Origin of the sequence: Roseovarius litorisediminis, assembly GCF_900172295.1 — a bacterium.
GTDB lineage: Bacteria > Pseudomonadota > Alphaproteobacteria > Rhodobacterales > Rhodobacteraceae > Roseovarius > Roseovarius litorisediminis.
The window spans coordinates 57048-114718 of the sequence record NZ_FWFL01000004.1 but is presented as its reverse complement, the minus strand read 5'-3'; the positions used below and the strand labels follow the sequence as shown (position 1 = coordinate 114718).

Below are 57671 nucleotides of genomic sequence, written 5' to 3'. Positions count from 1 at the left end.
TGTGGCCACATGGCCCCGCCGACGACATCGGCCACCACAGTGACCTTTTCATTGTTCAAAGCGGCGCGCAGGTCGGCGGGCGCGCGCGGCAGGATCACATCCGGGCCCATCTGTCGGATGTCTGCGTGCTTGGCCTCGGCGGCCATGGCGATCACCCGCGCGCCGCGGCGTTTGGCCAATTGTATCAATGCGCCGCCAACGCCGCCGCTGGCACCTGGAACCAGCACGGTATCGTTATTGTCGACGCCCGCACGCATCAGCATGCCTTCGGCGGTGGTGTAGCTGCACTGAAATGTGGCCAGCTCAGCATCGGAAAGGTCGCTGTGCACCACCAGCATGTTGCGCGGATCGACCTTGGTATATTCGGCATAGCCGCCATCGCATTCGCTGCCGAAATAGCCGGTCTTGTCCTTGTTGTCGGGGTCTGACCAATCACGCTGCCAGCCGTCGATCATCACCCGGTTGCCGATCAGGGCCGGATCGGCGCTGGCGCCCACGGCCACGACGGTACCCACCACATCGGCGCCCTGAATGCGCGGAAATGTAATCGGCGCGCCGCCCCATGTGGGATCTTCGTCGTCTACCTGTCCGTAGGCGCCACCGGTTGTCGCCTCGTTGACCGCCTTTGAATACCAGCCCGAGCGGGTGTTCACATCGGTATTGTTCAGCCCGCAGGCCCCGACCCGGATCAGCACCTCGATAGGGCCTGGTTGTGGGGTGGGCCAGTCCTCGCGCCACTCATAGGCGTCCAGATCGCCGTGGCCGGTCAGAACCATTGCTTTCATGCGTTCGGGTATCGTCATGCGTCCATCCTTGGTTTTAGGCTGTCGGGGTCATAGACGGGCGCGCCAAGAATGCGGGCCGGGCGGGGTTTGCCCGCTATGACCACCTCGATTTCGGTGCCTGCAATGTTGGCATGCGGTTTGACATAGGCAAAGGCCAGAATTTTGCCCACCGTGTGCCCGTAGGCGACCGAGGCGGTGGACCCGACCACCTTGCCATCCAGCAAGACCGCCTCGCCGCCGTGGCCATCATGGGCACCGTCGGGTTCGATCTCAAGATAGGCGCAGACCCAAGCCATACTCCCATTTTCGGCGGCCTTGACGCTTTGCCTTGTGGCTTCGACACCCAGATAGTCTTTGTCCAGCCGGGCAAATCGCATCACGTCGGCCTCGGGTAATGTTACCTCGTTGGTCAACTCGCCCGCCCCCTTGAAGGCCTTTTCCATCCGCATCGCGTTCATGGCAAAGCTGCCATAGTCGGTGATGCCGTGGGGCTGGCCTGCGGCACAAAGCGCATCATAGACGGCCAGGGCATGGTTGCGGGGGATGTGAAATTCCCAGCCCAGTTCGCCCGCATAGGACATGCGGAAGGCCCAGAGCTTATGCCCTGCAACGGTGATTTCCTGTGCGGTGAGCCAGCGGAAACCGGCGTTGCTCAGGTCCGCATCAGTGCATTGCGCCAGCACCTCGCGTGCCTTGGGGCCGTTCAGTGCCAGGGCGGACCAATCGTTGGATCGCATAATGATTTCAGTATCTTCGATGGACTTGTTAAAGTTCAGATGATCCAGCAGGCGTTGTTCAAAGAAGGCGGCGCAGACCAAATAATAGCGGCCCTCATCCAGCTTCACGACAGTGGTCTCCAGCTCGATCCGGCCCCGTCGGTTGAGCATATGGGTCAGGGTGATCCCACCCACCTTTTGCGGCAGCCTGTTGGCCACCAGCCGGTCGAGAAACTTTTCTGCATCAGGGCCGGATACTTCAACCTTGGTGAAGGCAGAAATATCCATGATACCAACGGCTTGTCTGACGGCCTTTACCTCGGTCGCGACCATGTCGTGCACCACGTTGCGGCCAAAGCTGTAGTGGTCGCATTGTTCCACGCCGTCACGGGCAAACCATCGGGGGCGCTCGTGGCCGTAGACCTCTTCATAAACAGCGCCTTTTTCTTTCAGACGTTCGTACATCGGCGAGGGTTTGACTGGCCGCCCGGCAAGGCGGTTGAAATGCGGGAATGGAATCTCATGGCGAAGGCAGTAATCTTCTTTTGCCTTAATGACTTGCCAGTCTTTCTTTGCGTAATTTCCAAACCGGCGCGGGTCATAGTCGCGCATTGATATATCTGCCGCGCCATGCACCATCCAGCGGGCCAGCTCGCGGGTCAGGCCAGGGCCCCAGCCGATACCGATCTGGGTACCGCAGCAGCACCAGTAATTGCGCACGCCTGGCGCCGGACCAATCAGCGGGTTGCCGTCGGGCGGGTGGGAAATGGCGCCATGCACTTCGCGCTGAATGCCCAGATCGGCAAAGATCGGCATGCGGTTCAGGCTTTCCTCGAGCCACGGCATGATCCGGTCATAATCGGCGCCAAACAGCCAGTTCTCGTAATCCCAGGGGCATTCATCCAGCCATACCGCGTTGGGATTGGCCTTTTCATAGATGCCGATCAGCCCGCGTTTTTGTTCCATCCGGATATAGCCCGATACCTTTCGGTCATCGCGGATCACTGGAAGTTCCTTTTCCAGGTCTTTGAATTCAGGGACATTTTCGGTGACAAAATAGTGGTGCGTCATCGATGTCATCGGCAGTTGCAGGCCCGACCATTCGCCCATCTGCCGGGCATAGGTCCCGCCTGCGTTGACCACATGTTCGCAGGTGATTGTGCCTTGTTCGGTCTCAATAACCCATTCGCCCGTAGCGTTCTGCGTGATGTTGGTGGCGCGGCAGTGGCGGATGATGCGGGCACCTTTCTGGCGTGCGCCTGCGGCCATGGCCATGGTCACATTGGTGGGGTCGACGTGGCCATCGTCAGGGGTGTGTAACGCGCCGATAACGCCATCGAGGTTATAGAACGGATGCAGTTCGGAAATCTGCTCGGGCCCGACCAATTCGATGTTGAAGCCCAGCGAGCGGCCCACGCTGAGTGTATGGCGCAACCAGTCCATTTCGTCTGTCGTATAGGCCAGCCGAAACGAGCCGCAACCGTGCCATGTGACCGCCTGACCGGTCTCGGTCTCAAGCTTGCCGGAATACAGCCCGATGTTGTAATCCACACATTTGCCAAGGCCGAAACTGCTGGTTGAATGAGTGATCTGCCCCGCCGCATGCCAGGTACTGCCGCTGGTCAACTCGGCCTTCTCCAACAGCACGATATCGCTCCAGCCCTCATGCGCCAGATGATAGGCCAGCCCCACGCCCATGACGCCGCCGCCAACGATGACCACGCGGGCGCTGGTGGGGAATGATTTTTCCGACATGTAAATTTTCCTGTGTGACGAGTCGCAGTTTTCTCTCGACAGGCTAATCGCACATATGTACCATCGTCAATCATGAATGACACAAATGTATCAAACACTGTTCTGGACCGTCTGACTGACGAATGGGATGCCCTGACGCCCGAGGCACAAAAGGCGGCGCGCTACGTGCTGGAAAACCCCGCAGATGTGGGCGTGTCCACGGTGCGCGAGATTGCCCTTGCCGCGCGGGTCAAGCCCAACACCTTTGTGCGCATGGCACGGCAGGTGGGGTTCGAGGGCTATGATGATTTCCGCGAGCCGTTTCGCGCGGCCATTCGCAAGGGCACCATCAGTTTCCCCGACCGGGCGCGGTGGTTGCAGGATATCCGCAAATCCGACGATTTGGGCGGGCTTTACGCCGATATGATCGGGGCCACGATCCGCAATATCGAAGAAACCTTTGCCGCCATCAGCGCCGAAGACCTCAAGGCGGCGGCCGAGGCGATCTGGGCTTCGCGCAGTGTTTATACACTGGGAGTTGGAGTGAATAACGCCAACGCCCGCAACTTTACCTATCTCGCCAGCACGGGCATGACGCAGTTTCACGCCATCCCGCGCCCCGGATCGGTGGCGACGGATGATCTGGCCTGGGCCGACGGGCGCGATGTGCTGATCGCGATGACCTGCCGCCCTTATCGCGCCGAGGTGATCGAGGCCGTGCGTATTGCCCGCGAGCAGGGGATGACCGTTGTTGGCATTTCCGACAGCCCGGCCAGCCCGATCATCCTGTCGGCGCACCACCGGTTTGTTGTCGCCGCAGACACACCACAGTTCTTCCCCTCATCTGTCTCAACGATCGCCCTTCTGGAAACGCTGCTGTCGTTCGTGATTGCCGTCTCCAGCGAGGAAATCGTTGAACGGGTTGAGAAATTTCACCAACGCCGCCATCAGCTTGGCATTTATCAGGACGACCCGGAATGACAGACCCGATCCGATCCCTTGACGCGCGTTATTACACCGATCCGGCAATTTTTGAGGCCGAATGCAAGGGGTTGCTGGCGCGCACGTGGCAGTTTGCCGGCCACGCCAGCCAGCTGGAGAACCCCGGCGACTATTTCGCCTTTGATCTGGGGGCCGAGAGCCTATTTTGCGTCAAGGGGCGCGATGGCGAGATACGCACATTCTACAACGTCTGCCAGCACCGTGCGCATCAACTGGTTCAGGGCAGTGGATCAACCCGTGTGGTGGTCTGCCCCTATCACGCCTGGACCTATGAACTAACCGGTGAATTGCGCGCCGGGCCCAATATCAAGGCGGTTGAGGGGTTTGATAAATCCAAGATCTGCCTGACAGACGTGCGCACCGAGGTGTTTCTGGGGTTCATCTTTGTCAATCTCGATCCGGATGCAAGGCCGATGGACGACTGGTTTCCGAATGCCCGCACGGAACTCGAAGAATTTGTGCCCAACTGGGCTGATCTCAAACCGCTGGAATGGGTGGAAATACCGGAAAACTGCAACTGGAAGGTTTCGGTTGAAAATTACTCGGAATGTTATCATTGCAGCCTGAACCACCCGACCTTTGCCACCGGTGTGATCCGCCCCGAAACCTATGACATCCAGCCGCAGGGCCATTGCCTGCGCCACACGACCGAGTGCAATTCGCTGGATCAGATGAGCTATGACATCCACTCGGGCTTTGAAAATTTTGACAAGTATTCCAGTTGGTTCCTTTGGCCGATGTTCAGCTTTCAGGTTTATCCCGGCAACCTGCTGAATACCTATCACTGGCGCGCTGTGGACGCCGATCATGTGGTGGTCTGGCGTGGCTGGTATTCGGTTAGCGGCGAGGATAACGAGACCGTCCGCCGCATGGCCATTCAGGATCGTGCCACCACGGTGGAAGAGGACATTCATCTGGTCGAATCGGTACAGAAGGGTTTGAAATCAAGGGGATATGTGCCCGGACCTCTGGTGGTGGATCCCAAATGCGGGGTGAATTCCGAGCATTCAGTGATGCACCTGCAGCGATGGATGCGCGAGGCGGTGGATGGCTGACTTTTCAGGAGGATGCATGTGCGGTGCAGTGACGTGGGTCTATTCCGGCCCGATCACGCGTAGCCTTGTCTGCCACTGCGAAGACTGCCAAAAGGCCACCTCGTCGCCCTTTACCGCATTCATCGGGCTTGAGCCGGACAAGGTGTGGTGGACTGGCAATCCAAACCACTATCAAAGTTCGCCCGGCACATATCGCGGGTTTTGCCAAACCTGTGGCACACGGCTCTATTTCCGGTCGGATCAGTGGTCCGGGGAAATTCATCTGCATGCGGCCACGTTGGATGATCCGACTGTCTATGAGCCAAGTCCGCAGGTGGTGATGCGCTCAAAGGTGAAATGGCTGCATGATCTGGAAAACATCCCACAACATCAGGGCTTTGAGGCCCCATCCAAGAGGGAAACATGACGATGCTGATGCCTGAAGACTGGCGCCCCGAGCACAAGCTGTTCCCGCATCAGGTGGGATTTACCTGCCCGCCGTTCGATTATGACGCCGCCCCCAGCGATTTCCTGCGCATGGCGCCTGAGACTGTCGGCGTGCATGGCTGGATGCTGCATGTGCCGGATTACAAACACGGGCTGAACCAGCGAAAGCAGAATTTCGGCATGATGGAGGATTTCGTGCATTGCATGGCGCGCAATGGCGTGGATGTGGCCGGGCAGGTGGGCAGCAACTGGGTGCATGCCAGCGGTCTGGGGGTCGAGGGCATCCGCCAGCATTGCGAGGACCTGAGTGACAAATACGGGGTCCGGTTTCACATGGCCGGTTATGCCATGGTCGAGGCCCTGCGCGCGATGAATGTGGAAAAGGTGGCGCTGAATGCGGCCTACCATTGGCCGGAATGGTGGCAGGGCACCGTTGGCTTCCTTCGCGAGGCCGGGTTTGACGTGCTTTGGGCGGGCAATTTCCACGATCAGGGCTGGTTTGACAGCCAAGAGGCGGTGAATGATTGCCGCTGGGTTTTTGACGGTGATCTGGCGGCAAAGTCTTTTGACTATGTGGCCGAGCAGGCCCCGAATGCCGATGCTTATCTGATCAACGGCATGTGCAATTTCCGCAGTGGTCCCGACGGGTTACCGCAACGCCCGCTGCATCTGACGAGAATGCTGGAAGACCGGCTGGGCAAGCCGGTGATCGGCCATGACACGGCGCTATATTGGCGTGTTTTCAAGACCTTGGGCCTTGCGCCCGCGACGCCGCAGGGCCGGTTGCTTAGCAGCTTATGACGCCATCGCTTTCATTTTTCCCCAAATACTCCCGCCGGAGGCAGAACCATGCATAAGATCGTCGCTCTCTGGGCAGTGCCCCGCTCCACTTCAACCGCGTTTGAATGGATGATGCGCCAGCGCGGCGATATGGAATGCCTGCACGAACCTTTTGGCGAGGCGTGGTATCAGGGGGAAGAGCCGCTTTGGCAGCGGTTTCAGCCCGGCGATGCGACGACACCTGGCCTTACGCTCGAATCCGTGTGGGGCAATATACAGGCGCAGGCCGAACAAGGGCCGATTTTCCTTAAGGATTTTCCGCATTACATTAACCATATGTGGACGCCGGATTTCCTGTCGAATTTCACCCATGCCTTTCTGATCCGCGATCCGGCGAAAACCATCACCTCGATGCATCACAAATGGCCCGATTTTCACGAGGGCGAGGTGGGTTTCCCTGAACAGCGCGCGCTGTTTGATCTGCTTTGGGCGCTGAATGGCACGCCACCGCCGGTGATCGACAGCGATGATTTGCTGGAGAATCCGCACGATATGACGCGCGCCTTTTGCGCTGCGGTCGGCATTCCGTTCCTGCCTGAAGCGCTGACCTGGGAGCCGGGCGGCGATCCGTCGGCGCATAGCTGGTGGGATGGTGGATCATTCCATGCCAATCTGGCCCAATCCACCGGGCTTGTGCCGCAAAAACGCAAATATGTTGAACTGAGTGACACGCCGCCAAGGGTGCAGCAGGTATACCGGCGGATGAAGCCGCATTATGATCGGCTGTATGATCACCGGATCAAGATTTAGAGGACAGGCATGAAACCATATTGGCAGAACTATATTGACGGCGCATGGGTCGATGGCGGCGCGGGTCGCGTGGATATCATCAATCCCGGCAACGGTGAAAAACTGGCTGAACACGCACTGGCCGATGAGGCGGACGTGGATCGGGCCGTCCAAGCAGCGAAACGCGTACACCTGTCTGGCGTGATGTCCGACCTGCGGCCGATTGAACGCGGGCGCCTTGTGCAGGCTATGGGGCGCTATTTGCTTGATAATATAGACGAAATTTCTCGGACCCTAACGCTTGAACAGGGCAAACCCCTTTGGGAAGCTGAAAGAGAGGTCCACGGTGCCGCGCTCTATTTCGAATATTACGGCAATCAGGCCTCCACGGTTGAAGGGCGCTCAATCCCGCTTGGGGCGGGCTTGTTTGATTTCACCGAAAATGCGCCTTACGGCGTCTCGGCGCAGATCATTCCATGGAACTATCCGCTTGAGATGACGGCGCGGTCCCTGTCTGCGGCGCTGACTACCGGCAACACGGCTGTGATCAAAACCCCCGAAATGACCCCGATCACCAACGCCTGGTTTGCTCATGCCGCCGAGGCTGTGGGGCTGCCGAAAGGTGCGGTTAATATCCTGTGCGGGTGGGGCCATCAGGCGGGGGCGGCGCTGAGCAGTCACGCGGACGTCAATCAGATTGTCTTTACCGGCTCGGTCCGCACCGGCATCGCCATCGCCACAGCGGCGGCGGGCAACGTGGTGCCCTGCGTGCTGGAGTTGGGCGGCAAATCGGCGGCCATCGTGCATGACGACGCCGATCTGGAAGCCTTCGAGAACGACATTCGCTGGGGAATTTATTTCAACGCGGGGCAGGTCTGTTCCGCGATGTCCCGCGTGATCGTACATGAAAGCCGTCATGACGAGATGGTGGAACGCGCTGTAAATATTGCGAAATCCCTGTCTGTCGGGCCAGGGATCGAGCGTGCCGAGGCGGGGGCAAACATGGGGGCCATGGTGTCCGAGGCGCAACGTGACCGCGCAGCAGCCATGGTGGCCGAGGCGGAAAGCCAAGGCGCCACCGTCGCCACCGGCGGGCGCAAGATGAACATCCCCGGGGCGTTTCTGGAACCCACGGTGCTGGCAAATGTCACGCCTGACATGACCATCGCGCAGGATGAAGTGTTTGGGCCGGTCCTGTCGGTAATGAAATTCCGCAATGAAGCCGAGGCAATCAAGATTGCCAATGGTACGCAATACGGGTTGGTGGGCGGCGTGTTTACCCGCGACCTTGATCGGGCGACGCGCGCCGCGCGCCAGATCCAGGCCGGACAGGTGTTCGTCAATCAATGGTTTGCAGGCGGCGTAGAAACCCCCTTTGGCGGTTTTGGCAAATCCGGGTATGGACGCGAAAAAGGGCGCGAAGCGCTGTGGAACTACGTGCAGACCAAAAATATCGCGATACGTCTGGGATAGGGTCATGACGGGCAGCGGTGCAATGGGGCCTGATGCGCGGCTTCTTCAGATGGCGGAACGCGTTTTGGGTGCGGCCCCACCACAGGCTGCACGCTTGATTGCGCGCGAGTCTTTTCTGGATACCGCTGCCTGCATCCGCGCCGGTTGGTCCTCGCCGCAAAGAAGGGCTGTCTCGCAAATGTTGCAACTTTCTGAAAGCAAGGGCGCAAGCGGGTTGGCCCTGCTTTGGGGCACCGCGGCTCATGCGTTGGATTTCGACGATTTTGAAGAGCCGGGTTCGACCCACCCCAGTGCCGTTCTGGTGCCTGCGATTCTAGCCATGACCGCCCGGCGCACGGTCACGCTGGGCCAGATGGAATCGGCCTATGTTGCGGGCTATGAAGTGATCCTGGCGCTCGGGCTTGCGCTTGGGTATGGTCACTATATCGCGGGTTGGCACGCCACCTCGACGCTTGCGGGCATAGGTGCTGCCGCTGCGGTGGCCTACCTGCTGGAATTGACCGTGGATCAAACTGCCAGCGCCCTGTCGCTGGCGATGACACAGGCCGCAGGTATGAAGGCGCAGTTTGGTACCGATGCCAAGGCCCTACATGCTGGCCTGGCTGCCCGAAACGCTGTCGATTCAGCCTGTTCCGCTGCCAGCGGGATCGGTGCCGCGCTGGAGGTATATGAGGCAAAGGATGGTTTCGCCGCGCTTTATGCGCCACGCAACGCGCCGGGTTGGCCCGAAAATCCGCCGTGCATTACTGATTATCCCCCTTTCCGAAAACTCTCACCCTCTTGCGGCTACACATTGCGTGCAATTGATGCGGCTTTGCAGATTGCTGAACAACCGGGTTTTGATGCCGCAAAAATCAGGGCCGTACAGATTGATATCGCGCAGCCGTACCATCAAGTTGCGCGCTTCACCCAGCCGGCAGATCCGCATGAGGCGCGGTTCAGTGTGACATGGTGTGTGGCTTGCGCGCTGCAGGACGGGCACATCGACCCGTTGCATTTCAGCGATAAAGGACTGAAGCGGTCCGATATTTCGGCATTAGAGGCCAGAGTCACCGCGATACCTTACCCGCTGGCGCCAGGTTTGGGCGATGTCAGTCCGCAGGCGCCTGAAAAGGTTTCAGTGATACTGATGGACGGTACGCGATTTGTGTCTGAATGCGCAGTGCAGCGCGGTGCGCCGGGCAAACCTCTGAGCCGGGACGATTTACTGGCCAAACTTGGGCAATGTGGTTTTCCCGCACCCAAGGCCAGGGCCTTTCTTGCATTTCCGGGCGTTGCGCATTTTAGTGCAGCTCAGCTGCTTCCTGCAAAGATATGCGGGCCAACCGTCTAGAGCTACGAAAGGCTTGTTCATATGCCAGATACCCCGAATGCCGCATGCCATCCGCAGTCGATCCGCGACGTGGTTGAAAGCGGTCTTTGCATCGGATGCGGCCTTTGTCAGGCGCTCGCACCCGACCGCTGGCGCATGACCATGACGGTCGAGGGGCGGTTGCGCCCTGCGCCGTTGAAACCTGCAAATCCTGGTGCAGACGCCGAGATACTGAGGGCGTGTCCCGGTGCTTTTGTCGAAGCGTCAGCTGGGGGCACGAAATCGGATATGGTCTGGGGAAGCTACACTCACATGGCAGAGGCCTGGGCCGGGGATGCCGACACGCGTTTTCGCGCCGCTACCGGTGGCGTTCTTACGGCCCTTGGCGCGCATCTTTTGCGCAGTGGAAAAGCAAAGTTCATCCTGCATTGTGCTGCTGACCCGGAGCGCCCAATGCGGTCGAAATGGATGTTCAGCGAAACGCCCAGCCAGGTGGTTGCCCGTGCCGGATCACGTTATGGCCCAAGCGATACGTTATCGGGACTTGAGGCAGCGCTGGAACGACAACAGCCCTTTGGTATAATTGCAAAGCCTTGTGACGCCACGGCGGTGCGTGCCCGTGCCAAGGATGATCCGCGGATCGACCAACACTTGGTGGCGCTGTTGGTAATGGTTTGCGGCGGGGCGTCAGATCTTGGCAAATCGCAAGCACTGCTGGATGAATATGGCCTGACCGAGGATGAACTGACCGTTTTCCGCTACCGTGGTTTTGGCAACCCGGGGCGCACCCGGTTGGAAACGAAGGATGGGCGCGCCTTTGAAAAAACCTATCAGGAGCTTTGGGAGGATGAATCCGGCTGGCGAATTCAAACCCGTTGCAAGCTTTGTCCTGACGCGATTGGCGAGGCCGCTGATATCGCCGCAGCAGACATCTGGCCAGGGGGAACGCCCACTGGGGAAGACGCTGGTTTGAATGGTGTGATTGTCCGAAATGACAGGGGGCAGGCGCTTTTTGATCAGGCCGTTGCCGCGGGTGATCTGGTGCCGGGTAAGGACCACGGTCCGCGCGACTACGACGATTTCCAACCGCATCAGGTGGCTAAAAAGCGTAGTCTTGCAGCCCGGTTGCGCGGGCTGGCAGCGGCAGGGCATCCTGTCTATCGGCATGCAGGCCTTCGTCTTGACGATCTGGATGCTGCAAACAAAGACCAGGAGGCGGGATCGGAAATGCGCGCCGGCGCCGGCCGTTTCAGCGAAGCCATGCCCGAGAAAACGACGGTTCCCGATGCTTCGGATTCAGCACAAGAATAGGTTTAGTTTACGTGAGAGAGCAGATTCCTTTATGGTAAGACTGTGCTGCATTGGTGGAAGAGGGGTAACATCTTGACCAAGGAATTTGCTGAAGACACCAGACTTCGATCCTGCAAGATCTCAAACCGTAAATACGAAGCGGCGATGGCCGATCTGCAGGTTGAGCTGGTCAAGCTTCAGGAATGGGTCAAGCAGGAAGGCCTGCGGGTCGCCGTGATCTTTGAAGGGCGCGATGCGGCGGGCAAGGGGGGTACAATAAAGCGCCTGACCCAGTCACTGAGCCCGCGTGTGGCCCGAATCGTTGCCTTGCCGGCGCCAACCGAGCGGGAACGCACGCAATGGTATTTCCAGCGCTATGTCGCACACCTGCCTGCGGCGGGTGAAATCACCATCTTTGACCGCTCGTGGTACAACCGCGCAGGCGTTGAGAGGGTGATGGGGTTTTGCACGCAAGAGGAATACGAAGAATTCTTCACCTCTGTTTGCGAACTCGAGAGGATGCTGGTGCGGTCAGGTATCATCCTGATCAAATACTGGTTCTCGGTCAGTGACGTAGAACAGGAACGCCGCTTTCAGTCACGCCTGACCGATCCGTTGAAACGCTGGAAGCTCTCGCCGATGGATCTGGAGTCGCGCAAGAAATGGGTAGAGTATTCCAGGGCCAAGGATGAGATGATGGCCCGATCGGATATCCCCGAGGCACGCTGGCATGTGGTGAATGCCGACGTAAAAAAGCACGCGCGCCTTAACTGTATCGCGCATTTCCTTGACCAGATTCCTTACCAGGATACCGCACCCGTTGCCATCAAGTTCGGGAAGCGCCCGGAACACCCCGAATACCAGCGGCCTCCTTTCTCGACTCAGAACATCATCCCCGAGCCTTATGCGCCGCAGCCAAAGCTCAAATAATGCGTTTGACGTTGATTTGCGGCGTGAATTGAATGCACAGTACCCATAGCAGGACAGATGCCTGGGCGTCTTTTCTTTCCTGCGCTCATGGATAGTGCGTTTTGACATGGGCGAGGCAGGCGCAGAACAACACAACGAGGATTATATGCCGGATACATTCGACGAAGATCTGTTTCTGAAAGGGCTGAAGCAGCGCAAAGCAACCTTGGGCGCTGAATATGTCGAGAATAACCTGGCCGCTGCTGACGATTTCACCCGACCGTTCCAAGAGGCAATGACCGCCTGGTGTTGGGGTTTTGGCTGGGGCGATGATGCTCTACCGCCCAAAACACGCAGCATGATCAACCTGGCCATGCTGGGGGCCTTGGGCAAGATGCACGAATGGGAGGTGCATTGCCGCGGCGCTATTACCAATGGCGTAAGTAAGGAAGAAATCCGGGCTATCATCCATGTCGTTGGCATCTATTGTGGTGTGCCGCAGGCAATTGAATGTTTCCGCTCGGCCAAAAAGATTCTGGCAGAGTACGAAGAGTAAGGCACCATGTCCCTCCCTTGCATCATCTGTGTTGCCATTACCGGTTCAGTTCCGACAAAGGCTGACAATCCGGCGGTGCCTGTCACCATTTCAGAGCAAGTTGAAAGCACCCATGCCGCGTTTGAGGCAGGGGCAGCCATTGCCCATTGCCATGTGCGCAATGACGAAGGTCTGCCCTGTTCCGATCCCGATCGGTTTGCCCGCCTGGGTGAAGGTATCCGCAAACATTGCCCAGGCATGATTGTGCAATTCTCAACTGGCGGGCGCTCGGGCGCTGGGGCGGAACGCGGCGGCATGTTGCCTTTGCGGCCGGATATGGCCTCGCTTTCGGTGGGATCGAACAATTTTCCGACTCGGGTCTATGAAAACCCTCCCGAACTGGTGGCGTGGCTGGCCTCTGAAATGATCGCACACCAAGTGGTGCCTGAAATCGAAGCTTTCGACCTTAGCCATATCCTGCATGCGATCCGCATGCACCGCGCGGGTCTGTTATATGGTCAATTATATATACAGTTCGTGATGGGTGTTAAAAACGCCATGCCGGCGGATCGCGAGGTGTTTGAGTTTTATGTAAAAATCATGAAAGACCGCGCGCCCGACGCCCAATGGTGTGCTGCGGGGATTGGTCCGAACCAACTTGTCGTCAATGAATGGGCCATAGCGGCCGGGGGACACACCCGCACGGGGCTGGAAGATAACATTCGACTTGATCGCGATAGGCTGGCGCCTTCAAACGCAGCCTTGGTTGAGCGGTGTGTCAAGATTTGCGCACAGTACGAAAGACCCGTGGCAAGCCCGGGGCAGGCACGGACGATTCTGGGGCTGTCTGCGGGATGTTGATATTTCGTTGATTAATCGCCGATCGGACGATTCTGATTCTGGTCAGGGCACTACGCAGCGGTCGTTCTGGCCGCGCCTTTCCAGCTGCGGCAATGGTAAACGCATTGCTTTGCCGACTCTGGCCAGAATGCCGGTAATTCTGAAAGATTGCATGAAATAAGGTGAATCCTGTCAGGTTTAGACCGAATTGTGCGATGGCCGACTTTGGAGTGTGTGATTTAAACGTCACATCGCGGGCAACTTCAGGCAGGCGAGGGGCGCATTCGTTGACACCAAGGGGGTGTTTGCAGCATTCCATCTCCCAAGTCGTGTCCAACTACGGGGACGGCGGAACATGTAACATTCCTGCTACTATGAGGAGGGACACCCCTTGAAAAAGCAACTTCTTAGCACCAGCGCGATCGCACTCGGCATCGCAATGGCAGCACCAGCTTCGGCCCAAGACTGGAACATGGACTGGGGCGGATACCAGCGCGCAGGCGTTGGCTACGCTGACGTATCCGGCACGCTCGCAACTGGTATGGATCTGGACGGCATTGACGTATTCCAGTCCGGCGAAATCCACTTCACCCCTTCGGTTACTCTGGACAACGGTCTGACCTTCGGTGTGAACATCCAGCTGGAAGGTGCCACTTCCGGTGACACCATCGACGAAACCTATATCACCATCAGCGGTGACAACCTGGGTACAATCACCATCGGTTCCGAGAACTCGGAAGGTTACCGTATGAGTGTTGGCGCACCTGAAGCGACCCTGATGTTCATCAACTCGCCTTCGGTTTCGGCCTTCATTCCTTTCAGTGCAGCTCTGACCGCAGGCAACCAGTTCCGTACAGCCATGATCTCTACGTACACTGAAGTTGGCGGCAACAACGACTCGCAGCGTATTTCGTACCGTACCCCTAGCTTCAATGGCTTCCAGGTTGGTGTTTCGTATGCTCGTGACACAAGCCAGGAATTCAGCTCTGGTATCGACACAAACGCAGCTGGTGTTCTGAGCGACATCTTTGACGTTGCTGTTGCTTACTCGGCCACCGTTGGCACTGCAGACGTTGCTCTGTCGGCTCGCTGGGGTACAGGCGACGTTGCTGGCGCAGCACCAGTCGGTGGTACAGCTGAAACTTGGGGCCTTGGCGCATCGGTTGGCTTTAACGGTATCACCATCGGTGGTTCGTACGGCGAAAACGACAACCCAGGAACCGTAAATGACGTAAACGGTTGGAGCCTTGGCGCAACCTTTGATGCACCTGGTCCTTGGACCTTTGGTCTGTCGACCTACCAAGGTGAATCGGACGCTCCTGGCAGCCAAGAAGAGTACACAGCTTATAAACTGGGTGCTAGCCGTAGCCTGGGCACCGGCGTTTCCTGGGACATCTATGTCGTAGACGTAGAAGCCAAGAACACAGCTGGCGCCGACGTGGACGGTACTGCAGTTGGTACAACGATCAACCTGAGCTTCTGATAGCTTTGGAAAGTCTAAGCAGGAGGGGGCAACCTCTCCTGCTATTTCTATTTTAAGGGGTGTATTTCACTCCTTTTTGCGCAGGCAACGTATCCTATGAAGAAAAGCATCGTTTGGCTGGCGTCTTATCCAAAGTCAGGCAATACTTGGGTGCGGATTTTTCTGGCAAACTATCTAATGAATGCCGACAAACCGGTATCAATCAATCAGGTCAACCGGTTTGGAATGGGCGACTCGATCTCGAAGGCCTACAGGATGGTCGGTGGCGAAGACGCCGATCTGACTTCTGTTCATGTTTCCGTGGCTTTACGACCTAAAGTTCTGCGCGGGATCGTTGCGAATAACGCCGATGTTAATCTGGTCAAAACACATAATATCTGCAGTTCTGCTTTCGGACACGAGCTGATTCCGGCAAATGTGACTCGATCGGCAGTGTACATAATTCGAAATCCACTGGATGTGATCGTTTCTTATTCTCGGCACTATGGTGTCTCGATTCCAGATTCAGTTGCAGCCTTCTCGCGAAGCGATCACGCTGCGCCCGCTGGCCTTAATACCGTGCACCAATTTTTGGGATCCTGGTCCGAACATGTCAGTAGTTGGATTGAACCAAAAAAAGAATATCCAACTTGCATCCTGCGCTATGAAGACATGTTGGGTCAGCCAGAAGTCGCATTCGGAAAATTAGTTAAACATATCGGTATTCCGCTTGAGAAAGAACGCCTCAAGCGTGCCATCAAGTTCTCAAGTTTTGAAGAATTGTCTTCGCAAGAAGAAAAACACGGATTTGTTGAAGGATCAGATAAGACAGATCGTTTCTTTGTCAAAGGTCAAACGGGCCAGTGGCAGGAGCAATTGACCCCACAGCTTGTTAAACGCGTCAAGAAAGATCATCGTAAGATCATGAAAAAATTCGGATATCTGGAATGAGTGATCTACGGCGCATCATCTGGCTGGCCTCTTACCCAAAATCGGGAAACACATGGATTCGCAGCTTGCTGGCGCATTACTTTATGCCCGCTGGGATGGCTCCTGATATCAACAATCTGCGCAAATTCACCACCGGGGATGTCCGGCAGGATTTCTTTGATGCCGCCGCAGGAAAACCGTTTCGTGGGGAAACAATTGAAGAATGGGCCAATATCCGTCAAAAGGCCATTCGTCTGATCGCCGCCTCCAAGCAGGGCAGCCATTTTGTCAAAACCCACTGTCAGGCGGTGAATTACCTTGGTGCTGATTTGATTCCACCTGAGGTAACTCAAGGCGCTATCTATCTGATCAGAAACCCTTTTGACCTTGCCCCATCTTTTGCTCGTCACCAGTCTGCCGATATTGATGCCGCAATTGAACGCATGGCAAATCCTGACAGTGTCATGGGAACTGAAACCGGGATATATGATGCACTTGGTCGATGGGACGATCATATCAAAAGCTGGACGACCGCGCCGGGCCTGCCACGTTACGTGATCCGCTACGAAGATATGCTGGACAAACCGGCCAAAACCGTCCGCTCATTGCTTGAGAAATTCCTCAGCGTCAAATTTGATAACCCCAGACTTGCACGCGCCATCAAAGCCAACAGTTTTGAAGCGATGAAAAAGCAGGAAGAAACGCTGGGATTCAGCGAAAAGCCCAGGGGGATGAAAAGTTTCTTCGCCAAGGGGCAGGCTGGCGTTTGGCGGGAGGATCTGACACCGGAACAGGTGGCCCGTATCCGCGAACATTTCTTGCCGACCATAGAACAATGGTATCCGGAAATGCTTGACGAGACGGCTGAATTTGCCAAGTCATAACTGAAATACCAAGCTTACCAGTGGCGTTCCGGTTGCCCCTACCGGTATTTCGTTGACAGGGTGGCACTTTGGTCGGCAGATGCTTATGTTTCAGATTGCCGATATTGTCCCTCTGACGCGGAGCCGCTGCAATGAAAAACCTCATCACACTGACCTGTCTCACGGCACTGACCCTAAGCGCCTGTACCCCATATTCTGAAGTGGGTATGGCCCGGCTGAGCGAAACGCCTGTTGTGTCTGGCGGCAGCTATACGTCCGGGGGTGGCCTGACCGTTGCTGCAGATCTACGGGAATATGAAGGCATGACAATGGCCTGCGGAGTTTGGGCGCAGAGCCGTCGGCAATCGGTCCTTACAAAGCATGTTGAGTCAAAGGTTCTGTCAAGTGGCGCTATCTATCTTGGAGGCGAACGCGTGGTTCAGGGTTTCACTTTCATGAAAGAAGTTGAGCCGACTGGCAAGTATGGTGGGCTTGAGGCGCCCTGTGTAAAGACCGAGCGCCCGTGGCAGGCCGGGGACGAGCGTAAAACTGTAAATATCCGCATTCCCCGGCAAGTCGTTGTGCAAGAGGTCGATGGTGATATCGATGGCGGTGGCGGGTTCATTGTATATTTCAAACAGACCGGCCCAGGTGCGGAAAAAGACGGGTTCAGCTTGTCGGGTTATATTAATGACAAGATTTCCAACTGATGGCGCATCAAAGAAATCAGGATCTGGGCCTATCGAGATCTGCGTGATGACTTCACCTTAGTTGATCCCACTTTGGTTTTTGCGAATCCACCTTTTAAGCTTGGTTATCCGAGCCCTGAGCGACAGCGCGGGGTTTAGGCGCTGCGCTCTTTTGGGCCTGAAATTGCGAACGCGCAGCGTTTTGAATTTGTTTGATGACCCTGTTTGCCGTCGTGCTGTTTTCTACCTGCGTTTCGCGACAGCAGGTCGCAAGGGTTGCCGACCCTGAGTCCGAGGCCTGAGAGAAGGGCACACTACCCTCCACCTTATCGGTCATCTGATGTTCTGAATCCTGTCGTTAACGGCCATGACAGGGATACATCAAGCGAATCATCGAGGAAGGTAAACAACCATTTTGCCCAGCCAGCCGGGATGGAGATGGACCAATGGCGCCAAACCATATCGTGTTCCACCGCTCGGCCTAAGGAGCAGAATTCCCTAGTTTTCATCATAAATCAGACGGTAATCGAAAATCAAAGGCAGCTAAGAAAAGCCCTCTTTCTTTTATTGGTTTTTGTATCCATTATCCTATACTGCTAGGCGATACCAAACCATCGGGACGACAAAATGGCCAAGAAATTCTTAGCTGCCGCAACCGTTGCTGCATTTTCCATGACACCTGCGGCCGCCGATACACTGGACGATGTCATTGACCGCGGCACGTTACGCTGTGGTGTGGTTCTCGACTTTCCGCCAATCGGCTACCGCGACGCCAACAACGAGCCTGCGGGCTTTGACGTGGAATATTGCAAGGAACTGGCCAAAGCCCTGGGCGTCGAGGTAGAGTTGCTGCCGGCAACCTGGTCCGAGCGTCTGCCATTGATTGTGACAAACCGCGCCGATGTTGTGGTTGGCTCAACTTCGGATGCGTTGGATCGCGCGACCACGGTCGAGGCAGATTTTTGGCGACGCACAATCTCAACACACCCGCAAGTTTCTCGCGAATGTGCGGTGATATCTGACGGCGTACACCCCGCGCCATTCGCAGATCGGCAAACTTTGAAAATTACTGGAGCTTTCTAAATGTCCTCAAACGTATTCACCGGCACCATGCCGGCCCTCATGACGCCCTGCAATGCAGACCGGACGCCAAATTTCGATTTGCTGGTAAAAAAGGGTAAAGAGATGATTGCCGCTGGCATGTCGGCGGTTGTTTATTGCGGCTCAATGGGGGACTGGCCATTACTGACCGATGAGCAGCGCATGGAAGGTGTTGCCCGATTGACCGACGCCGGGCTGCCGGTTGTGGTTGGTACTGGCGCGGTCAACACAAAGTCGGCAGCGGCGCATGCAGCGCATGGGCAAAAGGTCGGCGCAAAGGGGTTAATGGTTATTCCTCGTGTCTTGTCACGCGGATCTTCTCCAATTGCGCAGAAAAACCATTTCAAGGCGGTCCTGTCGGCGGCGCCTGACGTTCCGGCGGTGATCTACAACAGTCCTCACTATGGGTTTTCAACCCGTGCGGACCTATTTTTTGCGCTGCGGGCTGAACACAGCAACCTGATCGGATTCAAGGAATTTGGAGGCCGCGATGATCTGCGCTATGCAGCAGAACACATCACCAGCCAGGACGATCAGGTAACCCTGATGGTCGGTGTCGATACCGAGGTTTATCATGGTTTTGTCAACTGTGGGGCCACCGGATCAATTACCGGCATTGGCACCGCCCTGCCGAAAGAGGCACTGTTGCTGGCCGCGCTTTCGAAAAAAGCGGCGGAAGGCCATGCCGAGGCACGCCAGCGCGCGCTTGAATTAAGCGAAGCGATCCACGTGCTTTCGACCTTTGATGAAGGCCCGGATCTTATCCTTTATTACAAGCATCTTCTGGTGCTGAACGGTGAAGAAGAATACACACTGCATTTCAATGAAACCGACGAACTGACCGACGCGCAGCGCAACTATTGCGAACAGCAATACGCGCTTTTCCGGACCTGGTTCGCCGACTGGTCAAAACAGGGGGGAATCATAGCCGAATGCATGTAATCGACAGCCACACGGGTGGGGAACCGACGCGTGTGATCCTGGACGGCGGTCCTGATCTGGGGTCGGGATCGCTGGCCGAGCGTGCCCGCAGGCTGGCGGTGAAACACTCAACGTTCTACCAGTCCGTATTACTGGAGCCGCGCGGACAGCCCGCCATGGTGGGTGCATTGCTGGTGGGACCGGTAGACCCTACTTGCGTGACAGGCGTGATCTATTTCGATGCTGACGCTGTTCTGGGCATGTGCGGGCATGGAACCATCGGGCTGGCGGTGACACTGGCCCATCTGGGCCGCATTGAAGTTGGTAGCCACCGGATCGAAACACCTGCCGGTGTCGTTGAGGTCGCTCTGAGCGACGCCAACACCGTGACCGTCACCAATATCGAAAGCCGCCGGGTGCATCACGCGGCTACGGTGACAGTGGACGGACTTGGAACCGTGACCGGAGACGTTGCTTACGGCGGAAATTGGTTTTTCATCGTCGATCCCAGCCCGATTCCGGTTGAACCCAGCAATATCCGGCAGTTGACGGATGCGGCTATCGCGATCCGTGATGCGACAATCGCCCGGAACATCGGTGGCGAGCAAGGCCAGCCCATTGATCACGTGATCTTTCAAGACGCTTCGCCCAAAGAAAACGTCCAAAGTCGGAATTTCGTTTTGTGCCCGGATGATACGTATGATCGATCCCCCTGCGGCACCGGAAGTTCAGCGCGCCTGGCCTGTCTGGCTGCCGAGGGGCGCCTGGCCCCCGGAGAGGAGATCATCCAGGAAAGCGTGATCGGCTCGCCCTATCGCCTGTCCTACCAGCCCGGGCGCAACGGCGGGGTGATCCCCACACTGACAGGCCAGGCTTGGGTCATGGCAGAAACCAGATTGATCTTTGACGAAAACGACCCCTTCAAAAACGGAATCTCACTCTAATCCCGTCTGACAGGCTAGGTTAAAGCCCACCCTCTCCAGCTAATTCGCGAGCAGATTAAAATGAGTAAAAACGGAGAAATCATCGTCGTCGGCGCGGGGATCGTGGGAATCAGTATCGCGCTTGAGCTTCAGAAACGCGGGTGGGCTGTTCGTGTCCTGGATCGTGCCGGTGTGGCAAACGAGACCTCAGCCGCAAGCGCCGGGGCGTTTGCCTTTACCGATATCATGCCTCTGGCCACGCCGGGGATCATGCGCAAAGCACCGAAATGGCTGCTTGATCCTCTGGGGCCTCTTTCTGTGCCGCCCTCATATGCGCTGAAAATTGCGCCCTGGATGCTGCGTTTCTGGCGGGCCAGCTGGCGCGACAGGTTTTCGGCGTCAATGCAGGCACAGACGCAGCTTATGACTCTGTCCAGGGCCGCTCTGGAACGGCAGATCCTTGATGTGGACGGGGAACATTTGATGCAGCGTGAAGGCCAGTTGCAGCTTTATGAAGGGGAAAAAGAATTTCGCGACAGCCTGCCTGGCTGGGAAATGCGCCGCGAATTTGGAATCGCTTTCAGCTTGATGGACACCGCAGACCAAATCGCCGAGGTGCAGCCGGGGTTAAATCCGCGTTTTACGCACGCGGGATTTACGCCGGATTGGATGAATACCGTCGACCCAAAGACCTGGGCCAAGCATCTGGCAGAAATTTTCCGCGCACGTGGCGGGCAGATCGAGCAAGTCAATGTACAGGCCTTGGGGCAACGGGGAGAGATCCTGGAATTACAGACTTCGGAAGGTCGGATCAGCGCAGGCAAGGTTGTGATTGCAGCCGGAGCATGGTCGCATCAGCTTGCGCGGACAATCGGCGATAAAATACCACTGGAAACCGAACGCGGCTACAACACTACGCTGCCGCCCGGCGCTTTTGATCTGCGCACGCATCTGACGTTTGGCGGGCATGGATTTGTCGTATCGCGCATCAACGGCGGGGTACGGGTCGGCGGGGCGGTGGAACTGGGCGGGCTTAGCCTTCCGCCCAACTTCAGACGATCAGAGATTCTGTTGGAAAAGGCCGCCCGCTTTATGCCTGGTCTGAAGACCGAAAAGGGCAAACAATGGATGGGTTTCCGCCCGTCACTGCCTGACAGCCTGCCAGTGATCGGCCCTTCGCCTCGCCAGCCCGGTAATGTTTTTTACGCCTTTGGCCACGGACATCTGGGTTTGACGCAGGCTGCGGGCACTGCCGAATTGACTGCTGCAATACTATCCGGCGACACACCCGATCTGCAAATGACAGCCTACGCCACGACGCGGTTTTGAAGGGACGACATATGAAAATCACCCAGCTTAACGTCTATCAGGTCGATCTGCCCCTGAAAGAGGGCCGCTATAGCTGGTCCAATGGCAATTTTGTCGAGGTCTTCGACAGCACTGTGCTTGAAATCTCCACGGATGAAGGGTTGAACGGTTATGCTGAATGTTGCCCGCTGGGTTCGGCTTATCTGCCGTCCTTTGCACTGGGAGTGCGGGCAGGGCTGGCTGAACTGGCGCCACATCTGATTGGGCAGGACCCCTTAAACATCGGTAAGATCAACCGCACCATGGATGCCGCCCTGCGCGGCCATCCCTATGCCAAGGCCCCGGTGGATATTGCCTGTTGGGATATCTTGGGCCAGGCGACAGGTCAGCCGGTCTACACCCTTCTGGGCGGTGCGGCGCAGGATGACGTGGTGCTCTACCGCGCCATCAGTCAGGAGGCGCCTGAAATCATGGCGAAAAAGATCGAAGGCTACGCTGCTGAAGGCTACACCAAGTTCCAGCTTAAGGTCGGTGGTGATGCCAATGACGATATCGAGCGTATCCATGCGACACGGTCGGTGCTGAAACGCTCGGACCTGCTGGTGGCCGACGCAAATACCGGATGGACCCGGCACGAAGCGGCCCGCGTCGTGGGCGCGATTTCGGGTCTCGATGTCTATGTCGAACAGCCCTGCCTGACCTACGAGGAATGCGTCTCGATCCGCCGCCGCACCGCGTTGCCATTCGTCCTGGACGAGGTGATCGACACCCCCAACACGCTGGTACGTGGCATTTCCGAGGATGCGATGGACGTGATCAACCTCAAAATCTCTAAGGTTGGGGGGCTGACCAAGGCCAAGCTGATGCGCGACCTGTGTGTGGCGCACGGCATCCCGATGACCATTGAGGATACCTGGGGCGGTGACATCACCACCGCGACAATCGCCCATCTGGCGCGCTCAACCCCGGCGGATTTCACTTTTTCGGCTACCGATTTCAACAGCTACGGCACCGTGGACATCGCCAATGGCGCGCCCAAACGGGTGAACGGACGGATGACCGCACCTGACAGCCCGGGACTTGGGATAACACCGATCTTCGACGCCTTGGGCGACCCCGTAGCCAGCTATTCCTAAAAGGGGATCCCCATGCGAAGCAGTAAAACCGTTCATGTCATATCGGCTCATGCCGAGGGCGAGGTGGGTGACGTCATTGTTGGTGGGGTCGCCCCGCCGCCGGGCGACACCCTGTGGGAACAGCGATCCTTTATCTCGAAGGATCAAACCCTGCGCAATTTTGTGCTGAACGAGCCGCGTGGCGGTGTCTTTCGCCACGTCAATCTGCTGGTGCCGCCCAAACACCCCGAGGCGGATATGGGCTTTATCATCATGGAGCCGGAATTTGATCCGCCGATGTCCGGCTCCAATTCGATCTGCGTGGCAACGGTGCTGCTGGACGGTGGCATCATTCCCATGACCGAGCCTGAAACCCAGCTGACGCTTGAGGCACCCGGTGGGCTTGTCCGGGTTCGGGCAACCTGCCGCAATGGCAAGGCCGAACGGATATTCGTCCAGAACCTGCCAAGTTTTGCTGCAAAGATCGCGGTGCCGCTGGAGGTGCCCGGGCTCGGGACACTGACGGTTGATACCGCCTATGGCGGCGACAGTTTCGTGGTGGTGGATGCTGCCGCGCTTGGGTTCGAGATCGTCGAGGCCGAGGCCAAGGATATCGCGCGTACAGGGATGGCCATCGCCCAGTCTGCAACTGAACAACTTGGGTTTATCCACCCGGAAAACCCCGACTGGAACCACATTTCCTTTTGTGCTTTTTGTGGACCACTCACCAAGACGGAAACCGGCCTGTCCGGCAAATCCGCCGTGGCGGTCCAGCCGGGTAAGGTCGATCGCTCTCCGACTGGTACGGCCGTGTCGGCCCGGATGGCGCTGATGGCAGCCAAAGGGCAAATGCAGGTCGGGCAAACATTTGAGGCAATCTCGATCATCGGATCCCGCTTTACTGGCCGGATTGTGGCCAAGGCACAGGTCGGGAAACAGCCCGCCATCGTGCCCGAAGTCAGCGGGCGCGCCTGGGTGACGGGTATTCATCAGCATTTTCTGGACCCCGACGATCCCTGGCCCGGTGGTTATCGGCTTAGTGATACCTGGGGGGCCTGATCAGCCAGGCAGGGCCAGAAGATCCTTGTGCAGGGTTGTTGAAATCTCGACATAGCCCCGCGCAAGGTTGCGCGCCCGGGCTTCATACCGGCGCTGCGACGGCAGGCGCGCGCCCTGATCCACGATATCTGCAAACAGCCGCTCGGCCCTGGCATCATTTTCTGTCGTTCTGCCTCCAGTAAACGCCTCAGGGTCAAAGTGCCCAAAAGTGGAAGCAACGATTGACGCTTAAAGCAGCGATCCCATGCTGGCGGTTTTTTTCGATCAGTTTCGATATGGCTGCATCCACTGCGAGCAAAGACATGCCTCCGGCAGCATCGGCCCGGACGATAGCCATGCCCGACGTGGAGATGTGTGGCTCAATCTGCCCATTGATCTTTGCTGCTCTGATCGATTCAGCACACATGAACAAACGGAAAAGCCCATGTGACTGACAGTCGTCCAATTGGCAGGTGTACAGCATCTGGGCTATGGCCTTTACATGGGATGTGCCATACCCGGATATCTCAAGGATTTCCTGGCTGATCTGCATCACATCTTGCAGGCTGACCTGAAGGGTCTTGTTCATAAAAGAGTGCTCTGGATACGATATACAGATTTCAAATTGCCGTTGTGACATAGCCGCCCCATTTTCGTTTCAAGTTGAAAAACTGGACGGAGGCGATACTGTATCCAAAATACAGAATGATCGAGTTCCAAATGAAAAGTAACCGTGCAATCGAACGAAGCAGTCTTCCAGATGTTATCGCGGACGATCTTCGCGAGCGCATTCTAAGCGGTGAGATGGCCGAGGGCGAAACCATTCGGCAAGAGGCGCTGGCAAAAGAGTACGACGTTTCGCGCATGCCTATTCGTGAAGCGTTGAAGCGGTTGGATTCGGAAGGTCTGGTGCAATTGGCCGCCAATCGGGGGGCTTCGGTAACAAAGCATTCCCTGCGCGAAATCGGCGAGATTTTTGACCTGCGTGTTTTGATTGAGGTCGATCTGTTTCGGCGGGCAATCCCGGCGATGACCTCAACGGATTTTTCCCGCTGTGAAGCTATTCTGGAAGAAATGGAAGGCTCTTATGATGCCGACGATGTTGGCAAGTGGGGCGCTTTGAACTTCAAGTACCATGCGGCGCTCTATGCTGCTGCTGATCGCAAACTGACTAACGAGTTATTGCAGGGCATAAGTTTGCATGCGGATCGTTATGTGCGGATGCATCTGAGTGTCATGAAGCAGCGTGAACCGGCCAGAAAAGAGCACCGCGACCTTTTGGCGATGGCGCAAGCCCGCGACATCGAACGCGGCTGCGCGCTTCTGTCCCAACATATCAGCCGCACAAAAGATCAGCTGCTGCAGCTTGTGGCAGAAAATCGCGGCGCTACCGAGATCTGATCACCGTTCGACCAAAGGTAGTCGCCTTGCAACAAGTTGGTCTTGTAGCTTCCGGTATTTTGGATACAATATCCATAAAATAAAATTGCGACCACTGAGCGCCGAAAGGGAGGTACGAATTTGTTTCATCCACATGGAAAACACTTAATCGCCGGCAACTGGGTTGAAGGGGATGAAACTTTCACTTCGTCGCCGGCCTCCGGGCTGCCCCACTCCTTTTCTGCTGGCCGTCTAAGTGACGTCAACGCCGCTGCGTTGGGTGCGGAAGAGGCATTCTGGAGTTTTGGCTATTCCAGCCGCAAGGAGCGTGCCGCCTTTTTGAATGCCATCGCGGATGAAATCGATGCCCGCGCGGACCAGATTACGCAAATCGGCTGCTCTGAAACAGGATTGCCGGAAATGCGCCTGACAGGCGAACGAGGCCGCACAACGGGTCAATTGCGGCTGTTTGCGGATCATGTCCTGCAGGGCGACTATCTGGATCGCCGGCACGACAGGGCCTTGCCGGAACGCCAGCCGCTGCCGCGTCCGGATCTGAAAATGATTCAGCGCCCCATCGGTCCGGTGGCCGTGTTTGGCGCGTCGAATTTCCCCCTGGCCTTTTCAACTGCGGGCGGAGATACCGCCGCTGCGCTGGCGGCGGGTTGCCCGGTTGTGGTCAAAGGCCACAGCGCCCATCCGGGCACCGGTGAAATTGTCGCAGAGGCTATTCATGCGGCCATTCAGTCGTGCAACCTGCACCCGGGCGTCTTCAGTTTGATTCAGGGCGGCAAGCGTGATGTTGGCACAGCACTTGTGCAGCATCCGCTGATCAAGGCCGTCGGCTTTACCGGCTCACTGACCGGTGGGCGCGCCTTGTTTGATCTCTGCGCCGCTCGCCCCGAACCGATCCCGTTTTTCGGCGAGTTGGGATCGGTCAATCCAATGTTCATCTTCGCAAACGCCTGTGAAAAGCGCGGTGACGAGATAGCCAAGGGCTGGGCAGGGTCCTTGACTATGGGCGCAGGCCAGTTCTGCACCAACCCGGGTATTTCGATTGTACTGGCTGGCGAAGATGCGACGCGCTTTGCGCAGGCCGCGGCCGCAGCCCTGTCCGACGTCTCGGCGCAGACTATGCTGACCGACGGGATCGCGTCGGCTTACCGTGACGGGCAAAAGCGGATCGCGGCCACAAGCGGCGTGCGTGAAATTCTGGCATCCACCTGCGACCTGCGCACTGCCACACCGTACCTTTACGAAACAACCGCAAAGAACTGGCTGGACAACGCTGTGCTGGAGGAAGAGGTGTTCGGCCCACTCGGCGTAATAGTCACGGCCGAAAACCTTGGTGAAATGCGTGAGGTTGCACTTGCCTTGCAGGGCCAGCTGACCTGCACCCTGCATCTGGATGCGGAAGATTTCGATGATGCGGCCAGCTTTCTGCCAATCGCGGAACGCAAGGCCGGGCGTGTGCTGGTCAATGGATTTCCAACAGGTGTCGAAGTCTGCGATGCGATGGTCCACGGCGGGCCCTATCCCGCCTCAACTAATTTTGGCGCAACGTCGGTCGGAACGCTGTCAATCCGCCGCTTTCTTCGTCCGGTCTGCTACCAGAACATGCCCGACGCTTTGTTGCCAGGCGATCTGCAGATGCCCTAAACTAATTGTATTTTTCTGCATTGGTAGCTTAGGAAAGCACATGGGCACTGGGGTATTTTCAACCAAATCCGCGAGCATATCAAATCAGGTGTTTGTAAATTTTCCAGCCACGGGCGGTAAATCGTCAATGCCTGTTGTCAGGGGCCGTTGATGATCGTGAAATTGTGCGGATGTCGGAGGACATGAACATCAACGCCGCTTGAGTGGTGATTGACTCGGGCTCAGAAGCGCTGTTTTTGTCTTGCACGGGCTTTCGGGCGGTGCTCTGTATCGTCCGGGCTGAGGGACGCATAGGAAAACCTGGTGTTTCCTCCAATCAGGCGATGATCTGGCGCCGTGTGTGTCAGATCGGATGGGCAAAAACCTCGGCGGGTCATGGCCGCCTTTTCCAGCACTAATCCCTAATCGGATAAAGAAAGAATGACACAAAAGATCACCCTGCAAGATAGTTTTGTAGCCCGTCAAAGAATCGCGAGCGGTATCAGGCAAACCCCGCTGGCCGCATCCCCTGCGCTAAGTGCATTCTGTTCGGCGAGAATATCGCTGAAGCTGGAGCAGACGCAGATAACCGGCAGTTTCAAACTTCGCGGCGCAACCAATGCCGTGCGTTCGCTGACGCAGGTGCAGCGTGAGGCCGGCGTTGTGGGGGTCTCGACGGGAAATCACGGGCGCGGGCTGGCTTATGCAGCGGCGCAGGCTGGGGTACGCTGTATCATCTGCATGTCCGAACTGGTGCCGCAAAACAAAGTTGACGGCATCAAAGCCCACGGCGCCGAAGTACGCATTGTCGGTCGCAGTCAGGATGATGCACAAGTCGAGGTCGACAAATTGGTGGCAAGTGGCATGACCATGCTGCCGCCCTTTGATCACCGCGATATCATCGCCGGGCAAAGCACCGTAGCACTGGAAATGCTGGAGCAGTCGCCAGACCTGAACACCGTTCTAGTGCCGCTTTCGGGCGGCGGTCTGATCTCGGGCGTGGCGATGGTAATGAAGGCGGTCAACCCGTCAATCCGGGTTGTCGGCATCTCGATGGAGCAGGGGGCCGCCATGTACGAATGCCTCAAGGCGGGTAAACCGATATTGGTGGAAGAAAAACCGACATTGGCGGATTCACTTGGCGGCGGCATTGGTCTGGAAAACGCTTATACCTTTGCCATGACCCGTGATCTGGTGGATGAGGTGGTGCTGGTGTCCGAAGTAGAAATTGCCGCTGCAATCCGCCATGCCTATTGGCAGGAACGTCAGGTCATCGAAGGTTCTGGCAGTGTGGGCATTGCAGCGCTTCTGGCAGGCAAGATTGCCGATCCCGGCAACTGTGTCTCCCTGATCAGTGGTCAGAATATAGACATGGCGCTGCACAAACGGATCATCGACGGTGAAGACGTTGATGTAGCGGCAGAAAGCCAAAACATTGGAGATCTTGATGCCTGATATCAAAATCTTAACCGAGGCGGATTTGCGCCGCGTGATTAAACTGGATGCAGACGCGGTGAGTTGTATCGAACAGGCATTTCACCTGTTGACCACCAAAGATGTGGTGATGCCGCCGATCCTGAGCTTCCATGTGCCCGAACACAATGGCGAGGTTGATGTAAAAACCGCCTATGTGCCCGGGATCGACAGCTTTGCCATCAAGATGAGCCCCGGTTTCTTTGACAACCCAAAACTGGGCCTGCCCAGCCTGAACGGGTTGATGGTGCTGTTTGACGCCCGGACCGGCATCGTCAAGGGGGTGTTGCTGGATAATGGATATCTGACAGATGTGCGCACGGCGGCAGCAGGCGCGGTTGCCGCTAAACATCTGTCACGCGAAGACAGCAAGGTTGCGGGCATTCTGGGCAGCGGCATACAGGCGCGGCTTCAGTTGGAGGCGCTGACGCTGGTACGTGGAATCGAGCGCGCTGTAATCTGGGGCCGCGATGGCGAAAAGGCTGCGGAATGTGCCCGTGATTGTTCAGCGCATTTGGGAATAGAAGTGACGACGGGCAGTATCGCAGATGTAATGGGGGCCGCAGACATCGTTGTCACCACCACGCCCTCGGGAACACCGCTGATCAGTGCAGACACGCTGCGCCCGGGCCAGCACGTCACGGCAATGGGCTCGGACGCTGATTACAAGACCGAACTCGCGCCTGATGTCATCCCGGCGGCGACACTGTTTGTCTGTGATCGCCTGTCCCAGTCAATCAAACAGGGCGAATTGCGCCCGGCGATTGCGGCGGGTGCCGTCACCGATCCCGAAAGCTATTCCGAATTGGGCCAGATTATCGCGGGCCAGAGAACGGGCCGCCAATCTGCGTCGGATATCACCATCGCAGACCTGACCGGTACGGGGGTTCAGGACACAGCGATTGCCACCCTGGCCGGGGAGCGCGCGACTGCTGCGGGTGCCGGCACCTCTATTCAAAGCTGATTTTCCGAGGAACAAGAAAATGGCGGACCCGAACCTTTATTTCTCTCGTGACAGCTACCAGAAACGGCAAAGTAAAACGCGCGACGAGATGGTAAAACGCAATCCGAACCTGCTGATCGTGACCGGTCCGTCCGACATGAGCTGGCTGACCGGTAAACTGATCCGTTGACTGCGTCGCAGTTGTCGGCGTGGATGTAAGCTAACATAAGAAAGGCACAATCGTGCAGCTTGATCAACGTGATCTGGAAATTTTACGCATCCTGTCCCGGGAAGGACGGATCACAAAGGCAGCTTTGGCCGACCGCATCGGGCTATCGCCGACCCCCTGTTGGGATCGCTTGAAAAAGCTGGAAAGGGCAGGGTTGATCGAAGGCTATCGCGCCCAGATCAACCTTAAAAAACTGGCCCCGCATGTTACGGTATTTGTTGCAGCTCAAATTGCGGATCATACAGCGGCCAGTTTTCGCACCTTCGAAGCGGCGATCCAGACCCTTGATGAGGTCATTGGTTGCTGGGCGCTTGGCGGTGGCTACGACTACCTTTTGCAAATCGTGACATGTGACATCGATTCCTATCAGCGCCTGATCGACGCGATGCTGGAATCGCGTATCGGCCTGTCACAATATTTTACCTATGTCGTAACCAAGCCGGTCAAGAGCGAAGGCGTGCCGCCGTTCGCGGCACTATTTTCATCCAAATAAGCGCTGTCCCACAGTCGTATTCACTGTATCGACAGTGCACTTCGGTCACTTCTTCTGCGCCAGCCGTGCATGTTTGGCGGGGAAACCGAAGGATGAACGATCGTGACCGAAACCGCCCTTTCAGCCAGTGCTGAAATTCAGAACAAAGCGCTGGTCCGCAATTTTTCCTATATCAACGGGAAGTGGTGCGCGGCAAAATCCGGTGAAACTTTCAACGTTACCGATCCGGGGACGGGTGGCTTTCTGGGCGACGTCGCGTCGTTGTCTGCCGCAGAATCCGCCCTGGCCGTTGATGCTGCACAGCAAGCCTTTGCCAACTGGTCGGGGCTGTTGCCGCAGGAACGGTCGGTGATTTTGCGGCGCTGGCACGATCTGCTGATCGAACACAAAGAGGATCTGGCCCGTATCATGGTCTTTGAACAGGGCAAGCCTCTGTCTGAGGCGCGCGGTGAGATCAACTATGCGGCTTCGTTCATCGAGTTTTATGCAGAAGAGGCCAAACGCCCCAATATCGAAGGCGTAACCAGTCATCTGCATGGGGCCGAAGTTGAAGTCTGGCTGGAGCCCGTGGGTGTGGCCGCATTGATTACGCCGTGGAACTTTCCCTGTGCGATGCTGACCCGCAAGGCAGCGGCAGCTATGGCTGTTGGCTGTACCGTTGTTGCGCACCCCTCAGGTGAAACGCCGTTTTCCGCGCTGGCATTGGCCGAACTTTCTGAGCGTGCGGGCATACCTGCCGGAGTTTTCAATGTGGTGACAGGGCAAGCCGCAACAGTTGTAGAACCCTGGACCAAAGATACCCGTGTGCGTGCACTGTCCTTTACCGGATCAACCGGAATCGGGCGGCTGCTTTATCGGCAATCTGCAGATACAGTCAAAAAACTGGTGATGGAACTGGGCGGCCACGCGCCCGTCATTGTGTTCAAAGACGCCGACATGAAAAAGGCTGTGGACGAGACGATCAAGGCGAAATTCGCTACATCCGGGCAAGATTGCCTTGGGGCAAACCGCATCTTCATTGAGCGTTCTATATATGCGGAATTCTGTGAGAAATTCACCGAGGCGACCAAAGCGCTGACCATTGGTGTTGGCATGGATGACTGCGATATCGGTCCGCTGATGAACGAAAAAGCGGTGCAAAAACAAGAAGAACACGTCGCCGATGCGCTGGCTAAGGGGGCAAAGCTGGCCTGCGGTGGCAAACGCCATGATCTGGGGCCGCTTTTTTATGAGCCGACCGTGCTGGTTGATGTGCCCGATGACGCGCTAATTCTTCGGGATGAAACATTCGGTCCCGTCGCCGCTATTTTACCATTCGATGCCGAGGACGAGGTCGTGGCCCGTGCCAACGACACCGAATACGGGCTTGTCGCCTATCTGCACAGCGCTGATCCACGGCGCATCTACCGGGTCAGTCGCGCATTGCAATTTGGCATGGTCGCCGTCAACCGCACGCAGGTCACAGGGGCACCAATCCCGTTTGGGGGTACCAAACAATCCGGATTGGGCCGTGAAGGGGCCCGTCTGGGTATGGAAGAATTCACAGAAATCAAATACGTCTGCCGCGACTGGGCATGAGGAGATAGCAAAATGCTGACAAATGACATACTTGGCAAATGGGACCGTGAAAATTTTTTCCACCCGTCCACCCATCTGGCACAACATGCACGCGGTGAAACAGCAAGCCGCGTGATCAAGACCGCCTCGGGTGTTCATATTGAAGACCGTAACGGCGATAAATTTCTGGATGCTTTTGCGGGCCTTTACTGCGTGAACGTCGGCTATGGCCGTCAGGAAATCGCCGAAGCCATTGCCGATCAAGCCCGAGAATTGGCCTATTACCACTCTTATGTGGGTCATGGGACCGAAGCCTCAATCACGCTATCCAAGATGATCCTTGATCGTGCACCTGAGAACATGTCGAAAGTGTATTTCGGGTTGGGCGGGTCTGACGCTAATGAAACCAACGTCAAACTGATATGGTATTACAACAACATCCTTGGCCGTCCTGAGAAGAAAAAGATCATCTCGCGCTGGCGTGGCTATCATGGGTCGGGCCTTGTGACCGGGTCGCTGACCGGGTTGGAGCTGTTTCATAAGAAATTTGATCTGCCGCTTGCGCAGGTCATCCATACCGAAGCACCGTATTACTATCGTCGCGACAATCTGGATCAGAGCGAAGCAGAGTTTGTGGCCCATTGTGTGGCCGAACTGGAAGCGATGATCGCGCGCGAAGGTGCTGATACCATCGCGGCATTCATCGGCGAGCCGGTGCTGGGCACTGGCGGTATCGTGCCGCCACCAGAAGGCTATTGGGAAGCCATCCAAGCCGTATTGCGCAAGCATGATATCTTGCTTGTCGTTGATGAGGTTGTGACCGGGTTTGGCCGTCTGGGCAGCATGTTCGGTTCAGACCACTATGGGATGGAAGCCGATATCATCACCATCGCCAAAGGCCTGACCTCGGCCTATGCGCCGCTCTCTGGTTCGATCATATCTGACAAAGTCTGGAAGGTGCTGGAACAGGGCACGGATGAAAACGGCGCAATCGGCCACGGCTGGACCTATTCCGCACACCCGATCGGGGCTGCGGCAGGTGTTGCGAACCTGAAACTGATTGATGATCTGAACCTGATTGCGAACGCTGGCACCGTCGGGGCCTACCTGAAGCAATCGATGCAGGATGCGCTGTCGGCCCATGCCAATGTTGGTGATGTGCGCGGCGAGGGGATGCTGTGCGCTGTTGAGTTTGTAAAAGACAAGGACAGCCGGACGTTTTTTGACGCCGCAGACAAGATCGGCCCGCAGATATCGGCCACTTTGCTGGCGCAGGACAAAGTGATTGCCCGCGCAATGCCCCAGGGCGACATCCTGGGTTTTGCACCGCCGTTCTGCTTGACCAGCGAAGAGGCCGATACTGTCGTAGCCGCAACCTTGCGCGCAGTAACAACCGTTCTGGGCTAAGCCACAAGGCACAGTCGCCCACTGCCCCTCTCAACAAAGGCAGTGGGCGTTCGGTTTTAGAAATACCTAAGTCTGCAAGGTCAGCGCGGACGTGGGGTTATAAAGTCCGGCTGAAAGAGATTGTGCTTTCAAACCGCGTCCTGCATTGCTGCGCGCATGAAATCCTCTTCAGTGAAGTGTCGCAATCAGGGTGAATGACATGACAAACATCCGAAACTGAACGAGGCAGGCGTCCGGGAAACCAGGGGCAGCTCAACCTCTTATTGAATACACAGCTCAAAGCGACCATTCAGTAATTTTTAAAACGAAAACTTTCCTGTTCCAAACAACGAAACTATGCTGCTTGAATTGCAGGTCTTTTCACCAGTTGGAGCCTAATCCATGTTCACCAAAGACGAATTCGAAACAGCCCAAAGCATCGTCTATGACCATATCCAGCCGACGCTGCAACATAACTGGCCGCTTCTGGCGCAGGAACTGGGTTGTGACGTCTGGCTGAAACATGAAAATCAAACGCCCCTGGGGGCCTTCAAGGTGCGCGGCGGGCTGGTGCACATGCGCCGCCGCAAAGACGCCGGCCAGCTGAACGGCGTCATCACAGCCTCAACCGGAAATCACGGCCAGTCCATTCCCAACGCCGCGCGGCTGGAAGGGATCCAGGCCACAGTCGTCGTGCCTAAAAACAATTCACCCGAAAAGAATGCGGCAATGCGCGCCCTTGGGGCGAACCTGCTGGAGGTGGGTCAGGATTTTAGTGAATCGGTCACCTTTGCCAAGCAACTGGCAGCCGATGAAGGTCTGGACATGATCCCCAGTTTTCACAAGGATCTGGTTGCCGGTGTTGCCACCTATGCGCAGGAATTGTTCACCGTCGCGGGCGAACTTGACGTGGTTTACGTTCCCATCGGGCTGGGCTCGGGCATATGCGGCGTGATGGCCATACGCGATTTTCTGGGGCTCAAAACCCGGGTTGTCGGGGTGGTCAGCCGTGGCGCCAATTCCTATGCCCTGTCTTTTGACGCAGGTCATCCCGTCCCGACAAATGCTGTCAATACCTTTGCCGAAGGTGTTGCCGTACGTGAACCTAACCCTCAGGCCGTGGACCTGATCAATAAAGGCGCCGATCACATTGTCGAAGTCAGCGATGACCAGATCAGATCCGCCATGCGCCTGATCTTCCGAGCCACCCATAACGTGGCCGAAGGCGCCGGGGCGGTCGCCCTGGCCGCCGTAATGGCCGAACGCAATCAGCTGCAGGGCAAGCGCGTCGGTGCCGTTATCAGCGGCGGCAATATCGATGCCGGGAAATTTGCGGAAATCCTGCAAGGCGGCTGAACCGCTCTGGCCCCCTGCCCACTGGCGCGCTAGAAAGCGTCAGTTGAATCACAAGCGGAGCCCGGCCAGATGATCCCTACTTCCTATCCCACCTCCCAGGAAATCGCTCGTCTGACCGCGCGCATGCTGCTTGAGATCAAGGCGGTGCATTTCAATGCGGACGAACCGTTTACCCTGGCCAGCGGCTTGCCCTCGCCAACCTATATCGACTGCCGCAAACTGATCAGCTACCCGCGTATCCGCGCGACCCTGATGGATTTCCTGACGATCACGATCATGCGTAACGCCGGGTTCGAGGCATTTGACAACATCGCCGGGGGCGAAACCGCAGGCATTCCGTTTGCCGCCCTCGTAGCCGAACGCATGGCCCTGCCGATGACCTATGTGCGCAAGAAACCCAAGGGCTACGGCCGCAATGCCCGGATCGAGGGTGCCATGAGCGAGGGCGAACGTGTGCTGCTGGTCGAGGACCTGACCACCGATGGCGGCTCGAAACTCAGCTTTGTCGATGCGATCCGCGAAACCGGCGCTACCTGCGCCCATACGGCGGTGATCTTTTACTACGGTATCTTTCCCGAAACCGTGAAAACCCTCAGCGATCATGGTGTTAACCTGCATTACCTCTGCACCTGGTGGGATGTACTGGCCGAAGCCCGCGAACAAGAAACCTTTGATGCGGCCACTCTGGACGGGGTCGAATCCTTCCTCAATGACCCGCGCGGCTGGCAAGCCGCCCGCAGCTGAGTCGCCTGTCCCGGCCCATCAGCTGGACGTTGGGAAATTAAATCGCACTGCGTCATCCATGCCACGCCCGGCTATCCCCGCGGCCGATCAGCTACCAGATATTGACTGATTGGGGTATTCCAGGGCAAGATATACCCCTGCATGATATCCACAGGGTATCCACAGAGATATACAAGTTGCGCCAGCGCGCGTGGCATCTGTATGACACGACCCCAAGGCAGGCAGGGGATTTGCATGAACGAAATAGCCAGTTTCAACGCCACGGGTGCCGAGGTGCAGAATGCCGATACCATGCCGCATTCCACCGAGGCCGAGCAGCAGTTGCTGGGCGCGATCCTGACCAACAATGATGTCTACGACCGTGTCGCCAGCATCATCGGGCCGCAGCATTTCTATGATCCCGTCCATGCCCGCATCTACGAGGTCGCGGCGGCTCGCATCGCCAAGAACAACCTTGCCTCTCCGGTCACGCTGAAGGCGTTTCTGGAAGATGACGAAGGCCTGAAAGAACTGGGCGGTCCCGCCTATCTTGCACGTCTCGCCGGGGCGGCGATCAGTTCGTTTGCAGTGCGCGATTATGCGCAGATGATCTATGATCTGGCCATCCGCCGCGAATTGATCCGTCTGGGGCAGGATATCTCGACCAAGGCCGCCAAGGTTGATGTGACGTCAGAACCCAAAGAACAGATCGTCGAGGCCGAACAGGCGCTTTATCAACTGGCCGAGCAGGGACAGACCGAACAGGGTTTTCAATCCTTTCTCAAGGCCGTCACCGATGCGGTCAACGTCGCCAACGCTGCTTATCAGCGCGAAGGCGGGCTGGCAGGCATCGCAACTGATCTGGTCGATATGGACAAGATGCTGGGTGGATTGCACAAATCCGACCTGCTGATCCTTGCCGGGCGTCCGTCGATGGGGAAAACTTCGCTGGCGACCAACATCGCCTTCAATGTCGCCAAAGCCTACAAGCGCGGCACCCATCCCGACGGCACCGAAGGCGCGGTTGACGGCGGCGTTGTCGGCTTTTTCTCGCTTGAGATGAGCGCCGAACAACTGGCTGCACGGATCCTCGCCGAAGCGTCCGAAATCTCGTCACATAAGATCCGCCAGGGGGATATGGACGAAACTGAATTTCGCCGCTTTGTCGATGCGGCCAAGGCTCTTGAGGCCTGCCCGCTTTACATCGACGACACCGCCGCCATCCCAATCGCTCAACTTGCCGCCCGCGCCCGGCGCCTTAAGCGCACGCATGGGCTGGATCTTTTGATTATCGATTACCTGCAGCTGGTGCGCGGCACGTCCGATAACCGCGTGCAAGAGATTGGCGAGATTTCGATGGGTCTCAAGGCCATCGCGAAAGAGCTGAACATCCCCGTCATTGCCCTGTCGCAACTCTCGCGCCAGGTTGAATCCCGCGAGGACAAGCGCCCGCAACTCTCGGACCTGCGCGAATCCGGCTCCATCGAACAGGACGCTGACGTGGTGATGTTCGTTTACCGCGGCGAATACTATAAAGAACGCGAAAAGCCCGATGATGCCAACCTCGAGGCGATGGCCGCATGGCAGGATGACATGTCACGCCTGCACGGCAAGGCCGAAGTCATCATCGGCAAACAGCGCCACGGCCCCATCGGCACGGTCGAACTCAGCTTTGAGGCGCAGTTCACCCGCTTTGGCAATCTGGTGAAGCCCTGGCAACAGGGCGGAGAGCAGGAATTCTGACGCGTCAGAGGATCAGTCGGTTTGTAAATTTTCCGTTATGCGGACAAAGCCACGGCTTCGCATCATCATATGAAGGTCTGCGGTCAGAAAACCCCAATTGGTTTTGATGTGCTTTCCCGCCCTGGGTCACATACTTATAAACAGGATTCCAATGTCTGACGTGTTGTGATTCACTGCTGACTAAGGGCAGGCGTTTCATGGCGCGTTTTGATTTGACGGATTTTGAGTGGTCGGTGATCCAGCCCTTGCTCCCGACAATGGTTCTGGTTGCGAACTCATGAGTCGGTGACCTGGTGCCCCACAAATACCAGCCTTCTGGCAAGCTGGGAAAGGCACGTCAGCGACCTAAAGAACTGGCTCAGCGGTGGCGATCTAGAAACGCTTCTTTCTCGGCCTGAGTTGGCACCTCGCCCGCAAAAATCTCTGCATAGTGGCAACCTGCGACCGCGCGTTTCATGCGTGGCTCAGCCACGTGCATTGAATAGTAGCCGGTCTGGGTCAAGATCACTGTCAGCGCACGGTAATGGGCGGCGTCACCTATTCTGCCGAACCGCTCAAACAGGCCTTTGACGGCTGTTAGTCGAACTTCGTCAGATTGGTCAACAAGGGCTTGCAGACGTGCATCATTTCGCGCCCAGTTCCGGATCGCAAGATCAAGAGGCGCATCGAAAAGGTCACTGTCGATCCAGCAATCGATGAGGTTAAAGAGCGCTGCGCACAAGCTTTGTGCAGGTGCAGCGCACCGCTCAAGTATAATGCCTGTGTTGCGGGTCTGCCAGATGTCGATGATGGCATCATGAAGCTCGGACAGGTCTTTGAAATGCCAATAAAACCCAGTACGCGTCAGTTTCAGCTTTTTGGCAAGCGGCATGATCTTGACTGCTTCGATCCCTTCGGTGACGAAAAGATCATAGGCGGCATTCAGCCAGATCTCCCGGCTTGCGCGTGATCGAGTGAGCGGAGCATCCTTCATAGCGTATTTCTAAAGGACTTGACAGTTGTGTCAATTGGGGAAAATATCAACTTGACATATGTGTCAGGTAATGTTCGCTCCAGAAAGGATTTCCTCATGTCGGCCGACCCGCTACTCCAGCCATTTCAACTCAAACACCTGACATTGCGAAATCGGATCATGACAACCAGTCATGAGCCTGCTTATCCTCAGGATGGCATGCCCAAAGAGCGCTACGCGGCCTATCATGCCGAACGTGCAAAGGCGGGTGTTGCCCTTGCGATGACGGCCGGGTCAGCCGCCGTAAGCCGTGACAGCCCCCCGGTGTTCAACAACATCCTTGCCTATAAGGACGAGGTTGTGCCGTGGATTCAGAATCTTACGGATGCGGTGCATGAGCACGGCTGCGCGGTCATGATCCAGCTTACCCATCTGGGGCGCCGCACAAATTGGAACAAGGGGGATTGGCTACCTTCGGTATCCTCCTCAAAGCACCGCGAACCTGCGCACCACGCCTTTCCCAAACTCATCGAAGATTGGGATATCGAGCGGATCATCACCGAATTTGCCGATGCCGCCGAGCGGATGCAATCGGGTGGCATGGACGGGATTGAACTGCAGGTTTACGGCCATTTGCTCGATCAATTCTGGTCGCCTTTGACCAATGACCTGGTCGGGCCATATGGGGCCGATACGCTGGAAAACCGCATGCGATTTCCGCTTGATGTGGTCGAGGCGATCCGCAAGCGTGTCGGCACCGAGTTCATTGTCGGCCTGCGTTACACGGCGGACGAGGCGCAAAAGGGCGGCATTACCCACGACGAAGGGTTAGAGATTTCCAAACGCATTGCCGCGACGGGCCAGATTGACTTCTTGAATGTCATCAAAGGACGTATTCACACCGACCCCGCCATGACCGACGTAATCCCGGTTCAGGGTATGAAATCTGCCCCGCATCTCGATTTTGCCGGTGAAGTTCGCAAGGTGACGGGAATGCCAACGTTCCATGCGGCCCGCATCCCCGATGTGGCCACCGCGCGCCATGCGGTGCAGGCGGGCCTTCTGGATATGGTTGGGATGACCCGCGCCCATATGGCGGACCCGCATGTTGTGCGCAAGATTATCGAAGGGCGCGAGGACGATATCCGCCCTTGTGTCGGGGCGACCTACTGCCTTGATCGCATCTATCAGGCGGGTGACGCGCTGTGCATCCATAACGCCGCCACAGGGCGCGAATTGTCGATGCCACATGAGATTGCAAAGGCAGAAACGCCAAAGAAGGTTGTGATTATCGGTGCCGGTCCTGCGGGTCTTGAAGCGGCGCGTGTTGCTGCCGAACGCGGGCATGACGTGACCGTGTTCGAGGCTGCAGCCGAGCCGGGTGGACAGGTTCGGCTGACGTCACAATCGCCTCGTCGCCGAGAGATGATCGGAATCATCGATTGGCGCATGGCGCAATGTGCTGCGCGGGATGTGACATTCCATTTCAACACATGGGCCGAGGCGGACGATGTGACCGCCTTGAAACCTGACGTGGTGATTGTCGCAACTGGGGGGCTGCCGAACCTGGAGCTGTTCGAACAAAAGGGCGTGCAAACGCATGTTGTTTCAGCCTGGGATATCATCTCGGGCGATGTGAAGCCTGCGGACAAGGTTCTGATTTATGATGAAAGCGGCGATCATCCTGCGCTGCAGGCTGCCGAAATAGCGGCAAACGCGGGTTCTAAAGTCGAGATTATGACGCCGGATCGCACTTTCTCACCTGATGTGATGGCGATGAACCTTGTGCCCTACATGCGCTCGCTTCAGGACAAGGATGTGACCTTTACCGTTACGCGCCGTCTGATGAGTGTCGTGCCTAGCGGAAACAAACTGACCGCGATAATTGGCACGGATTACAGTGATTATACCTACGAGGTTGAGGTTGATCAGGTCGTTGTAAACTACGGCACCTTGCCGCTGGATGAACTGTATATCGACCTCAAACCGCTAGCGTCGAACGGCGGAGAAGTCGACTATGACGCCCTGATCGCAGGCACGCCGCAAACTGTGACGCGCAATGAGAACGGCACCTTCCAGCTATTCCGCATTGGCGACGCCGTATCAGCACGCAACACCCACGCGGCAATCTATGATGCCTTGCGTCTGGTAAAGGATATATAGAATGCGCAGCGGGGCGGGTCACTAGATCGGCGGTGACACCACCCAGATCGTCGCCACCGGCTCTGGCTCGTCGTTGCGCCACGCGTAGTCGGATCCGGCGAACTGAGAGCTGTCGCCGGGCTTCAGCAGCAACTCGCCGTCTTCCTTTGAGCACGCCGTTTTAGCGCGCCGGTTTCGGTCATGATCTGGACGAGGAAATGCGCCATGTGCATCCGCGTCGTGATACCATGTTCCGTTAAAGCAGCATCTGCCGCTACCAGTTCCTGCACAACGTTATATCAGGTGTGCTATTTCGGGCGTTTGGCGGTTGAGCAATTTTTTGGTTAAACTGACGATCGGTTTGAATATTGAAATCTTCAGACGCGTGATGTTCCATCATTCGGAATACGGCATTTGGCCGACGAGGACTTCAAAAAACACTCTGTCAATTCCGCGCTATTGGCCAAGGAAGATTGACTTGGATCAACACCTTGCGACCATTTTCCGTTCAGGGTCAAGTTGAGTGAGGGATGCGCAGACGCTGCGAAATGATCAGTGCTTGCCGGAATGCTGGTCAAGGCTGGCAAAACTTTATAACACTTGGGACGCAACGCCGACACCCGGAGATTTTCTGATGGCACGAAAGCCTCAAAAGCCATCACCTCGACCCGATGCCGAGGAAGCCGCGAAACCTTCACGCAAGCGGTCGAACCGAAATCAGGTGTCCGGCTCAAAGCCGACCGAAACAAAGTCTGCTCCGGCTTTGACGCCGGTCATCGGGCTCGGGGCATCTGCCGGCGGCTTGCAGGCACTCACCGATTTTTTCGAAGCGATGCCGGATAAGGCGGGCATGGCTTTTGTCATCATCCACCATGTGGATCCAAACCACAAAAGCCTGATGGCCGATCTGCTGTCCAAGCACACGAAGATGACCGTGGAGCTTGCGGCGGACTGCACACCTGTCAAACCCGATCATGTCTATATCATCCCGCCCAAGGAATTCCTTTGGATCGAAAACGGTGTTCTGCGCCTGATGGAACCGCCTGAACCGCGCGGAATGCGGCTGCCAATCGACTTTTTCCTGCGGTCACTTGCCGAAGATCAGAAGCAAAGCGCCGTCGCGGTCATCCTGTCCGGCACGGGCAGCGACGGCACGGCGGGCTTGCGCAGCATCAAGGAAAACGGTGGCATGGTTCTGGTGCAGGAACCAAAGGAGGCCGCCCATGATGGTATGCCGCGCAGCGCGATTGCAACGGGCTCGGTCGATCACATACTGCCTGTGGCCGAGATGCCTGCGGTCATTTCGGACTATGTGGCGCATCCCTACATCAAACAGGGGGCGAGCACCAAGGCTATGGGCGAGAATGCCCGCGGGGCATTGTCCGGGATCATCACGGTTCTGAAGGCCCATACTCCGATCAATTTCGAATGCTACAAGGAGGGTACGCTCCTGCGCCGGATCGAGCGGCGCATGGCCCTGCGCCATTTGGAAAGTTCAGCGGACTACCTGGCGTTGCTCAAGGATTCGCCGGAAGAGGCGGAAAAGCTCTGCGCGGACCTTCTGATCAGCGTCACGGCCTTCTTTCGCGACCGCGAGGTATTCGAGTATCTTGCCGAACACGTCATTCGCGATCTGGTCGTGAACTGCGCACCGGGCAAGCCGATCCGGGTCTGGGTGCCCGCCTGTGCGACGGGCGAGGAAGCGTATTCGCTGGCGATGTTGGTGATCGAGAAAATCGAAGCCTTGCGCAAGGACGTCAAATTGCAGGTCTTTGCATCTGACGTCGATGAACATGCGCTGTCCATCGCACGGACGGGCGTTTATCCCGATTCCATCGTCGGCGATGTCTCGCCCGAGCGACTGCGCCGCTTTTTCGAAAAAGAGGACCATTCCTATCGCGTGAGGTCGGAACTGCGCGAAGCGGTCGTCTTTGCGCATCAGAACATTCTTGCCGATGCGCCGTTCTCCAAGCTCGACCTGATCTCTTGCCGTAACTTGCTGATCTATCTGAACCAGCAGGCGCAGGAACGGGTCATCCAGATGTTCCATTTCGCCCTGAATGAAGGCGGGCTGCTGTTTCTGGGATCGTCCGAAACAGCAAACAATCATGAGGTTTTCTTTAAGCCGGTTTCCAAGAAACACAGATTGTACAAACGGGTCGGGGGCGGGCTGCATCGCCATTTTGATTTCCCGGTCACAATTAACCCTGCCTTCGGGCAGACCACGCCCGCGATGCGCAGCGCCGAAGCAAGCCGTGGACTGCGTCTTGCCGAACTCAGTAACAAACTGTTGGTCGATCGCTATGCGCCAGCGGCCGTTCTGATCGACGCGCGCATGGAAACGCTGTTTGTGCAGGGCCCGGCGGATCAGTACCTCAAGGTGCCAACCGGCGAGGCCAGCCAGGATTTGCTGGACATGGCCCGCGACGGCTTGCGCGCAAAACTTGGCAGTACGATCCGTCGGGCGTTCAAAACCGATCGGGATGCGACTGCGTCGGGAAACGTGACGCGTGCGGGACATAACGTTCCTGTCTCAATCGCTGCGCATCCGATGGTCGTGGACGGGATCAAGCTGGTGCTTGTGACGTTCGCGGACAAGCCTGTCAGAGAAGCATCAATTGCTTCTGAGGAAGTTTCCAAAGGCAGCGCCCTTCACACCCAACTTGAACAGGAACTGGAGGCAACCCGTCGTGAGTTGCAGAATACCATCCGGGAATACGAACATTCGACCGAAGAGCTGAAGGCGTCGAACGAAGAAGCGATGTCGATGAACGAAGAGTTCCAGTCGACCAATGAAGAACTGGAAACCTCCAAGGAAGAACTGCAATCGCTGAACGAAGAGCTGACGACCCTCAATACCGAGCTTCAGCAAAAGGTCGAGGACGAGCGGCAACTGACGGACGATCTGAATAACCTTCTGTCCAGTTCCGGAATTGCGACCGTGTTTCTGGACCGCGATCTGAAAATCATGCGCTTCACACCCGCGACTCGAAAGCTTTTCAACGTCATCGCCAATGATGTGGGCCGCCCCTTCAGCGATATCACCGGCAAGATAGAAGATCCGAAGTTGCTGGAAGATGGCTTAAAGGTTCTGCAGGACCTGACTCCAAGTGAACTGGAGGTGCGGGCCGATGGCGACAAATGGTTCATCAGGCGCATTCTGCCTTACCGGACTCAGGACGGGAAGATTGATGGCGTGGTCATCACCTTCTCCGAAGTCACCGATGTAAAGGCCTTGCAACAAGCATATGAAGGCGCGTTGCAATTCGCCGAAGCCATCGTCGGAACCGTACGCGAGCCGATGCTTGTGCTGGATGAAAACCTCAATGTCGTCAAAGCAAGTCTTTCTTTTTTAAGGGCATTTGAGACAACACCTGAAGACACCGAAGGCAAGACGCTGTTTGCTTTGCACGACGGTCAGTTGGATCAGCCGCCCCTGCGCAGACTGCTGGAACGCATTCTACCCGAGAAAACGACAGTCGAAAGGCATGAGATCGTCGTCAACATCAAGGGCAAAGGGGCCCGGACGATGTTGGTCAACGCCCGCCAGATAAAAGACAGCACGGGCGGTCGTGATCACATTCTCATGGTTTTGGAGGATGCGACAGAGCGGCTTGAGATCCAACATCGCCTTGAAGAACGCGAGGCACGCCTGAGGGCGGTCCTGAATGCCGCCCCGGAGGCGATTATCACGATTGATGATCAAGGCACTGTAACAAGCTACAGCCCGGCGGCTCAAACCATTTTGGGGTATACGCCGACAGAGATGATTGGCCAGAACGTCAAGATGCTGATGCCGGAACCGCACCGGCATCAGCACGATGACTACATAGCTCAGTACAAGGCCACCGGAGAAAAAAAGATCATCGGGATCGGCCGAGAGATGAACGCGCGCCACAAGGATGGCACCGAGGTGCCGATCCGGCTCACCGTTGCCGAATGGTGGATTGACGGCGAACGGAACTTTACCGGTATCCTGCATGATCTGACAGAGGACATGAAACGCCGCGACGCCTTGCATAGGGCCCAGAAAATGGAGGCCGTCGGGCAGCTTACCGGTGGCCTTGCCCATGATTTCAACAACCTGCTGACAGTGATCATCGGCAATCTGGAATTGCTCGAGATGAATCTGGGTGATTTCCCGAAGAAGGACCTGTTGCAAGAGGCGCTGGAAGCCTCCGACCTTGGCGCAAAGCTGACCGCGCAATTGCTGGCGTTTTCCCGCAAGCAGACGCTTGAATCGGAAACTGTGCCGCTCAATGATCTGGTGCGATCGGTCCAACCTCTTCTGAAAAGGACGCTGGGGGATGACATATCGGTCGAAACCGATCTGGCCGACGATCTGAAACTGACGTTGACCGACCCCGGCCAGATCGAAAACGCCATTCTGAACCTCGCCATCAACGCCCGTGACGCGATGCCCAACGGCGGCACCCTGACGATCGAGACCAAGAACGTGACGCTGGACAGGGATTACGCTGCCACGCAGGTCGATGTTGAACCCGGTGATTATGTCGCCCTGTCTGTCACCGACACTGGCACCGGCATGCCACCCGAGGTGATGGCCCGCGCGTTCGAGCCGTTTTTCACCACCAAGGGTGTTGGCGCGGGGTCGGGGCTTGGCCTGAGCATGATCTACGGTTTTGCAAAACAGTCCGGTGGCCATGTGGCGATTTACAGCGAAGAGGGGGTGGGCACGACGGTCACGCTCTATCTTCCGCCCGCCGCCAAGGGGGCTACGGCAGTTGCGGAACCTGTTGAAAGTGCCGTTCCGAAATCGCGCAACGAGACCATTCTGGTGGTTGAGGATGACCCTAGGGTTCGGCGGCTAACGGTGACCCGTCTGGAAGATTTGGGCTATGAGACCCTGGCCGCAGAAAACGGGCCCGCCGCGCTTGAGATTATTCGCGGTAATGACGGGATTGATCTGGTCCTGTCGGATGTGGTGATGCCCGGTGGCCTGAACGGTTTTCAGGTCGCGGATCAGGCGCTTGCGATCAATCCCGCGCTCAAGATCCTGCTGGCGACCGGATATGCCAGCGGCGGCGAGGCAGCCGTCGGTGCGACACAAGCCCGCCACACCTTGTTGCGCAAGCCGTACAGCTTGCGTGACCTTGCAAAGGCGTTGAGAGAGCTGCTGGAATGACGTTGAAACCCGAGCCCGCTTTGTCCCTCGAATAGAAAGAACCGGCCCGTCCCAAGTCGCCGATGTCAGTCGGGGTGTTTTACCCCCAGCCTGAAAATGCCGGTTTCAAAAAGCTCTGCCCCGGCTATTGCCTGCGAGTCTGCTTACAGTTCCTGAATCGATTGCAGGAAGTGGCTCAGCTCCAGAATGCGTGTGCGGACCCTGAATTCGTTCATCTCGTCCGGGCCATGGCGGGTCATTTCCGATTTCATGTACCGATCGCCCCAGACCGGCATCTTGCGATCTCCGTGTGCCTCGATATCCCCCCGGCCGTCAATGACTTCGAAAACACGGTCCGAGGGAAAGACGCCATCATTGTTGGCGGCCAGCCTGGTCAGATCGCCGGGATTGACGCCCTTGAAAACGCGGGTCAGGAAACCGGCACCCTTTCCGTCCTTGCCGTGGCAGGAGGCGCAGGAATTCAGGAACTCGGTGGGATCGGCTTTGAACCCGCCTGTTTCCTGCGCAAAGGAAGCCGTGCCGACAGTCGTGGCCACGATGGACGCACAAAACCCGAGCGCGAGCCGTGACATCATTGCGTATTTCATTTTGTCCTCCTGACGTTTCAGATGATCCCGCATCAGCATAATCCGGCGAGGGAAAGCCCCGTTGATCTTTGTCAATCGCAGGTCTTTGTCGTCTGCTGCGGTGGGCCTGTCCCCCTCAGTGAGGGGACCGTCAGGCGGATGAGGTCAGCCGGTTCATTGCCTGATCTCCCAATGTCCGGGCAGCGGCCTGGGTGTCTGCGACCACCATGTAGTTGACGACCGTGCCTTGTATCGCAGGCGGTGGTGAAAGAAGGATGATGCCATTAGCAGGCGAGGCATGCCGATAGAGCAGGTCATCCAGTCGTTTGAGCAGTTCGTCGGTCCCGATCCAATTGCCTTTCAGCTTTTCCTGCACGATCAAAAGCCCCTTGAACGACCGCAGGTCGCCCGATGCAGCCGCGGCCGTCATCGGAATCGATACGCCCCCCCATCGGCCATTGCACTCTATCCAGTGAATTTTGTCGCGCCCGTCTTTCCCTGTAACGAGCACAGCGTCAAAGCTGCACCGCCCATAATATCCGATGTGCTGGAGAACGGCGGCGATCTGTTTGGATTCACCATGAAGGCGGCGCAGAACAGACTCCGGCAAGGACGCTCTGGCGGCTCCGGCGAAAGACGCGACCTCGCCCATGACGGTCTGTTCGAAAATGCCTTCGACGATGGGTTTTCCTTCGTCGGGTCTTGGGATCCACAATTGCGCCGAGGGGGTGCAGATGACATTGTCGTCCCAAACGCCGACAAGGACAGGATAGCTGTCCCGCCAGCCCGTGGCGTGCAGGCGCTCCAGCAGGAAATCCCGTGTCTCGGCCAGTGTTTTGTCGGCCAGGAACGTACTGCTCACCCGCACGTTTCCTGCAGAGCCGGCGCTGTCGGGGACCTTGACAACCACCTGTGCTGCCCGCTTGCTGATGTGCGAGACAAGTGCGGCAGCGGCGGCCGGACCGTAGGCCGACATCGTCGGCGGCGTCGCGTCACGGCCCAGCACCGCACAGGCCAGTTGCGAGAACCACAGCTTGTCATTGCTTCGTGTCGTGACACGGGGCGAGGGGCCGCAGACATGAACAACCTGTTGCGCGGTATCGCCGATGGCCTTGGCCAACCGCCAGATGTTTCCGGTCGTCAGATAGGATTTCAGCGTCAAACCGCCATTGCGTGACACGGTTCCTGCCAGGCTTTCAATCAGCGCTGAAGAGGCGAGCGCCTGTTTCGAAACCGGCAGGATGTCAGATCCGTGCAACTCGAGAAAGGTCAGGTTCTCAAGCCCGAGATGCCCGGCAAGATAGTCTTCGAACCGGGTATCGCGCCTGCGGACAAGAACGATGTCATTCGATCGGGCCAGATGGGACATCCGATACTCGAGGCGCGTTTCCTGCGCCGACCTCAACAAGCTGATTTCGGATTGATCGCCAATCAGCACCGAGGGGCCGGGGCCCGTGCCCTGACGCACGAAAGGCCCGAAATCGAGCGAGCCCAGCAATGCGGGCTCGTCGGCGACCAGGCGCTCGATGATCGTCGTGCAGTCTTTCATCCGGTTCCTCCGCAACCAATGGGCAGACTCAGCCTAGGGCGGTTTTTTCGACTGCAATTGAGCGATGTCATGCCGCCCGCGCGCGGCGTGATAAGATACGTCTGGCAAAACAATAGGTGAGATCATGTGCCGTCTTTATGCCATGCATGCCAATGAACCGACGCGGGTCGAATGCGGTCTGGTCAAGTCGCAAAATGCCTTGATGGCGCAAAGCGAAAGCGACATGAGCGGATATGCGCATGGTCATGGCTGGGGCATTGCCGATTACCCTGACGGTGTACCGATCCTTGAAAAACAGGTATGGGCGGCCTTTCACGGCGAACATTTCGCCCGCAAGGCGGCGCAGGTCTATGCCCGCACCGTCGTGGCCCATGTCAGGCGTGCGACCGTTGGCGGAACCAGCATTGAAAACACGCATCCTTTTGTGCACGGGCGATGGATCTTCGCGCATAACGGCACCCTTCCCAACTTTGACCGGGTGCGTTTCCCGATGCTTGAGCATATGGACCCGCTGCACCGGTCCGAAATCCGGGGAACGACTGACAGCGAGCATGTGTTTCGCTATCTTCTGAGCCTCTTTCTGCGCCATCCGGAAGACGGGCTGATGGCCAGCGTGCGCCGCGGCCTCGAGCAGATCGTCGACTGGTGCGCCGAAGTGGACCCCGATGCCAGGGTGGGTTTGAACATCGTGCTCACCGACGGAGAGCACCTGGTCGGGTCGCGCCTGAACCGGTCGCTTTATCACCTGCAGCGCGACCACGTCTTTTCCTGCCCGATCTGTGGCAAGTCGCATGCCCATCACGAACCGACAACGGACTATCAGGCGGTCGAGATCGCTTCGGAACCCGTCACGCATGGGGAAGACTGGTACGAAATACCCAATGGCACCCTTTTCCAGATTGCCGAGGATTACCGCCTCGACATGGAGCCGCTGGCCCGAAACGCAGTCGCTTGAGGCAGGTTGAGACCACTCGGGTGTCACGATTTCCGATGCGGACAACAAGACAATGGCGCGCATCGCGCCATCTGCACATGGCGTGACTTCATCCTGATGTCCCCTTGGGATTGGCGCGTTCGGGCACAACAGTGGATGGTGCTGGACCGAAGGTCACCCGCGACAAAGCCCGTCTTTCTTTCGGGTCATTTATGATGATCGGATACCGCAAGCAGCAGTTCACCCGACAGATCGCGGCTGACAGAATGTGCGACATCACCAAGGCTGAGCATCCCGACCAGTCGCTTTTTGTCGTCAAGGACCGGTAGTCGACGGATTTTCTTCTGATCCATCAGGTGAATCGCGTCCTCGACAGTTTCGGTGGTCCGGCAATAGACAATCCCTTTGGTCATCACGTCTTCGGCCTTGGTCTTTTCCGGATCACGCCCGGCGGCCACAACCCTGAGCGCTATGTCGCGATCCGTGATCATCCCGACCAGTTTGTCGTCCTTTCCGATGGGAACGGCGCCGATATCTTTCTTTTTCATCATTTGTGCAATTTCGCTTATAAGTGTGTCAGCGCTGGCCCAGTCGGCGTTCTCATGCATCGCTTTCGAGATTTCCATGGTTGTCTCCTGTGCTGGATGTGTTTTCTTTTCAGTATAGTGGGCAGAGCGAATGGCTGATTGATCGGCGTCAAGATATTTGGCCACCGAGGGGATCAGACGCGCCGCAGGCCTTACTCCTTCTCATAGCTGCTTGGCGCGGCACTGACTGTCACATGTGCGGGGCGGATCAACCGCCGTCCAAGGACAAAGCCCGGACGGTGCAGAACCAGGACACTGCCCGGTTTCATCTCGTCTGTTTCCTTTATTTGCATGGCTTCATGCAGTTCCGGGTCGAACGGCGTATCCTTGGGGGCAATCATCGTGACCCCAAGGGCCTTCAGTCCGGTTTCAAACGCCGTTTTGATCGTTGACAGGCCCTCCAGATGTGCCTTGATCCAAGGGTTGTCCGCTTCGGGAATCCTGCGGGCCGTTTCAAGGGCCAGAAAAACCGCATCCAATGCGGGGGCAAGGGCGTCCACGGCCAGTGAAATGCCATGCTCGCGCCCATCAAGGCGAGACGCATCGGCGCGTTTGCGCGCGTTCTCGGCCTCTGCGAGCGCTCTTTTCCACTTGTCGGTCAGGGCTGCGATTTTGGCGTCCCGGTCCACTGCGTCGGTGTCCGGGTCCGGTTGTTCGGGGATGCCGCCTTTGGCCGCAGTGTCGACCTCTTTGTCATTCTCCTTCATTCCGCCCTCCATTTTTAATGTTGCCGTGTCAGCGCATGATCAGAAAAATGCGGGCTGATCCGCGTTGAATCGTCAAGGCGAGTGCCCGGTCGACTTTCGCGAGTTGTTCGCGCAACTCGGCAACCGATGCGACAGGCACGCGGTTGACGGCGAGGATGATATCGCCGGCCTCGAGGCCCGACCGCGCGGCACGACTGTCAGATTCCAGCCTAACCACCAAGACACCGGGCATCTCGCCGTAAAGCGGGTCGCCCGGCTCAAGATTGCGGAGGTCTGCTCCGGACAGCCATTCCAGCCCGTGACCACCTGCCTGGGGGCCGCCTTGCGGTCCGCGTCGCAGGGTTGCCACCACAGTCTGCCGCTCGCCGTTGCGGATGATCCCGATCTCGATGCTTCGGCCGGTCCGCTTCAATCCGATCTGGCTGCGCAGATCGGCGGATCCGGCCACGGGGCGGCCATCAACGGACACGATCAGGTCGCCGGGCTGCAATCCGGCCGCTTCGGCCGCGCTGTCCGGTTCGACCTGCGTGACCACTGCACCCGCACCGGCTTCGATTCCGAGCGCCTGCCCAAGATCAGGGGTGAAATCCTGTATCGTCACACCGAGCAGGCCGCGCTGCACCTCGCCAAATTCGATAAGTTGATCGACGACCGCCTTGGCCATGTTTGCAGGCACCGCAAAACCGATACCGACATTGCCTCCCGATGGCGCGATGATCGCGGTGTTGACCCCCACAAGACGCCCGTCCAACGTGACCAGGGCACCGCCGGAATTACCGGGATTGATCGAGGCATCGGTCTGGATGAAATCCTCGTATCCTTCGATATTGAGGCCGCTCCGCCCCAAGGCGCTGACGATGCCCGAGGTCACTGTCTGACCAAGGCCGAAGGGATTGCCGATTGCCAGAACGTAATCCCCCACCTGCAAACGATCGCTGTCGCCCAGGTCGAGGGCGGTAAGGTTTTCGGCGTCGATTTTCACCAGGGCAACGTCCGTTCCGGGGTCGCTCCCGACCAGTTCCGCGTCAAATTGGCGGCGGTCCTTGAGCGTTACGGTAATGCGGTCGCCGTTCTCCACGACATGATGGTTGGTCAGCACGTAGCCTTTTTCTGCATCAATGATTACGCCAGAACCCGCGCTCATCTGCTGACGGCGCTGCGGCTGTTGCGGCGGCGGTTGCAGGTCGAAGAAACGCCGAAAGAACGGGTCGTTGAACAGCGGGTTCATCTCGACAGAGCGACTGCTTTCGACGGAGATGTTGACAACGGCTGGCGTCACCTCGGCCAACAAAGGCGCCAGTGTCGGCAGCCCGTCTTCGTTTAGGTACAAGGGTCGATCAGCGGTCTGCGACATGCCGGGCGCTGCGAAGGTCATCGAAAAGACCAGGATCGCGGCCAGCGTCTGGCCCAGACGAGAAACAACTTTAGCCATTTCATCTCTCCTTCAGACGAGAGCAAGAGGCCGGGAGAAGCCCGGCCCCTCGCATGTTTCAGGCGGCTTTCACGGGAATGCGTTTGATGTTTGCCAGCGCCTCTTCGGTCTTGGGAAGGCTGACTGTCAGCACGCCGTTCTTGTAGGTCGCTTCAGCCTTGTCAGGGTCGATACCGGCGGGCAGGGGCACCGTGCGATGGAACGAGCCGTAGTGGCGTTCGGACATGTAAACGCCCTTGTGTTCCTCTTCGTGCTCGATCTTCTTTTCGCCACGGATCGTCATCGAATTGCCGGACAGGGATATGTCGATGTCTTCTTCCGTCATTCCGGGCAATTCGACGGAGACGTTCACGCTTTTGTCGGTTTCGGTGACATCGGTGCTTGGACCAAACATTCCCACCACGCTTTCATCGCCATTCCAGCCGTTTTCGACCTTGTGCCAAAAATCCTCGAACACCTGGTTTATGTCGCGTTGCAGCGATACCAGAGGATTGCTCGATGTACCGTTTTCGTTTGCGCGGCTGGTCTCCTTGTCATGTCCCCAGGGAATAAGATCCTTGATCTGCATGATGGTTTCTCCTTGATTGCGTTGAAAATCTACGATGGCGCGTCACGCTGCCTTTACCGATATCTTCTTTGGCTTGGCTTCGGCTGCGTGCGGCAATTCAAGCCGCAGAACGCCATTCCTGAACTCGGCATTGATCTTGGCCTGATCGATGTTGTCGGACAGGGTGAAGACCCGAAGATAGTCGCCTTCGCGGTACTCCGAAGACAGGCGGCGATACCCTTCCGGCGCTTGGGGTTTAACGGTGCCGCGCAATGTCAGAACCTGTCTCTCCAGCGTGACGTCCACACCGTCGGATGCCACACCGGGCATGTCGGCTATTATGACGGTGGTGTCACCCTTCTCAAAGATATCGACCGCTGGCGTGAAGGTAAGCGTCGCGGGCTCTGTTTCACCGTTTGATCGGGCGACGGTGCCTGCGGCTTGTGGCTTGAGTTCCTGTGCCATGTTTTTCCTCCTTTTGCGTCTGCGTTCAGGATGATTTGATCTGGATGTGCTTGGGCCTGTCGTCTTCCGGCCGCTGCATTTCGACAGTCAGCACACCATTTTCAAAGCGCGCGTCGATGTGGTCGGGGTCGATCCGGAAGGGAAGCTCGATCGAACGCAGGAACGATCCGGCTGGACGCTCGCGGCGGTGCCAGCGGATGTCATCGCCTGTCTCTGGTTCCGGGTAGGTGCCGCGAAGGGAAATCATCGTATCCTTCACGGTCAGTTCGATGTCCTGATCGGTGAGCCCCGGAAGTTCAGCGGACATGACGACGCTGTCCTGGCCAACCCAGAAGTTTACGGACGGATAGGCCCCTGACCGCTCGGAGGACCGGCCGCCGTCAAAAAGCCGGTTCATCGCTCCCTGCAGTCGACGCATGTCGGCGAAAGGATCGTTGTAACTCCATGGCAAATACGTGGTCTGTAACATTTAGGCGCTCCTTTTGGCTGTAGGTTTTGTTGCGTCCAATGACGGCTGCCTGATCGACAGCGGGCAGGTACGAATGACCGACCCGTGGCATGCGAACGTGGCAGCCGGACTGCGAGAGATGTCGTTTGAATTGGTTCCGATCGGGAATGCTGAGTGGTCAAACAGATCGGCGGCCATTTGTTTTTGCCACCGAGTTCGGGTGCAGCTGTGAAAATGGCAGCGGCGCGCCTGCCCCCCGCAATTCCACGATCCGGAGACCCTTTCATGGCATCTCCTGCAAATGAGGTGGGAAGCAATCCGCCCGTTGTCAAGAACCCTGCCAAGAGGTCAGAGACCAAGAAAAATGAACCGGTTTCGCTGTTCATTTTAGTATCCGTTCCGTTGATTGCTGGTTCCTCGAAAACCCTTTGGACAGGATCACAGGCCGAAGGGATAAGTCTCGTCTTCTTCCTTCTGTGTCAGAGTCGGGAGAGGTGTCAGCGCCTGCGTCCGGTCGAACCAGACAAAGGCGTCGTATTGTCTGGACAGGTCCGCATAGCTGTAGTGGCTCGCCCTCTCGGTTTCCGGGCGATAGATCACGCCGATGAAGCGCTCGAGCCGGGGCTGGGCCATCAGATCGAGGAATGCAGCCGGTTGATCCTTTTTGAAGTCCCAAAGGAACCGTTCAAGATCAACGTCGTGGCAGATCGCCTCAAAGCTGCCGGGAAGCGGCGGGCGGATTGTCTTGATCTCCATCGGGCTGTCCCACTCCGACGCCGCCGCAACAGTGCCGGACGCGGTTCCAAAGCCGATAAGAGCGGCGTCTTCGCCGTATTCCTCGCGACAGAGTTGTCCGATATTCAATTCGCCCCGGCTGCGCCCCATGTCGGTCTGTCGTGCGTCCCCGATGTGGGAATTATGAGCCCAGATAACGGCCTTTTTGTCTGGTCCGGCATGGTCGAGGATTTGCTTGAGGGTCTGGAACATGTGCTGGTCGCGCAGGTTCCACGACAGGTGCGAGCCATAATACATAACCCGGTAATATCGCTCGGCATTTGCCACGAGCCGGGCATTTTGCGTCGCGTCAAAAAACTGATCGCCGTCTTTGGCGGTGTATTCCAGTTTTCTTTTCAGCAAGTCGATCAGGATTTGCGTCACTGCTTTTTCGCAGACCGTGAACTGCGGCGTCAAAGCCGCCCGCCCATAAGCGGCAGGGTTGCTTGACCAGGGCGCAAGGCAGGCAAAACGCGAACGGGCCACTGCGGCAGCTTTTTCGTCCACACGATCCAGATAGGCGAGAATCTCTGCGATTGACGCGTTCATGTTGTAGAGGTCAAGGCCATAGAACGCGACGCGCTCGGCCATGGCCTTGGCGTGATTATGTTGCTTCAAAAAGCGTGTGAACGCCGCGAATTCTTCGTTGCGCCACATCCATGTCGGGAACCGCGCAAAGGGCGTGTCCTGCATCGCCTGGTATGGTTTTTGACGGATGTGGTGATCAACGCTCGCGGCGTCGGGCCAGTCGGCTTCGACGGCCACGATGGAAAAGCCGTGGTCTTCGATCAGTCGCCGCGTGATGGCGGCGCGGGCGCGGTAGAATTCCGAGGTTCCATGGGACGCCTCGCCCAGAAGAACAACACGTTTTGAGCCAAATCGGTCAAATGCCTGAGCAAAGGCGGGATCATTTATCGCAGGCAATGGTTCGGCGGCGGCCCTGAGGGGGGACAGTGCCGTCTCGGGCTCAGGTTTCGCTACCGCTGTGGGGATTTCGAGTGGCGTCGCCCGCAGATGCGTCCTGAACCAGTCGGCGGCATGATCTATGACAACGTCCAGCGTGCCCGGTTCCTCGAAGAGGTGAGCCGCACCCGGAACGATCGCCAGCTTCTTTTCGCACCTCAGCGCCGCAAGCGCCTGTTTGTTCAACTCTATGACCTCGGTGTCCCGGCCGCCGACGATAAGCAGCGTGGCGCCCTGGACCTGCGGTAGAAATTCCAGGGCCAGATCCGGGCGCCCCCCCCGCGACACGACTGCGCCAACTCTGCCTCTGAGCTCTGCGGCGGCCACAAGCGCCGCCGCGGCACCTGTACTTGCCCCGAAGACGCCCAGCGGAAGATCCTCAAGGTCGGGTTCTGACGTGATCCACATCGACGCTTCGACCACGCGATCCGCGAGCAGGGGGATGTCAAAGACATTGCGACGGTCTTTGCCTTCCTCGGGTGTCAAGAGGTCGAACAGAAGCGTTGCAAAGCCTTCATCATTGAATTTTTCGGCAACGTAGGTGTTTCGGGGGCTTCGGCGGCTGGACCCGCTTCCATGGGCAAAAAGGATGATGCCGCGCGGGTTTTTGGGAACCGCCAGGTCGCCGATCAGGCCCAGGGGCGGAATGGCCACCTGTCTCTTGTGGATGCTCTGGGCCTCTTGCGAAGAGGCGGTCCCGACCGAGTTGAGCAGCCTGACCGTTTCGTCGTCCGACAACTGGTGAAAGTCTTTGTAGAATGCGCCGACACCCAGAAAGGCGGTGACCGGATGAACGCAGATGATATCGTCGGCCTGATCATATATTTCCCGCAATGCCGACTTGGGAGCAACGGGCAGGGCCACTACGATGCGCGCCGGGCCAGAGCGTTTCAACCCGATCAGCGCCGCCTTCATGGTGGCGCCGGTTGCCAATCCGTCATCGATGACAACAACGGTGCGGCCGCTCGGATCCGGGCGCGTCCGGTTGCCGAGGTAGAGCGCCTTGCGCCGCTCAAGCTCGGCTCTCTGGTCGGCCACCGCCCGCGCGATATAGGCCTCATCTGCCCCTGACGCGCGCCGGACATCTTCGTTGATGACGATCTGCTCCTCCGCGCCCTCTACCAATGCGCCAAGGGCGACTTCGGGATTGCGCGGCGCGCCGATCTTGCGGACAAGCAGCAGATCAAGCGGTGCACCGAGCCTTTTTGCAACTTCGACGGCCACGGGCACGCCGCCGCGCGGCAAGGCATAGATCAGCGGGCGATCCAGTTCCATTTCCGTCAGAAGCCTGGCCAATACTCGGCCTGCGTCTGCGCGATCCAGGAATTTTTGTGTGATCATATCCATGATAAAAGGAGTAGCGGGTGCCCGATGATCCGGATTGATTTTTGTCAATAAAATTTCATGGAATTTGCAGATATCACGCGCGTCCGCGGCTTTATGGCAGCAGCACTGCCGCGCCCTTGAGGCGGCCCGCCCGCAGATCATCTAGGGCTTCATTCGCCTTTTCGAGGGGGTAGGGGGTTGTATGGGTGCGCACATCTGCCTTCTGCGCGAGCGGAAAGAATTCATCGCCATCCTGCCGCGTCAGATTGGCAACCGACATCACCTGACGTTCGTGCCAAAGGTCGGCGTAGGGAAACGACGGGATATCGCTCATGTGGATGCCCGCGCAGACGACGCGGCCGCCCTTTCGCAGGGTCTTGAGCGCGCGGGGGACCAGAGCGCCGACGGGTGCAAAGAGGATCGCCGCATCCAGTGCGACATCGGGTCTCTGATCGGATCCGCCGGCCCAAACGGCCCCAAGCTGGCGCGCGAACTCCTGTCCGGCCAGATCACCCGGGCGCGTGAAGGCATAAACCTCGCGCCCCTGCCAGGCGGCGATCTGGACAAGGATATGGGCCGCCGCGCCAAAACCATAGAACCCCAGGCGCCCTGCGTCGCCAGCCATCCGGTAGCTGCGATACCCAATGAGCCCCGCGCAAAGAAGCGGCGCCAGCCCGGCCGGTTCGACGTCCTGCGGCAAGGGGAACACATAGGCGGCATCCGCGACGCATTCTTCGGCGTAGCCGCCGTTCAGCGTATAGCCGGTGAAGCCGGGCGCGTCGCAAAGGTTTTCCCGGCCCATGCGACAGTACTGACACTGCCCGCAGGTCTGACCCAGCCATGGCACGCCCACACGCTGGCCCAAGGTCAGGCCCCTGACATCCGGCCCGGTTTCGGTGATGCGCCCGACGATTTCGTGGCCGGGGATCAGCGGAAAAACGGGCTTCTTCAAATCTCCGTCGACAATGTGAAGATCGGTGCGACACACACCGCAGGCCTCGACCCGCAGGCGCACCTGTCGCGGACCGCATCCAGGCGGTGCAAGCTGCTCAAGCACAAGGCTGGAAGCGCCCTCTCTCAGAACCATCGCACGCATGGGTCTTTTCCTCTGGGTGAGTGTGGAGCTTAGCCTGCGCGCCCTGCACGGAAATGATGCTGGTCAATTTGTCCGGATGTCATAGCGGTCTTTATTGCGCGACGATCAGTCATTTATTGCCGGTTGAGGCGAATAGGCAGGTGCCTTTTGATCGAAATCGGTCGTTCGGGGCATTTCTGAAGCACTGATTACGAACGTGCTTTGTCACGTAGGGAGGTGAGACATTGGGCATGGGAGAGGGTGACAGGAATCATAAAGGCATATGCAGTTTGCGTGCGGTGGGCGCGATTTGTCCTCGCGTGTTATCTCAGCACGCCACGATCTGGCCCCTGAGTTGCAAAAATACCTTCACATCCTCGGCCCGATGCCGAAGCGCTCAATTGAGATGTTTGCGGAACAAAGGGTGGGTCAGTTTTGCATGCCGATTCACATCTCAAGGCGGGCGGCGAACGTGCTTGTAGGTGACAGGCCCTGATCGACACGTGTCTCCGCCCCGGGCGCGGCCCTTTTGTGGGCGTCGCCTGAGCGGTGAAAGGTCTTGCTGGCATGAGCCACCCTTGCGTCTGATCTGGACTTGGGTCATCCACCGGAGGGAAGCTTGCTTATAGTGGCCATATCGTGTGTGCTGAGTCGTCGAAAAGGGGCAAATCGGGGGATATTGGGGCGTATTCCTGCGTAGCAACGCAGCCCCGCAACAGTTTGAATGTACAAGAAAAATGCAAATAAATCAACACGCTAGACTTTCTATTGCCCCGATGATGGATTGGACGGATCGCCACTGTCGTTACCTGCATCGGCAATTGTCGCGCCATGCGTTGCTTTATACTGAAATGGTTACGGCGCCCGCGTTGGTGCGCGGGAATGCCCTGCATCTGCTGGAACATGATCCAAAGGAACATCCGGTGGCATTGCAACTGGGGGGCTCGGATCCGGATGAGTTGGCCCAGGCCGCCCGGCTGGGATATCAGGCCGGATATGACGAAATTAACCTGAACGTTGGCTGCCCCTCTGACCGTGTGCAATCAGGTACCTTTGGTGCGGTGCTTATGCACGAGCCGAGGCTGGTTGCTGAATGTTGCTCGGCGATGATCAGCGCCGTGCCTGTCGACGTGACCGTAAA

At 57.4% G+C, this 57671-nt stretch carries 52 protein-coding genes (2 of these 52 cut by a window edge); 37 read left to right on the top strand and 15 right to left on the bottom strand.

Going from position 1 to position 57671, the window contains the following annotated elements; translation table 11 throughout:
* Nucleotides 1-803, bottom strand: partial view of an alcohol dehydrogenase family protein gene (locus tag PEL8287_RS09040; RefSeq protein ID WP_085892071.1) — the 5' portion only. Its footprint begins 280 nt before the window's first position; only the first 803 of its 1083 coding nucleotides appear in the window; its start codon is at nucleotides 801-803; its stop codon lies beyond the left edge, outside the window.
* Nucleotides 800-3256 (bottom strand): FAD-dependent oxidoreductase, encoded by a 2457-nt coding sequence (locus PEL8287_RS09035; protein WP_085892070.1) that lies wholly within the window; start codon nucleotides 3254-3256, stop codon nucleotides 800-802. Before PEL8287_RS09035 ends, PEL8287_RS09040 begins: the two co-directional genes overlap by 4 nt.
* A gap of 72 nt (nucleotides 3257-3328) precedes the next feature.
* On the opposite strand from PEL8287_RS09035, the gene PEL8287_RS09030 reads away from it, so the two are divergent.
* From PEL8287_RS09030 to PEL8287_RS08925, 21 genes are all read left to right on the top strand, one after another.
* Nucleotides 3329-4216: a MurR/RpiR family transcriptional regulator gene (locus tag PEL8287_RS09030; protein ID WP_085892069.1), complete on the top strand. Its 888-nt coding sequence runs from the start codon at nucleotides 3329-3331 to the stop codon at nucleotides 4214-4216.
* Complete coding sequence (locus tag PEL8287_RS09025) at nucleotides 4213-5292, top strand: aromatic ring-hydroxylating oxygenase subunit alpha (protein ID WP_085892068.1); 1080 nt, start codon at nucleotides 4213-4215, stop codon at nucleotides 5290-5292. Before PEL8287_RS09030 ends, PEL8287_RS09025 begins: the two co-directional genes overlap by 4 nt.
* Complete coding sequence (locus tag PEL8287_RS09020) at nucleotides 5285-5698, top strand: GFA family protein (RefSeq protein WP_085892067.1); 414 nt, start codon at nucleotides 5285-5287, stop codon at nucleotides 5696-5698. The genes PEL8287_RS09025 and PEL8287_RS09020 overlap by 8 nt, the downstream gene beginning before the upstream one ends.
* Entirely contained in the window at nucleotides 5695-6519 is an 825-nt protein-coding gene (locus PEL8287_RS09015) for an aspartate racemase/maleate isomerase family protein (RefSeq protein WP_085892066.1), read from the top strand. The genes PEL8287_RS09020 and PEL8287_RS09015 overlap by 4 nt, the downstream gene beginning before the upstream one ends.
* 48 nt (nucleotides 6520-6567) lie before the next feature.
* Complete coding sequence (locus PEL8287_RS09010) at nucleotides 6568-7308, top strand: sulfotransferase-like domain-containing protein (protein ID WP_085892065.1); 741 nt, start codon at nucleotides 6568-6570, stop codon at nucleotides 7306-7308.
* A 9-nt stretch (nucleotides 7309-7317) separates the two neighbouring features.
* Nucleotides 7318-8760 (top strand): aldehyde dehydrogenase family protein, encoded by a 1443-nt coding sequence (locus PEL8287_RS09005; RefSeq protein WP_085892064.1) that lies wholly within the window; start codon nucleotides 7318-7320, stop codon nucleotides 8758-8760.
* 4 nt (nucleotides 8761-8764) lie between these two features.
* On the top strand, nucleotides 8765-10093 hold the full coding sequence (locus PEL8287_RS09000; RefSeq protein ID WP_176228599.1) for an MmgE/PrpD family protein: 1329 nt from the start codon (nucleotides 8765-8767) through the stop codon (nucleotides 10091-10093).
* Nucleotides 10094-10114: 21 nt separating this feature from the next.
* Nucleotides 10115-11383 carry a Coenzyme F420 hydrogenase/dehydrogenase, beta subunit C-terminal domain gene (locus PEL8287_RS08995; protein ID WP_085892062.1) on the top strand — a complete coding sequence of 423 codons (1269 nt, stop codon included), beginning with the start codon at nucleotides 10115-10117 and terminating at the stop codon, nucleotides 11381-11383.
* A gap of 72 nt (nucleotides 11384-11455) precedes the next feature.
* On the top strand, nucleotides 11456-12292 hold the full coding sequence (gene ppk2 / locus PEL8287_RS08990) for a polyphosphate kinase 2 (protein ID WP_085892061.1): 837 nt from the start codon (nucleotides 11456-11458) through the stop codon (nucleotides 12290-12292).
* Between the two features lie 145 nt (nucleotides 12293-12437).
* Nucleotides 12438-12827, top strand: coding sequence for a carboxymuconolactone decarboxylase family protein (locus PEL8287_RS08985; protein WP_085892311.1), 390 nt, complete (start codon nucleotides 12438-12440; stop codon nucleotides 12825-12827).
* Nucleotides 12828-12833: 6 nt separating this feature from the next.
* Entirely contained in the window at nucleotides 12834-13667 is an 834-nt protein-coding gene (locus PEL8287_RS08980; protein ID WP_085892060.1) for a 3-oxoadipate:acetyl-CoA acetyltransferase, read from the top strand.
* A gap of 370 nt (nucleotides 13668-14037) precedes the next feature.
* On the top strand, nucleotides 14038-15129 hold the full coding sequence (locus PEL8287_RS08975) for a porin (RefSeq protein WP_085892059.1): 1092 nt from the start codon (nucleotides 14038-14040) through the stop codon (nucleotides 15127-15129).
* A gap of 96 nt (nucleotides 15130-15225) precedes the next feature.
* On the top strand, nucleotides 15226-16059 hold the full coding sequence (locus PEL8287_RS08970) for a sulfotransferase domain-containing protein (RefSeq protein ID WP_085892058.1): 834 nt from the start codon (nucleotides 15226-15228) through the stop codon (nucleotides 16057-16059).
* Entirely contained in the window at nucleotides 16056-16922 is an 867-nt protein-coding gene (locus tag PEL8287_RS08965) for a sulfotransferase domain-containing protein (RefSeq protein WP_085892057.1), read from the top strand. Before PEL8287_RS08970 ends, PEL8287_RS08965 begins: the two co-directional genes overlap by 4 nt.
* A 131-nt stretch (nucleotides 16923-17053) precedes the next feature.
* Nucleotides 17054-17611 carry a hypothetical protein gene (locus PEL8287_RS08960; RefSeq protein WP_085892056.1) on the top strand — a complete coding sequence of 186 codons (558 nt, stop codon included), beginning with the start codon at nucleotides 17054-17056 and terminating at the stop codon, nucleotides 17609-17611.
* Between the two features lie 606 nt (nucleotides 17612-18217).
* A complete protein-coding gene (locus PEL8287_RS08950; protein WP_085892054.1) occupies nucleotides 18218-18673 on the top strand; it encodes a transporter substrate-binding domain-containing protein in 456 nt (151 codons plus the stop codon).
* Nucleotides 18674-19633 carry a dihydrodipicolinate synthase family protein gene (locus PEL8287_RS08945; protein WP_085892053.1) on the top strand — a complete coding sequence of 320 codons (960 nt, stop codon included), beginning with the start codon at nucleotides 18674-18676 and terminating at the stop codon, nucleotides 19631-19633.
* Entirely contained in the window at nucleotides 19624-20556 is a 933-nt protein-coding gene (locus tag PEL8287_RS08940) for a 4-hydroxyproline epimerase (protein WP_085892052.1), read from the top strand. Before PEL8287_RS08945 ends, PEL8287_RS08940 begins: the two co-directional genes overlap by 10 nt.
* A gap of 60 nt (nucleotides 20557-20616) precedes the next feature.
* Nucleotides 20617-21864, top strand: a complete 1248-nt coding sequence (locus PEL8287_RS08935) for an NAD(P)/FAD-dependent oxidoreductase (RefSeq protein ID WP_085892051.1) — start codon at nucleotides 20617-20619, stop codon at nucleotides 21862-21864.
* Nucleotides 21865-21875: 11 nt separating this feature from the next.
* The gene (locus tag PEL8287_RS08930; RefSeq protein WP_085892050.1) at nucleotides 21876-22979 is read left to right on the top strand and encodes a cis-3-hydroxy-L-proline dehydratase; all 1104 of its coding nucleotides are present in this window, start codon (nucleotides 21876-21878) and stop codon (nucleotides 22977-22979) included.
* Between the two features lie 12 nt (nucleotides 22980-22991).
* The gene (locus PEL8287_RS08925) at nucleotides 22992-24017 is read left to right on the top strand and encodes a trans-3-hydroxy-L-proline dehydratase (RefSeq protein ID WP_085892049.1); all 1026 of its coding nucleotides are present in this window, start codon (nucleotides 22992-22994) and stop codon (nucleotides 24015-24017) included.
* Here PEL8287_RS08925 and PEL8287_RS20450 read toward each other — a convergent pair whose 3' ends face one another.
* Nucleotides 24018-24140 carry a hypothetical protein gene (locus PEL8287_RS20450; RefSeq protein ID WP_268877802.1) on the bottom strand — a complete coding sequence of 41 codons (123 nt, stop codon included), beginning with the start codon at nucleotides 24138-24140 and terminating at the stop codon, nucleotides 24018-24020.
* A 70-nt stretch (nucleotides 24141-24210) separates the two neighbouring features.
* Nucleotides 24211-24585 (bottom strand): Ldh family oxidoreductase, encoded by a 375-nt coding sequence (locus PEL8287_RS08920; protein ID WP_235862259.1) that lies wholly within the window; start codon nucleotides 24583-24585, stop codon nucleotides 24211-24213.
* Between the two features lie 131 nt (nucleotides 24586-24716).
* Here PEL8287_RS08920 and PEL8287_RS08915 point away from each other — a divergent pair, with 131 nt between their 5' ends.
* From PEL8287_RS08915 to PEL8287_RS08870, 12 genes are all read left to right on the top strand, one after another.
* Nucleotides 24717-25397 carry a GntR family transcriptional regulator gene (locus tag PEL8287_RS08915; protein WP_085892310.1) on the top strand — a complete coding sequence of 227 codons (681 nt, stop codon included), beginning with the start codon at nucleotides 24717-24719 and terminating at the stop codon, nucleotides 25395-25397.
* 120 nt (nucleotides 25398-25517) lie between these two features.
* Nucleotides 25518-27035, top strand: a complete 1518-nt coding sequence (locus PEL8287_RS08910; RefSeq protein ID WP_085892048.1) for an aldehyde dehydrogenase (NADP(+)) — start codon at nucleotides 25518-25520, stop codon at nucleotides 27033-27035.
* A 203-nt stretch (nucleotides 27036-27238) separates the two neighbouring features.
* On the top strand, nucleotides 27239-27433 hold the full coding sequence (locus PEL8287_RS20530) for an aspartate racemase/maleate isomerase family protein (protein WP_176228598.1): 195 nt from the start codon (nucleotides 27239-27241) through the stop codon (nucleotides 27431-27433).
* A 22-nt stretch (nucleotides 27434-27455) separates the two neighbouring features.
* Nucleotides 27456-28469, top strand: coding sequence for a hydroxyectoine utilization dehydratase EutB (gene eutB, locus PEL8287_RS08905; protein ID WP_085892047.1), 1014 nt, complete (start codon nucleotides 27456-27458; stop codon nucleotides 28467-28469).
* Nucleotides 28462-29451 (top strand): cyclodeaminase, encoded by a 990-nt coding sequence (locus PEL8287_RS08900; protein ID WP_085892046.1) that lies wholly within the window; start codon nucleotides 28462-28464, stop codon nucleotides 29449-29451. The genes eutB and PEL8287_RS08900 overlap by 8 nt, the downstream gene beginning before the upstream one ends.
* A gap of 19 nt (nucleotides 29452-29470) precedes the next feature.
* Nucleotides 29471-29620 carry a hypothetical protein gene (locus PEL8287_RS19980; protein ID WP_176228597.1) on the top strand — a complete coding sequence of 50 codons (150 nt, stop codon included), beginning with the start codon at nucleotides 29471-29473 and terminating at the stop codon, nucleotides 29618-29620.
* Nucleotides 29621-29672: 52 nt separating this feature from the next.
* Complete coding sequence (locus PEL8287_RS08895; RefSeq protein ID WP_085892045.1) at nucleotides 29673-30152, top strand: Lrp/AsnC family transcriptional regulator; 480 nt, start codon at nucleotides 29673-29675, stop codon at nucleotides 30150-30152.
* A 102-nt stretch (nucleotides 30153-30254) separates the two neighbouring features.
* Nucleotides 30255-31730 (top strand): NAD-dependent succinate-semialdehyde dehydrogenase, encoded by a 1476-nt coding sequence (locus PEL8287_RS08890; RefSeq protein WP_085892044.1) that lies wholly within the window; start codon nucleotides 30255-30257, stop codon nucleotides 31728-31730.
* Between the two features lie 12 nt (nucleotides 31731-31742).
* A complete protein-coding gene (locus tag PEL8287_RS08885) occupies nucleotides 31743-33116 on the top strand; it encodes an aspartate aminotransferase family protein (protein WP_085892043.1) in 1374 nt (457 codons plus the stop codon).
* A gap of 381 nt (nucleotides 33117-33497) precedes the next feature.
* Complete coding sequence (locus tag PEL8287_RS08880) at nucleotides 33498-34451, top strand: threonine dehydratase (protein WP_085892042.1); 954 nt, start codon at nucleotides 33498-33500, stop codon at nucleotides 34449-34451.
* 69 nt (nucleotides 34452-34520) lie between these two features.
* Nucleotides 34521-35195 carry an orotate phosphoribosyltransferase gene (locus PEL8287_RS08875; RefSeq protein ID WP_085892041.1) on the top strand — a complete coding sequence of 225 codons (675 nt, stop codon included), beginning with the start codon at nucleotides 34521-34523 and terminating at the stop codon, nucleotides 35193-35195.
* Nucleotides 35196-35429: 234 nt separating this feature from the next.
* Complete coding sequence (locus PEL8287_RS08870; RefSeq protein ID WP_085892040.1) at nucleotides 35430-36917, top strand: replicative DNA helicase; 1488 nt, start codon at nucleotides 35430-35432, stop codon at nucleotides 36915-36917.
* Nucleotides 36918-37275: 358 nt separating this feature from the next.
* Here the strand turns inward: PEL8287_RS08870 and PEL8287_RS08865 are convergent, their stop codons facing one another.
* A complete protein-coding gene (locus PEL8287_RS08865) occupies nucleotides 37276-37890 on the bottom strand; it encodes a TetR/AcrR family transcriptional regulator (RefSeq protein WP_085892039.1) in 615 nt (204 codons plus the stop codon).
* A 96-nt stretch (nucleotides 37891-37986) separates the two neighbouring features.
* Here PEL8287_RS08865 and PEL8287_RS08860 point away from each other — a divergent pair, with 96 nt between their 5' ends.
* The gene (locus PEL8287_RS08860; protein WP_085892038.1) at nucleotides 37987-40032 is read left to right on the top strand and encodes an NADH:flavin oxidoreductase; all 2046 of its coding nucleotides are present in this window, start codon (nucleotides 37987-37989) and stop codon (nucleotides 40030-40032) included.
* Nucleotides 40033-40645: 613 nt separating this feature from the next.
* Nucleotides 40646-45157, top strand: coding sequence for a chemotaxis protein CheB (locus PEL8287_RS08850; protein ID WP_085892037.1), 4512 nt, complete (start codon nucleotides 40646-40648; stop codon nucleotides 45155-45157).
* 143 nt (nucleotides 45158-45300) lie between these two features.
* On the opposite strand, the gene PEL8287_RS08845 is transcribed toward PEL8287_RS08850, so the two are convergent.
* Both PEL8287_RS08845 and PEL8287_RS08840 read right to left on the bottom strand, forming a co-directional pair.
* A complete protein-coding gene (locus PEL8287_RS08845) occupies nucleotides 45301-45744 on the bottom strand; it encodes a c-type cytochrome (RefSeq protein WP_139837747.1) in 444 nt (147 codons plus the stop codon).
* Nucleotides 45745-45874: 130 nt separating this feature from the next.
* Complete coding sequence (locus PEL8287_RS08840) at nucleotides 45875-47272, bottom strand: preATP grasp domain-containing protein (protein ID WP_085892035.1); 1398 nt, start codon at nucleotides 47270-47272, stop codon at nucleotides 45875-45877.
* Nucleotides 47273-47396: 124 nt separating this feature from the next.
* Between PEL8287_RS08840 and PEL8287_RS08835 the strand changes: the two genes are divergently transcribed.
* Entirely contained in the window at nucleotides 47397-48227 is an 831-nt protein-coding gene (locus PEL8287_RS08835; RefSeq protein ID WP_085892034.1) for a class II glutamine amidotransferase, read from the top strand.
* A 185-nt stretch (nucleotides 48228-48412) separates the two neighbouring features.
* On the opposite strand, the gene PEL8287_RS08830 is transcribed toward PEL8287_RS08835, so the two are convergent.
* From PEL8287_RS08830 to PEL8287_RS08795, 8 genes are all read right to left on the bottom strand, one after another.
* A complete protein-coding gene (locus tag PEL8287_RS08830; protein WP_085892309.1) occupies nucleotides 48413-48832 on the bottom strand; it encodes a CBS domain-containing protein in 420 nt (139 codons plus the stop codon).
* Between the two features lie 113 nt (nucleotides 48833-48945).
* Nucleotides 48946-49500, bottom strand: a complete 555-nt coding sequence (locus tag PEL8287_RS08825; protein ID WP_176228596.1) for a nucleotide exchange factor GrpE — start codon at nucleotides 49498-49500, stop codon at nucleotides 48946-48948.
* Between the two features lie 28 nt (nucleotides 49501-49528).
* Nucleotides 49529-50932 carry a DegQ family serine endoprotease gene (locus tag PEL8287_RS08820; protein ID WP_085892032.1) on the bottom strand — a complete coding sequence of 468 codons (1404 nt, stop codon included), beginning with the start codon at nucleotides 50930-50932 and terminating at the stop codon, nucleotides 49529-49531.
* Between the two features lie 58 nt (nucleotides 50933-50990).
* On the bottom strand, nucleotides 50991-51500 hold the full coding sequence (locus PEL8287_RS08815) for an Hsp20/alpha crystallin family protein (protein WP_085892031.1): 510 nt from the start codon (nucleotides 51498-51500) through the stop codon (nucleotides 50991-50993).
* Between the two features lie 42 nt (nucleotides 51501-51542).
* Nucleotides 51543-51944 carry an Hsp20/alpha crystallin family protein gene (locus PEL8287_RS08810; protein WP_085892030.1) on the bottom strand — a complete coding sequence of 134 codons (402 nt, stop codon included), beginning with the start codon at nucleotides 51942-51944 and terminating at the stop codon, nucleotides 51543-51545.
* A gap of 25 nt (nucleotides 51945-51969) precedes the next feature.
* On the bottom strand, nucleotides 51970-52413 hold the full coding sequence (locus tag PEL8287_RS08805) for an Hsp20/alpha crystallin family protein (protein WP_085892029.1): 444 nt from the start codon (nucleotides 52411-52413) through the stop codon (nucleotides 51970-51972).
* A gap of 417 nt (nucleotides 52414-52830) precedes the next feature.
* A complete protein-coding gene (locus PEL8287_RS08800) occupies nucleotides 52831-55524 on the bottom strand; it encodes an erythromycin esterase family protein (RefSeq protein WP_235862258.1) in 2694 nt (897 codons plus the stop codon).
* Between the two features lie 43 nt (nucleotides 55525-55567).
* Complete coding sequence (locus tag PEL8287_RS08795; RefSeq protein WP_085892028.1) at nucleotides 55568-56551, bottom strand: zinc-dependent alcohol dehydrogenase family protein; 984 nt, start codon at nucleotides 56549-56551, stop codon at nucleotides 55568-55570.
* Between the two features lie 716 nt (nucleotides 56552-57267).
* On the opposite strand from PEL8287_RS08795, the gene dusA reads away from it, so the two are divergent.
* Nucleotides 57268-57671: the 5' portion of a tRNA dihydrouridine(20/20a) synthase DusA gene (gene dusA / locus PEL8287_RS08785; protein ID WP_085892026.1), read on the top strand. The gene runs 613 nt beyond the window's last position; 404 of the gene's 1017 nt are visible here — the first part of the coding sequence; the start codon lies at nucleotides 57268-57270; its stop codon lies off the right edge, out of view.

Bases quoted from the DNA above. Each gene is read 5' to 3' on its own strand.
- PEL8287_RS09035 (WP_085892070.1), bottom strand. From the start codon at position 3,256: ATGTCGGAAAAATCATTCCCCACCAGCGCCCGCGTGGTCATCGTTGGC.
- PEL8287_RS09030 (WP_085892069.1), top strand. From the start codon at position 3,329: ATGAATGACACAAATGTATCAAACACTGTTCTGGACCGTCTGACTGAC.
- PEL8287_RS09025 (WP_085892068.1), top strand. From the start codon at position 4,213: ATGACAGACCCGATCCGATCCCTTGACGCGCGTTATTACACCGATCCG.
- PEL8287_RS09020 (WP_085892067.1), top strand. From the start codon at position 5,285: ATGGCTGACTTTTCAGGAGGATGCATGTGCGGTGCAGTGACGTGGGTC.
- PEL8287_RS09015 (WP_085892066.1), top strand. From the start codon at position 5,695: ATGACGATGCTGATGCCTGAAGACTGGCGCCCCGAGCACAAGCTGTTC.
- PEL8287_RS09010 (WP_085892065.1), top strand. From the start codon at position 6,568: ATGCATAAGATCGTCGCTCTCTGGGCAGTGCCCCGCTCCACTTCAACC.
- PEL8287_RS09005 (WP_085892064.1), top strand. From the start codon at position 7,318: ATGAAACCATATTGGCAGAACTATATTGACGGCGCATGGGTCGATGGC.
- PEL8287_RS09000 (WP_176228599.1), top strand. From the start codon at position 8,765: ATGACGGGCAGCGGTGCAATGGGGCCTGATGCGCGGCTTCTTCAGATG.
- PEL8287_RS08995 (WP_085892062.1), top strand. From the start codon at position 10,115: ATGCCAGATACCCCGAATGCCGCATGCCATCCGCAGTCGATCCGCGAC.
- PEL8287_RS08985 (WP_085892311.1), top strand. From the start codon at position 12,438: ATGCCGGATACATTCGACGAAGATCTGTTTCTGAAAGGGCTGAAGCAG.
- PEL8287_RS08980 (WP_085892060.1), top strand. From the start codon at position 12,834: ATGTCCCTCCCTTGCATCATCTGTGTTGCCATTACCGGTTCAGTTCCG.
- PEL8287_RS08970 (WP_085892058.1), top strand. From the start codon at position 15,226: ATGAAGAAAAGCATCGTTTGGCTGGCGTCTTATCCAAAGTCAGGCAAT.
- PEL8287_RS08965 (WP_085892057.1), top strand. From the start codon at position 16,056: ATGAGTGATCTACGGCGCATCATCTGGCTGGCCTCTTACCCAAAATCG.
- PEL8287_RS08960 (WP_085892056.1), top strand. From the start codon at position 17,054: ATGAAAAACCTCATCACACTGACCTGTCTCACGGCACTGACCCTAAGC.
- PEL8287_RS08950 (WP_085892054.1), top strand. From the start codon at position 18,218: ATGGCCAAGAAATTCTTAGCTGCCGCAACCGTTGCTGCATTTTCCATG.
- PEL8287_RS08945 (WP_085892053.1), top strand. From the start codon at position 18,674: ATGTCCTCAAACGTATTCACCGGCACCATGCCGGCCCTCATGACGCCC.
- PEL8287_RS08940 (WP_085892052.1), top strand. From the start codon at position 19,624: ATGCATGTAATCGACAGCCACACGGGTGGGGAACCGACGCGTGTGATC.
- PEL8287_RS08935 (WP_085892051.1), top strand. From the start codon at position 20,617: ATGAGTAAAAACGGAGAAATCATCGTCGTCGGCGCGGGGATCGTGGGA.
- PEL8287_RS08930 (WP_085892050.1), top strand. From the start codon at position 21,876: ATGAAAATCACCCAGCTTAACGTCTATCAGGTCGATCTGCCCCTGAAA.
- PEL8287_RS08925 (WP_085892049.1), top strand. From the start codon at position 22,992: ATGCGAAGCAGTAAAACCGTTCATGTCATATCGGCTCATGCCGAGGGC.
- PEL8287_RS08920 (WP_235862259.1), bottom strand. From the start codon at position 24,585: ATGAACAAGACCCTTCAGGTCAGCCTGCAAGATGTGATGCAGATCAGC.
- PEL8287_RS08915 (WP_085892310.1), top strand. From the start codon at position 24,717: ATGAAAAGTAACCGTGCAATCGAACGAAGCAGTCTTCCAGATGTTATC.
- eutB (WP_085892047.1), top strand. From the start codon at position 27,456: ATGACACAAAAGATCACCCTGCAAGATAGTTTTGTAGCCCGTCAAAGA.
- PEL8287_RS08900 (WP_085892046.1), top strand. From the start codon at position 28,462: ATGCCTGATATCAAAATCTTAACCGAGGCGGATTTGCGCCGCGTGATT.
- PEL8287_RS19980 (WP_176228597.1), top strand. From the start codon at position 29,471: ATGGCGGACCCGAACCTTTATTTCTCTCGTGACAGCTACCAGAAACGG.
- PEL8287_RS08885 (WP_085892043.1), top strand. From the start codon at position 31,743: ATGCTGACAAATGACATACTTGGCAAATGGGACCGTGAAAATTTTTTC.
- PEL8287_RS08880 (WP_085892042.1), top strand. From the start codon at position 33,498: ATGTTCACCAAAGACGAATTCGAAACAGCCCAAAGCATCGTCTATGAC.
- PEL8287_RS08875 (WP_085892041.1), top strand. From the start codon at position 34,521: ATGATCCCTACTTCCTATCCCACCTCCCAGGAAATCGCTCGTCTGACC.
- PEL8287_RS08870 (WP_085892040.1), top strand. From the start codon at position 35,430: ATGAACGAAATAGCCAGTTTCAACGCCACGGGTGCCGAGGTGCAGAAT.
- PEL8287_RS08865 (WP_085892039.1), bottom strand. From the start codon at position 37,890: ATGAAGGATGCTCCGCTCACTCGATCACGCGCAAGCCGGGAGATCTGG.
- PEL8287_RS08860 (WP_085892038.1), top strand. From the start codon at position 37,987: ATGTCGGCCGACCCGCTACTCCAGCCATTTCAACTCAAACACCTGACA.
- PEL8287_RS08850 (WP_085892037.1), top strand. From the start codon at position 40,646: ATGGCACGAAAGCCTCAAAAGCCATCACCTCGACCCGATGCCGAGGAA.
- PEL8287_RS08845 (WP_139837747.1), bottom strand. From the start codon at position 45,744: ATGAAATACGCAATGATGTCACGGCTCGCGCTCGGGTTTTGTGCGTCC.
- PEL8287_RS08840 (WP_085892035.1), bottom strand. From the start codon at position 47,272: ATGAAAGACTGCACGACGATCATCGAGCGCCTGGTCGCCGACGAGCCC.
- PEL8287_RS08835 (WP_085892034.1), top strand. From the start codon at position 47,397: ATGTGCCGTCTTTATGCCATGCATGCCAATGAACCGACGCGGGTCGAA.
- PEL8287_RS08830 (WP_085892309.1), bottom strand. From the start codon at position 48,832: ATGGAAATCTCGAAAGCGATGCATGAGAACGCCGACTGGGCCAGCGCT.
- PEL8287_RS08825 (WP_176228596.1), bottom strand. From the start codon at position 49,500: ATGAAGGAGAATGACAAAGAGGTCGACACTGCGGCCAAAGGCGGCATC.
- PEL8287_RS08820 (WP_085892032.1), bottom strand. From the start codon at position 50,932: ATGGCTAAAGTTGTTTCTCGTCTGGGCCAGACGCTGGCCGCGATCCTG.
- PEL8287_RS08815 (WP_085892031.1), bottom strand. From the start codon at position 51,500: ATGCAGATCAAGGATCTTATTCCCTGGGGACATGACAAGGAGACCAGC.
- PEL8287_RS08810 (WP_085892030.1), bottom strand. From the start codon at position 51,944: ATGGCACAGGAACTCAAGCCACAAGCCGCAGGCACCGTCGCCCGATCA.
- PEL8287_RS08805 (WP_085892029.1), bottom strand. From the start codon at position 52,413: ATGTTACAGACCACGTATTTGCCATGGAGTTACAACGATCCTTTCGCC.
- PEL8287_RS08795 (WP_085892028.1), bottom strand. From the start codon at position 56,551: ATGCGTGCGATGGTTCTGAGAGAGGGCGCTTCCAGCCTTGTGCTTGAG.